59 protein-coding genes (2 of these 59 cut by a window edge) are annotated in these 55,675 nt (G+C 68.4%); 36 read left to right on the forward strand and 23 right to left on the reverse strand.

Going from position 1 to position 55,675, the window contains the following annotated elements; all coding sequences use genetic code 11:
- From EI982_RS15140 to lwrS, 4 genes are all read left to right on the forward strand, one after another.
- On the forward strand, nt 1-301 hold the 3' portion of the coding sequence (locus tag EI982_RS15140) for a DUF5778 family protein (RefSeq protein ID WP_157690480.1). 122 nt of this gene lie to the left of the window's left edge; only the last 301 of its 423 coding nucleotides appear in the window; its start codon lies off the left edge, out of view; the stop codon is at nt 299-301.
- A 369-nt stretch (nt 302-670) separates the two neighbouring features.
- Entirely contained in the window at nt 671-2,008 is a 1,338-nt protein-coding gene (hemA, locus tag EI982_RS15145; protein ID WP_157690481.1) for a glutamyl-tRNA reductase, read from the forward strand.
- Between the two features lie 40 nt (nt 2,009-2,048).
- Nucleotides 2,049-2,324, forward strand: a complete 276-nt coding sequence (locus EI982_RS15150) for a 4a-hydroxytetrahydrobiopterin dehydratase (RefSeq protein WP_157690482.1) — start codon at nt 2,049-2,051, stop codon at nt 2,322-2,324.
- Nucleotides 2,321-2,683, forward strand: coding sequence for an LWR-salt protein (gene lwrS / locus EI982_RS15155; RefSeq protein WP_157690483.1), 363 nt, complete (start codon nt 2,321-2,323; stop codon nt 2,681-2,683). Before EI982_RS15150 ends, lwrS begins: the two co-directional genes overlap by 4 nt.
- On the opposite strand, the gene EI982_RS15160 is transcribed toward lwrS, so the two are convergent.
- Nucleotides 2,684-3,343 (reverse strand): DUF7504 family protein, encoded by a 660-nt coding sequence (locus tag EI982_RS15160; protein ID WP_157690484.1) that lies wholly within the window; start codon nt 3,341-3,343, stop codon nt 2,684-2,686. It lies immediately after the preceding gene.
- Nucleotides 3,336-3,488: a hypothetical protein gene (locus EI982_RS15165; RefSeq protein WP_157690485.1), complete on the reverse strand. Its 153-nt coding sequence runs from the start codon at nt 3,486-3,488 to the stop codon at nt 3,336-3,338. The genes EI982_RS15160 and EI982_RS15165 overlap by 8 nt, the downstream gene beginning before the upstream one ends.
- A gap of 86 nt (nt 3,489-3,574) precedes the next feature.
- Between EI982_RS15165 and EI982_RS15170 the strand changes: the two genes are divergently transcribed.
- Entirely contained in the window at nt 3,575-4,228 is a 654-nt protein-coding gene (locus EI982_RS15170) for an HAD family hydrolase (protein WP_157690486.1), read from the forward strand.
- A gap of 105 nt (nt 4,229-4,333) precedes the next feature.
- Here EI982_RS15170 and EI982_RS15175 read toward each other — a convergent pair whose 3' ends face one another.
- The 3 genes from EI982_RS15175 to EI982_RS15185 form a co-directional block, all read right to left on the reverse strand.
- Nucleotides 4,334-5,068 carry a HalOD1 output domain-containing protein gene (locus EI982_RS15175; protein WP_157690487.1) on the reverse strand — a complete coding sequence of 245 codons (735 nt, stop codon included), beginning with the start codon at nt 5,066-5,068 and terminating at the stop codon, nt 4,334-4,336.
- 70 nt (nt 5,069-5,138) lie between these two features.
- Nucleotides 5,139-7,031 (reverse strand): molybdopterin biosynthesis protein, encoded by a 1,893-nt coding sequence (locus tag EI982_RS15180; RefSeq protein ID WP_157690488.1) that lies wholly within the window; start codon nt 7,029-7,031, stop codon nt 5,139-5,141.
- A 25-nt stretch (nt 7,032-7,056) separates the two neighbouring features.
- The gene (locus tag EI982_RS15185) at nt 7,057-8,280 is read right to left on the reverse strand and encodes a molybdopterin molybdotransferase MoeA (protein WP_157690489.1); all 1,224 of its coding nucleotides are present in this window, start codon (nt 8,278-8,280) and stop codon (nt 7,057-7,059) included.
- A 114-nt stretch (nt 8,281-8,394) separates the two neighbouring features.
- Here EI982_RS15185 and EI982_RS15190 point away from each other — a divergent pair, with 114 nt between their 5' ends.
- The 10 genes from EI982_RS15190 (at nt 8,395) to EI982_RS15235 (ending at nt 15,712) form a co-directional block, all read left to right on the forward strand.
- Entirely contained in the window at nt 8,395-8,751 is a 357-nt protein-coding gene (locus tag EI982_RS15190; protein WP_157690490.1) for an Hsp20/alpha crystallin family protein, read from the forward strand.
- Nucleotides 8,752-8,757: 6 nt separating this feature from the next.
- Nucleotides 8,758-10,431 (forward strand): ABC1 kinase family protein, encoded by a 1,674-nt coding sequence (locus tag EI982_RS15195; protein ID WP_157690491.1) that lies wholly within the window; start codon nt 8,758-8,760, stop codon nt 10,429-10,431.
- 143 nt (nt 10,432-10,574) lie between these two features.
- Nucleotides 10,575-10,949, forward strand: a complete 375-nt coding sequence (locus EI982_RS15200) for a translation initiation factor IF-5A (RefSeq protein ID WP_157690492.1) — start codon at nt 10,575-10,577, stop codon at nt 10,947-10,949.
- Nucleotides 10,950-11,783: an agmatinase gene (gene speB, locus EI982_RS15205; protein WP_157690493.1), complete on the forward strand. Its 834-nt coding sequence runs from the start codon at nt 10,950-10,952 to the stop codon at nt 11,781-11,783.
- A 31-nt stretch (nt 11,784-11,814) separates the two neighbouring features.
- Nucleotides 11,815-12,573 (forward strand): Nif3-like dinuclear metal center hexameric protein, encoded by a 759-nt coding sequence (locus EI982_RS15210; RefSeq protein WP_157690494.1) that lies wholly within the window; start codon nt 11,815-11,817, stop codon nt 12,571-12,573.
- Between the two features lie 51 nt (nt 12,574-12,624).
- The gene (locus EI982_RS15215) at nt 12,625-13,641 is read left to right on the forward strand and encodes a deoxyhypusine synthase (protein ID WP_157690495.1); all 1,017 of its coding nucleotides are present in this window, start codon (nt 12,625-12,627) and stop codon (nt 13,639-13,641) included.
- Between the two features lie 282 nt (nt 13,642-13,923).
- Nucleotides 13,924-14,175, forward strand: a complete 252-nt coding sequence (locus EI982_RS15220; protein ID WP_157690496.1) for a hypothetical protein — start codon at nt 13,924-13,926, stop codon at nt 14,173-14,175.
- Nucleotides 14,172-14,642: a PIN domain-containing protein gene (locus EI982_RS15225; protein ID WP_157690497.1), complete on the forward strand. Its 471-nt coding sequence runs from the start codon at nt 14,172-14,174 to the stop codon at nt 14,640-14,642. The genes EI982_RS15220 and EI982_RS15225 overlap by 4 nt, the downstream gene beginning before the upstream one ends.
- Nucleotides 14,643-14,934: 292 nt before the next feature.
- Nucleotides 14,935-15,303, forward strand: coding sequence for an Hsp20/alpha crystallin family protein (locus EI982_RS15230; protein WP_157690498.1), 369 nt, complete (start codon nt 14,935-14,937; stop codon nt 15,301-15,303).
- Nucleotides 15,304-15,517: 214 nt separating this feature from the next.
- Nucleotides 15,518-15,712, forward strand: coding sequence for a cold-shock protein (locus EI982_RS15235; protein ID WP_157690499.1), 195 nt, complete (start codon nt 15,518-15,520; stop codon nt 15,710-15,712).
- 130 nt (nt 15,713-15,842) lie between these two features.
- Here EI982_RS15235 and EI982_RS15240 read toward each other — a convergent pair whose 3' ends face one another.
- Nucleotides 15,843-17,435, reverse strand: coding sequence for a spermidine synthase (locus tag EI982_RS15240; protein WP_157690500.1), 1,593 nt, complete (start codon nt 17,433-17,435; stop codon nt 15,843-15,845).
- A gap of 87 nt (nt 17,436-17,522) precedes the next feature.
- On the opposite strand from EI982_RS15240, the gene rdfA reads away from it, so the two are divergent.
- The 4 genes from rdfA to EI982_RS15260 all read left to right on the forward strand — a co-directional run bounded on the left by rdfA (nt 17,523) and on the right by EI982_RS15260 (nt 21,226).
- Entirely contained in the window at nt 17,523-18,131 is a 609-nt protein-coding gene (rdfA, locus tag EI982_RS15245; RefSeq protein ID WP_157690501.1) for a rod-determining factor RdfA, read from the forward strand.
- 79 nt (nt 18,132-18,210) lie between these two features.
- Complete coding sequence (locus EI982_RS15250; RefSeq protein WP_157690502.1) at nt 18,211-18,846, forward strand: IS6 family transposase; 636 nt, start codon at nt 18,211-18,213, stop codon at nt 18,844-18,846.
- A gap of 88 nt (nt 18,847-18,934) precedes the next feature.
- A complete protein-coding gene (locus EI982_RS15255; RefSeq protein ID WP_157690503.1) occupies nt 18,935-20,890 on the forward strand; it encodes an archaea-specific SMC-related protein in 1,956 nt (651 codons plus the stop codon).
- A 72-nt stretch (nt 20,891-20,962) separates the two neighbouring features.
- Entirely contained in the window at nt 20,963-21,226 is a 264-nt protein-coding gene (locus EI982_RS15260) for a hypothetical protein (protein ID WP_157690504.1), read from the forward strand.
- Here EI982_RS15260 and EI982_RS15265 read toward each other — a convergent pair.
- The gene (locus EI982_RS15265; RefSeq protein ID WP_157690505.1) at nt 21,223-23,088 is read right to left on the reverse strand and encodes a BCCT family transporter; all 1,866 of its coding nucleotides are present in this window, start codon (nt 23,086-23,088) and stop codon (nt 21,223-21,225) included. The two genes, EI982_RS15260 and EI982_RS15265, sit on opposite strands and share 4 nt — an antisense overlap.
- 79 nt (nt 23,089-23,167) lie before the next feature.
- On the opposite strand from EI982_RS15265, the gene EI982_RS15270 reads away from it, so the two are divergent.
- Together EI982_RS15270 and EI982_RS15275 are read left to right on the forward strand one after the other, a co-directional pair.
- Nucleotides 23,168-24,421: an NAD-binding protein gene (locus EI982_RS15270; RefSeq protein ID WP_157690506.1), complete on the forward strand. Its 1,254-nt coding sequence runs from the start codon at nt 23,168-23,170 to the stop codon at nt 24,419-24,421.
- Between the two features lie 56 nt (nt 24,422-24,477).
- A complete protein-coding gene (locus EI982_RS15275) occupies nt 24,478-24,918 on the forward strand; it encodes a universal stress protein (protein ID WP_157690507.1) in 441 nt (146 codons plus the stop codon).
- Nucleotides 24,919-24,995: 77 nt separating this feature from the next.
- Here EI982_RS15275 and EI982_RS18505 read toward each other — a convergent pair whose 3' ends face one another.
- From EI982_RS18505 to solA, 6 genes are all read right to left on the reverse strand, one after another.
- Nucleotides 24,996-25,166 (reverse strand): hypothetical protein, encoded by a 171-nt coding sequence (locus EI982_RS18505; RefSeq protein WP_199243656.1) that lies wholly within the window; start codon nt 25,164-25,166, stop codon nt 24,996-24,998.
- A 51-nt stretch (nt 25,167-25,217) separates the two neighbouring features.
- Entirely contained in the window at nt 25,218-25,667 is a 450-nt protein-coding gene (locus EI982_RS15280; RefSeq protein WP_199243657.1) for a hypothetical protein, read from the reverse strand.
- An 88-nt stretch (nt 25,668-25,755) separates the two neighbouring features.
- Nucleotides 25,756-27,627, reverse strand: coding sequence for a BCCT family transporter (locus tag EI982_RS15285; RefSeq protein ID WP_199243658.1), 1,872 nt, complete (start codon nt 27,625-27,627; stop codon nt 25,756-25,758).
- Complete coding sequence (locus EI982_RS15295; protein ID WP_157690508.1) at nt 27,620-27,799, reverse strand: hypothetical protein; 180 nt, start codon at nt 27,797-27,799, stop codon at nt 27,620-27,622. The genes EI982_RS15285 and EI982_RS15295 overlap by 8 nt, the downstream gene beginning before the upstream one ends.
- 61 nt (nt 27,800-27,860) lie before the next feature.
- Nucleotides 27,861-30,416 (reverse strand): GcvT family protein, encoded by a 2,556-nt coding sequence (locus tag EI982_RS15300; protein WP_157690509.1) that lies wholly within the window; start codon nt 30,414-30,416, stop codon nt 27,861-27,863.
- Nucleotides 30,417-30,477: 61 nt separating this feature from the next.
- On the reverse strand, nt 30,478-31,626 hold the full coding sequence (gene solA / locus EI982_RS15305) for an N-methyl-L-tryptophan oxidase (RefSeq protein ID WP_157690510.1): 1,149 nt from the start codon (nt 31,624-31,626) through the stop codon (nt 30,478-30,480).
- A gap of 178 nt (nt 31,627-31,804) precedes the next feature.
- On the opposite strand from solA, the gene EI982_RS15310 reads away from it, so the two are divergent.
- The 4 genes from EI982_RS15310 (at nt 31,805) to EI982_RS15325 (ending at nt 35,741) form a co-directional block, all read left to right on the forward strand.
- Nucleotides 31,805-33,187, forward strand: coding sequence for an aminomethyltransferase family protein (locus tag EI982_RS15310; RefSeq protein WP_157690511.1), 1,383 nt, complete (start codon nt 31,805-31,807; stop codon nt 33,185-33,187).
- A gap of 54 nt (nt 33,188-33,241) precedes the next feature.
- Nucleotides 33,242-34,090 (forward strand): methylenetetrahydrofolate reductase, encoded by an 849-nt coding sequence (locus tag EI982_RS15315; protein WP_199243659.1) that lies wholly within the window; start codon nt 33,242-33,244, stop codon nt 34,088-34,090.
- Nucleotides 34,091-34,254: 164 nt separating this feature from the next.
- The gene (locus EI982_RS15320) at nt 34,255-35,397 is read left to right on the forward strand and encodes an aromatic ring-hydroxylating oxygenase subunit alpha (RefSeq protein WP_157690512.1); all 1,143 of its coding nucleotides are present in this window, start codon (nt 34,255-34,257) and stop codon (nt 35,395-35,397) included.
- A complete protein-coding gene (locus tag EI982_RS15325; RefSeq protein ID WP_157690513.1) occupies nt 35,394-35,741 on the forward strand; it encodes a hypothetical protein in 348 nt (115 codons plus the stop codon). Before EI982_RS15320 ends, EI982_RS15325 begins: the two co-directional genes overlap by 4 nt.
- A 244-nt stretch (nt 35,742-35,985) precedes the next feature.
- On the opposite strand, the gene EI982_RS15330 is transcribed toward EI982_RS15325, so the two are convergent.
- The 3 genes from EI982_RS15330 to EI982_RS15340 form a co-directional block, all read right to left on the reverse strand.
- Nucleotides 35,986-36,270, reverse strand: a complete 285-nt coding sequence (locus EI982_RS15330; protein ID WP_157690514.1) for a DdfA family disk-determining factor — start codon at nt 36,268-36,270, stop codon at nt 35,986-35,988.
- Nucleotides 36,271-36,332: 62 nt separating this feature from the next.
- Nucleotides 36,333-36,980, reverse strand: a complete 648-nt coding sequence (locus tag EI982_RS15335; protein WP_157690515.1) for a helix-turn-helix domain-containing protein — start codon at nt 36,978-36,980, stop codon at nt 36,333-36,335.
- An 88-nt stretch (nt 36,981-37,068) separates the two neighbouring features.
- Nucleotides 37,069-37,968 carry a fumarylacetoacetate hydrolase family protein gene (locus tag EI982_RS15340; RefSeq protein ID WP_157690516.1) on the reverse strand — a complete coding sequence of 300 codons (900 nt, stop codon included), beginning with the start codon at nt 37,966-37,968 and terminating at the stop codon, nt 37,069-37,071.
- A gap of 112 nt (nt 37,969-38,080) precedes the next feature.
- Here EI982_RS15340 and EI982_RS15345 point away from each other — a divergent pair, with 112 nt between their 5' ends.
- Nucleotides 38,081-39,124 carry a sodium:calcium antiporter gene (locus EI982_RS15345; RefSeq protein WP_157690517.1) on the forward strand — a complete coding sequence of 348 codons (1,044 nt, stop codon included), beginning with the start codon at nt 38,081-38,083 and terminating at the stop codon, nt 39,122-39,124.
- Between the two features lie 80 nt (nt 39,125-39,204).
- Here EI982_RS15345 and EI982_RS15350 read toward each other — a convergent pair whose 3' ends face one another.
- Nucleotides 39,205-40,443, reverse strand: a complete 1,239-nt coding sequence (locus EI982_RS15350) for a sodium:calcium antiporter (RefSeq protein WP_157690518.1) — start codon at nt 40,441-40,443, stop codon at nt 39,205-39,207.
- Nucleotides 40,444-40,683: 240 nt separating this feature from the next.
- On the opposite strand from EI982_RS15350, the gene EI982_RS15355 reads away from it, so the two are divergent.
- Nucleotides 40,684-41,844, forward strand: a complete 1,161-nt coding sequence (locus EI982_RS15355; protein ID WP_157690519.1) for a sodium:calcium antiporter — start codon at nt 40,684-40,686, stop codon at nt 41,842-41,844.
- On the opposite strand, the gene EI982_RS15360 is transcribed toward EI982_RS15355, so the two are convergent.
- Nucleotides 41,841-42,122 carry an ArsR/SmtB family transcription factor gene (locus EI982_RS15360; protein ID WP_157690520.1) on the reverse strand — a complete coding sequence of 94 codons (282 nt, stop codon included), beginning with the start codon at nt 42,120-42,122 and terminating at the stop codon, nt 41,841-41,843. The genes EI982_RS15355 and EI982_RS15360 overlap by 4 nt on opposite strands.
- A gap of 56 nt (nt 42,123-42,178) precedes the next feature.
- Between EI982_RS15360 and EI982_RS15365 the strand changes: the two genes are divergently transcribed.
- The 3 genes from EI982_RS15365 to EI982_RS15375 are packed head-to-tail and all read left to right on the forward strand — an operon-like array spanning nt 42,179 to nt 44,416.
- Nucleotides 42,179-42,469 (forward strand): amphi-Trp domain-containing protein, encoded by a 291-nt coding sequence (locus EI982_RS15365; RefSeq protein ID WP_157690521.1) that lies wholly within the window; start codon nt 42,179-42,181, stop codon nt 42,467-42,469.
- 49 nt (nt 42,470-42,518) lie between these two features.
- Nucleotides 42,519-43,613, forward strand: a complete 1,095-nt coding sequence (locus tag EI982_RS15370; protein WP_157690522.1) for an ABC transporter substrate-binding protein — start codon at nt 42,519-42,521, stop codon at nt 43,611-43,613.
- The gene (locus tag EI982_RS15375; RefSeq protein WP_157690523.1) at nt 43,613-44,416 is read left to right on the forward strand and encodes an ABC transporter permease; all 804 of its coding nucleotides are present in this window, start codon (nt 43,613-43,615) and stop codon (nt 44,414-44,416) included. The genes EI982_RS15370 and EI982_RS15375 overlap by 1 nt, the downstream gene beginning before the upstream one ends.
- Here EI982_RS15375 and EI982_RS15380 read toward each other — a convergent pair.
- From EI982_RS15380 to EI982_RS15390, 3 genes are read right to left on the reverse strand one after another with little or no spacing between them, the layout of a single operon-like run.
- The gene (locus tag EI982_RS15380; RefSeq protein ID WP_157690524.1) at nt 44,413-45,168 is read right to left on the reverse strand and encodes an ABC transporter permease; all 756 of its coding nucleotides are present in this window, start codon (nt 45,166-45,168) and stop codon (nt 44,413-44,415) included. The two genes, EI982_RS15375 and EI982_RS15380, sit on opposite strands and share 4 nt — an antisense overlap.
- A complete protein-coding gene (locus tag EI982_RS15385; protein WP_157690525.1) occupies nt 45,165-45,935 on the reverse strand; it encodes an ABC transporter ATP-binding protein in 771 nt (256 codons plus the stop codon). The genes EI982_RS15380 and EI982_RS15385 overlap by 4 nt, the downstream gene beginning before the upstream one ends.
- Nucleotides 45,932-47,185, reverse strand: coding sequence for an ABC transporter substrate-binding protein (locus EI982_RS15390; RefSeq protein WP_157690526.1), 1,254 nt, complete (start codon nt 47,183-47,185; stop codon nt 45,932-45,934). Before EI982_RS15390 ends, EI982_RS15385 begins: the two co-directional genes overlap by 4 nt.
- A gap of 145 nt (nt 47,186-47,330) precedes the next feature.
- Here EI982_RS15390 and EI982_RS15395 point away from each other — a divergent pair, with 145 nt between their 5' ends.
- The 5 genes from EI982_RS15395 (at nt 47,331) to EI982_RS15415 (ending at nt 52,265) form a co-directional block, all read left to right on the forward strand.
- A complete protein-coding gene (locus EI982_RS15395) occupies nt 47,331-47,873 on the forward strand; it encodes a plastocyanin/azurin family copper-binding protein (RefSeq protein WP_157690527.1) in 543 nt (180 codons plus the stop codon).
- Nucleotides 47,874-48,056: 183 nt separating this feature from the next.
- Nucleotides 48,057-48,953, forward strand: a complete 897-nt coding sequence (locus tag EI982_RS15400) for a hypothetical protein (RefSeq protein WP_199243660.1) — start codon at nt 48,057-48,059, stop codon at nt 48,951-48,953.
- 3 nt (nt 48,954-48,956) lie between these two features.
- A complete protein-coding gene (locus EI982_RS15405) occupies nt 48,957-50,684 on the forward strand; it encodes a pyrroloquinoline quinone-dependent dehydrogenase (protein WP_157690529.1) in 1,728 nt (575 codons plus the stop codon).
- 120 nt (nt 50,685-50,804) lie between these two features.
- Complete coding sequence (locus tag EI982_RS15410) at nt 50,805-51,452, forward strand: PGF-CTERM sorting domain-containing protein (protein WP_157690530.1); 648 nt, start codon at nt 50,805-50,807, stop codon at nt 51,450-51,452.
- A 48-nt stretch (nt 51,453-51,500) separates the two neighbouring features.
- Nucleotides 51,501-52,265, forward strand: coding sequence for a DUF8054 domain-containing protein (locus EI982_RS15415; protein WP_157690531.1), 765 nt, complete (start codon nt 51,501-51,503; stop codon nt 52,263-52,265).
- Here EI982_RS15415 and fdhF read toward each other — a convergent pair.
- Nucleotides 52,262-54,388, reverse strand: a complete 2,127-nt coding sequence (fdhF, locus tag EI982_RS15420) for a formate dehydrogenase subunit alpha (protein WP_157690532.1) — start codon at nt 54,386-54,388, stop codon at nt 52,262-52,264. The genes EI982_RS15415 and fdhF overlap by 4 nt on opposite strands.
- A 142-nt stretch (nt 54,389-54,530) precedes the next feature.
- On the opposite strand from fdhF, the gene EI982_RS15425 reads away from it, so the two are divergent.
- Nucleotides 54,531-55,109, forward strand: a complete 579-nt coding sequence (locus EI982_RS15425) for a hypothetical protein (protein WP_199243661.1) — start codon at nt 54,531-54,533, stop codon at nt 55,107-55,109.
- A 7-nt stretch (nt 55,110-55,116) separates the two neighbouring features.
- On the opposite strand, the gene EI982_RS15430 is transcribed toward EI982_RS15425, so the two are convergent.
- Nucleotides 55,117-55,675, reverse strand: the 3' portion of a protein-coding gene (locus EI982_RS15430) for an ABC transporter substrate-binding protein (protein WP_157690533.1). 410 nt of this gene lie beyond the right edge of the window; 559 of the gene's 969 nt are visible here — the last part of the coding sequence; its start codon lies beyond the right edge, outside the window; its stop codon occupies nt 55,117-55,119.

Below are 55,675 nucleotides of genomic sequence, written 5' to 3' on the forward strand. Positions count from 1 at the left end.
GCACGAACTCACGGTCGAACTCAACGAGGTCATCGCCGCCCACGCCGGGAAGGGGGAGACGTACATCTACGCCGGCAACGACGACACCGACTTCTCCTCGAACCAGTTCCAGGGCCTGACCGTCGAGGACGACGCGTTCGTCTGGGAGTGCCAGCAGCTCCTCCGGAACGGCACCTTCGACATCGTGTTCTACTACGAGGCCGACGTGGACCAGGAGGCCCTGGTGGCCGACGTCCGCGATCGGGGGTACGAGGTGACGAGCGTGGTGCTCGAGGACGGCGACGTCGCCACCGACGCCTGATAGTGTTTATGCTACCTGTTTACCGGTGGGTCGCCAGAACGGTCCGGCGACCCACCGGTGACCAGTTACAGTACCCCCTCCGAGCCGGACCGTTCGTCCGCCGCCGGCGGACCGCACGACCCGCCGACAGTTTTCACCGCTCGGTAGACGACGGGACGTTTAAGATGCCGTACCTCGGAGGGTGGCGTATGCAACGGAGTCAGGGGGACGTCCGGCCGTCGGGGCCGGCGTCGGCGGGGTCGGGACGGACCCCGAACCGGGAGCTAGCGCCGGTACGTGGCCGGCGCTATTGGAAGAGTTTAGGTAGGACGGACGCAAACGGTGTCGCGAATCGGAGCGTATGATCCACGTGTCCCGAGGTGAGTACCTGTGACGACGGGCGTGATCAGCGGGGTGACGGTCTCCCACCGGCACGCGACCGTCGACGAGATCGAGTCCGCCGCCGCCGAGGACGTGGCTACCGCCGTCCGCGACCTCCTGGCGAGCGACGGCGTCGACGAGGCGTTCGCCCTTCAGACCTGTAACCGCGCCGAGGCGTACGTCGTGAGCGAGGACGCTGCGGCCGGCCGCGCGGCGCTCGCGGACTTCGCCCCCGACGTCCGTGACGGCGCCGTCCGGGAGATGGACCACGAGACGAGCATCCGGCATCTGATGCGGGTGGCCGCCGGGCTCGAATCCCTGGTCCTCGGCGAGGACCAGATCATCGGTCAGCTCCGCACGGCCTTCGAGCGGGCCCGCGGCGCCGGCGGCATCGGTTCGGTCCTCGATCCGTCGATCACGAAGGCCCTGCACGTCGGCGAGCGGGCGCGGACCGAGACCCGGATCAACGAGGGCGTCGTGTCGCTGGGCAGCGCGGCGGTCGAACTCGCCGACCGCGAGCGCGACTTGGACGGGGCGACCGCGCTCGTCGTCGGCGCGGGCGAGATGGGGCGGCTGGCCGCCAAGGCCTTCGACGACACGGGCATCTCGAAGCTCGTGATCGCCAACCGGACGGTCCCACACGCCACCCACCTCGCCGACGAGGTCGAGACGCCCGCGGAGGGCGTCGGCCTCGACCACGCGCCCACGGCGGCCGAGCGGGCCGAGGTGCTCGTCACGGCGACGAACAGCCCGACCCACGTCCTCGGTCGTCCGGCCCTCGACGGCGCCGGCGAAACGCTCGTCATCGACCTCGCCCAGCCGCGGGACGTCGATCCGGCGGTCGACGACCTCGCTCCCGTCGTGGCCTACGACATCGACTCCCTGGAGGCGATCACCGACGAGACGCGGGAGCGCCGCCGCGAGGCCGCCGAGACGGTCGAACGGATGATCGACGAGGAGTTCGAGCGGCTGATCGACTCGTTCAAGCGACGGCAGGCCGACGAGGTCATCAGCGCGATGTACGAGAGCGCCGAGATGGTCAAAGACCGGGAGCTCCACACCGCCCTGTCGCGACTGGAGTCCCAGGGCGAGTTGACGGAGGAACAACGCGAGACGGTCGCCTCGCTGGCCGACGCCCTCGTCGGTCAGTTGCTCGCCGCGCCGACCAAGAGCCTGCGCGACGCCGCCGCCGAGGACGACTGGACGACGATCCAGACCGCACTCGGCCTGTTCGACCCCGAGTTCGGCGGCGACCGCCCGTCCACCCCGACGGCCCAGACGCCCCGCGAGGGCGCCGACGCCGACGACATCCCGCAGCACGTCCTCGACCGGCTGAACGAGGAGTAGGCGCCCCAACCGTTATTCCACGTCCGGTCGACAAGCAGGTATGCCCGACCGCCTCGACGACGACGAGGTCGACCGCCGCCTCCCGGACGACTGGGAGCGCGACGGCGACGAAATCGTCCGCACGTATCCGTTCGACGACTACCTCGACGGCGTCACCTTCGCGACCCGGGTCGCGGAGGTGGCCGACGAGGAGTACCACCACCCCGAGATCACGATCCGCTACGACGAAATCGAGGTCCGACTGACCAGCCACGAGGCGGGCGGGATCACCGACGCCGACCTCCGTCTCGCGGGCCTGTTCGACGCCGAACGGTGACGGACGCCGCCTACGTCTTCCGCGTGACCGTCGCCCTCGATACGACGCGCGTCGAGGCGGACCCGGACACCTTCGAGACGGTCGTAACCAGACCCGCGGACGAACCGGGAACCGACGGTTGGCTGTTCTTCCGCGACGCCTGCTGGCGCGGCGAGGTGAGCGACGAACGCCACCTCCGGACGCTGGCCGCGGAGTGGCTCTCGGCCCCCGTGACGGACGTCCGGTTCAGCGAGTTGCGCACCGACGAGGCCCACCTCGATGCCCTCCGGGCCGCCATCGCCGACGACCCTGCCTTCGACGACCCACCGCGGGACGTCCTCCACGCGCACCTCGGCAGTTCGATCCGCGTGATGGAGTGATCAGGGCCCCCCGGGACGGGGGTCGAACGGCGTCCAGTCGCCGTTTCCGGTCGCGAGCCCGCGGGTGCGGAGCTCCGGCCCCGCGTCGCCGTCGCGGACCTCGATCCGGGCGCCACAGAACTGCCCGACGGTGCTGACCGTCCGCGCGTCCTGTGTCTCAGGGTCGATGAGGAAGACGCCGAACCCGTCGACGCTGTCGATGCGACCGACCATGGTGTGGACGAACCGCGAGACCGTCTGGAGGTCGCTGAACGAGAGCAGGGTCGACACCGAACAGACGCCGGTCCGGACGCGGTCGAGTCCCGCCTCGTGGAAGGTTCGATAGAGCTTCGAGTACCGCATCCCGACCCCGGTCAGATCGGCGGGCCCGGAGACGCCGACCACCCGTGCGGGGAGGTCGTCGTCGCCGTCGCCGACGCAGTCGACGACGGCCGTCCGATCCGGACCGACGGTCAGCCCCGCGGTACGACAGTCCTCGATCACCCGCCTCGCCCGCGCGTTGGTCGTGATGACGATGGTGCCCTCGTCGTCGCCACCGACGAGGAGCCGGAAGGCGAGCTGGCGGGTGCCGGCGTGGGTCGGTCCCGAGAGGAGGACGCTCGTCCCGGGCCTGATCGGCGGGACGGGGAGGTCGGCGAAGGTGTAGTCCCCCTCAGACATCCCGATCACCGCCCGCGCGGGTTCGCGGGCGCGCCTCCGGCGCCGTCGCGGTCGACCCGAGCGCCTCGTCGACGGGCCACGCGGCGGCCACGCCGGGGGTCGCGTGTCGCGTCCGCTCCGCCGGCTCGATCGAGCAGACGTTCATCGACGGATAACCGTGTGGAACCCCTATTAATACTGGCGTGACCGGGCCGGAACACACTTGATCCGTCCGCGCCTACCGAGGAACGAATGGTCGCACACGCCTACGACTTCTGGCTGTTCGACCTCGACGGGACGCTCGTGGACGTGGAGCCCTCCTACGCCCGGGAGGTGTTCGAGCGCGTCGGCGACCGGCTCGGCCGGGACTTCTCCGAGCGCGAGGTCGAGATCCTCTGGCACGGTCTCTCCGGGGAGCGGACCCCCCAGCTTCGCGAGTGGGGGATCGATCCCGACGCGTTCTGGGCGACGCTCCACGACGTCGAGGATCCCGCGGCCCGCGCCGACGCCACCTTCCTCCACGACGACGCCGCGTTCGTCGCCGACCTCGATCGGCCGGTCGGCCTGGTCACCCACTGTCAGGAGTACCTGGTCGATCCGGTCCTCGACGGCCTCGACATCCGGGACTGGTTCGACACCGTCGTCTCCTGTACCCACGAGATCGGATGGAAGCCCGACCCTGCCCCCGTCTATCGCGCGATGTCGGACCTCGGCGTCGAGGACGGGACGGCCGGCACCCTCGTCGGCGACGGTCCGAACGACGTGGGGGCGGCGTGGAACGCCGGCCTCGACGGCGTGCACGTCGAGCGGCACGGTCCGTACCGTCGGGGGCGCTGTGTCCTCGGCGACTACCGCGTGCGGTCGCTCGACGAACTGCGGGCGACGCCGCGAGCGGCGGGCGACTGATCCCGACTCGCGTTCGCCGGCCCCATACGGATTATTGTAACTGGTTGCCGGTGGTTCGCCGGACCGTCTCGGCGAACCACCGGTACTGACGTACAATAAACAGTATCACTCCCCGCCCGTCTCGGTCCGCAACAGGATCAGCCCCTCGCTCGTCACCGCGAGTTCCTGATCGGCGAAGAAAAAGCGCACCTGAATCCCGCTCCGCGAATCCCCGTCCGGTCGGCTGAGGAGCGCTTCGAGCATCTCGGCGTCGATGCTCTCGTACAGCGGCGGCGCCGACGCGTCCCGGCCGGTGTACTCCTCGACGGCGGTGACGATGGTCGTCGCGAGGTCGGTGCTCTCGTCGCGCCACTCGTACCGTTCGATGGGAACCCAGGCGCCCGAGCGGTCGGGGCCCGCCGCCCGGCGTTCGGGACGGGGTGCGATCCCCGATCCGTTCGTCGTGTCGGGGTCGTCGACGCGGGCGTCCCCCGGCATCGGTACGACCGCCGCGACGTGGTCGAGGAGGGTGGCGAACGCGTCGCCGGTCTCCTTCTCGACGTGTCGCGTCGCCACGTGGTGGGTGGCGCCGGGGATCGACTCGCGGTCGGCGGCGGTGAAGAGGACGACCGGGAGGTCCGGGTCGACGTCGGCCGCCCGGACGACGAACGGGGTGCCACCGTCCGTTCGGATCGAGTCGCTGACCAGGCAGTCCACGTCGCGGTCGGTCAGAGTCGTCAGGCCGTCCGCGGGATCGGACGCCGTCAGCCACGTCACCGCCGCGTCGTTGGCCCGCTCGCTCGACAGGTCGAGCACCGAGCGGTCGTCGTCGACGTGGAGGACGGTCGGCTGAGTCGACACGACGGCACCTTGTCCGCCGGGGCACATATACTCTCGGGCACGTGAACGGGTACCGACGCGCCCACGCCGGTCAGGCCTCGAAGCCGTCGAGGTCGGCAACGGCGCCGTCGAGCGCCGACTCGACGGCGCGCTCGAGCGCCGTGACCCCCGGCTTGTCGGTGCGGTCGGGGTTCGCCAGCACGCGGACGGATTCGGTGCCGACGGGGACGAACCCGCAGTCGAGCGTGTCGGCGGTCGCCCGGAGGCCGAGGCCCGCATCGGCTGCCCCGTCGAGGACCTTCCGCGCCGGGCTCTCGAACCCCTTGACGGTCAACTCGTAGCCGTCGATGGCGGCGGTCAGATCGCGGCGCTCGGTCGCCCGTCTGTTGGCCAGGCGGTCCAACTCGGCGTCGAGGCTGGCGCGCAGGCCGGCGTCTGTCGCCCGGTTGACGAACCGGAGGTCGCGGTCGACTAGGTCCGCGAGGCCGTCGACCCCCGCGGGGTTGCCGGCGGGGACGACGAGGCCCCACTCCCGGGTCCACCCGCCGAGGTCGACGGCGTCGACGTCGCGGTCCGTCGGGCCGGAGACGACCGCCACGTCGGGGACGCCGTCGCGCAAGCGCCGTCGCCCCTGTCGGCTCCCGACGTCGAGGTAGCGGGGGCGTTCCAGTCGGTCGAGCAGGCGGGAGAGTGCGGGGTCGTCCTCGCCGACGCCGAGGAGGGTCGGCGGGCGGACGTCCGGCGAGAACAACTGCACCGTGACCCGCTCGCCCTCGGCGAGGTAGTCGGTGTCGGCGTCGACTTCGACGATGCCGTCGGCCTCGACGAGGCTCGTCGTCGCGCCGCTCCCCTTGTCGACGGGGTAGACGAGGGTGTCGGCCTCACCGTCACCCGCCTCGACCAGCCCGACGGGCATGAGGCGGGTCCGCCCCTCCGAGTATCGCTCGCGGACGGCCATCCGCCCCTCGACGGTCGCGGTGCGGGGTTCGGGCAGCCCCGCCGCCTCGCGGATCGCCGGCGCGACGAACGTCCGGAAGATGGTGAGCGCGGAGACGGGATAGCCCGGCAGGCCGACGTACGCGGAGTCCTCCAGTCGGCCGACGAGCATGGGTTTGCCCGGCTTGACCGACACGCCGTGGAGGAGGAGTTCCCCCTCGCTCTCGATGACGCGGTAGATCACGTCGACGGCGCTCGCGGAGGTCGACCCCGAGGAGAGGACGAGGTCACACTCGTCGGCGGCCTCGACGAGCAGGCGCTCCATCTCGTCGTAGTCGTCGCCGGCGTGGGGGTAGAGCACGGCCTCGCCGCCCGCCTCCTCGACCCCCGCGGCGATGGTGTAGGAGTTCACGTCGTAGATCTGGCCGGCCTCGCTGTGGAGGTCGCCGCCCGGTCGAACGAGTTCGTCGCCGGTCGAGACGATGCCGACCGTGGGCGTCCCGCGGACGGGCACCGTGTCGACGCCGAGCGCGGACAGCAGGCCGATCTCGCGGGGCGTGATCAGGGTGCCCGGACCGAACGCCCGGGAGCCGGCGGCGACGTCCGCGCCCGCGACCATCACGCGGTCGCCCGGCGCGACCGAGGTTCGGATCGCGATGCCCGCGTCGGTCTCGTCGGTGCGCTCGACCATGACGACGGCGTCGGCGCCCGGTGGCAACACTGCGCCGGTCGATATCTCGGCACAGGTCCCGTCCCGCACCTCGACGTCGGGTTCGGCGCCGGCGTGGACCGTCCCGATCAGGTCGAGGACGGCGGGATCGGCCTCGTCGGCGCCGAAGGTGTCGCTGGCGCGGACGGCGTAGCCGTCGACGCTCGCGCGGTCGAACCCCGGGACGTCGAGCTCGGCGTCGATTCGCTCGGCGAGGACCCGGCCCCGGGCCTCGTCGAGGGGAACCCTCTCGGGCTCGGGCGACAGATCGAGCGAGTCGACGGCTTCGCGGGCCGCGGCGGGCGAGGCGAGGTCACGGAACTGGCGTCGGTCGCTCATCGGCGACCACCCCCTCGACGGTCGGTCACGCCGACCACTCCCAGTCCTCGACCGCGACGCGTTCGCCGGCGTCGTACCCCTCCCGGGCCTCGGGGACGACGACCCAGCCGTCCGCGAGGGCGACGCTCGAGAGGACGCCCGACCCGCTGGCGCGGGTGGGTTCGGCGACCGGGCGGTCCCCGTCGCCCTCGCTCAGGCGTACCCGGGCGAACGTCCGGGTGCCGGGTTCGCTGGATATCTTCCGGGACAGTTCGGCCTCGACGGTCGGGTGTTCGGGTACGGGCATGTTGCCGACGCGTTTGAGGATGGGCCGCAGGAACTGGACGGCGTTGACGATGCAGGCGACGGGGTAGCCCGGGAGCATGACGACAGGGGTCCCCTCGACGACCCCGAGGGCGACGGGGTGGCCGGGTTTGAGGGCGACGCCGTGGACGAGTACCTCGCCCAACTCGTCGACGACCTCGGGGGTGTAGTCGCGCTCGCCGACCGACGAGCCGCCGGTGGTGACGACGACGTCCTTCGCGAGGTCGCGCTGGATCGCGGCGCGGATGGCGTTGGGGTCGTCGTCGACGACGTTCCGGTAGGTCGGGATGGCGCCCCAGCGGTCGGCCATGCGCGAGACGGTCAGGCCGTTGGTCTCGATCACCTCGCCGGGCTCGGGGTCGCGCTGGACGAGTTCCTCGCCCGTCGGGATCACGCCGACGGTCGGCGGGTCGTACACTTCGACCTGGTCGACGCCGACGGACTTCAGCAGGCCGAGATCCGAGGGGCGGATCCGGTGGCCCGGTTCGTACAGTCGCTCGCCCTCGGCGACGTCCTCGCCGACGTCGCCGACGTTCTCGCCCTCGGCGACGGCGTCGAACACCTCCACCTCGTCGCCGACGGTCTCGGTGTGTTCGACCATGACGACGGCGTCCGCGCCCTCGGGCAGGTCGCTGCCGGTGTGGACCCGGACGGCCTCGTCGGGGTTCACGGCGCCCTCGCCCTCGCGGAGGACGGTCGGCGACCGGTCGCTGGCGCCGAAGGTGTCGCTGGCGCGGACGGCGTAGCCGTCCATCGCCGCGCGGTCGTAGCCGGGGACGGGCGACGGGGCGGTCACCGTCTCGGCGAGGACCCGGCCGTCGGCTCGGCCGAGCGCCACCCGCTCGGTTCGGTCGTGTCCGGCGACCGTCTCGAGGACGGTCTCCAGGGCCTCGGCGACGCGGGTTCGGTCCTTGAACCCCGCGCGTTCGAGGTCGTCGTGACTCATACCCGTCCTTGCGTTCGCGGATACAAAAACCCGTAGCCGGCCCGCGGGGGCCGACGGCCGCGGGCGGCCGCCGACACCGCGGCCTTTTTCGATCCCCGCGCCTTACCCCATCCCATGTCAGCACTGCGGGACGCGCTTCGGGACCTCCCCGAAGCAGTGTTCGCGGATCTGCTCGAGAGCGAGGACGCCTACCTGCTGGTCGTCGACCTGCCGGGGGCCACCGCGGACACCGTCGACGTCCGCGTCGAGAAGGGTCGCCTGCACATCGAGGCCCGGCGGGAGAAGGATCTCCCCCCGTCCTTCGAGTACGTCCGCGAGGACCGGCCGCTCTTCCTCGACGCGGAGCTGCCCCTCCCGCCGGACGCGACGGGCGCGGGGGCCGAGGGGTCGACGGACCGCGGCATCCTCGAACTCCGACTCCCCAAGTACGAGGCCGCGCCGGAGCAGCCCATCCCCATCGAGGACGCGTAAGCCCGGGTGGTTACGCTGGTCAACCTCCGCGCGTACTGGCGCTTCGTCCGCGTCCTCTACCAGTTTTTCCCCCTGATCATCGCGTACTGGCGCGACCGCCGGAAGTACTTCCTGTTCGGCGGCCGCCGCAGCGTCGACCCGGAGACCCAGCGGGAGCGCGCCGACCGCCTCCTCGACTCGCTGCTCACCCTCGGGCCGACGTTCATCAAACTCGGGCAACTGCTGTCGACCCGGCCGGACGTCCTCCCGCCGGCGTACATCGACGTCCTGACCAGCCTCCAGGACGACGTGCCGCCGGCGCCGTGGGCCGAGACGCGGCCCGTCCTCGAAGCCGACGTCGGCGAGGTCGACGAGGTGTTCGACGACTTCGAGCGCGAGGCCATCAGCGGTGCCAGCCTCGGGCAGGTTTACCGGGCCACCTACGAGGGCGAGCGGGTGGCGATCAAGGTCCGACGGCCGGGGGTCGAGGACCTCGTGGAGGCGGACCTCCGGGCCATCGCGTGGCTCCTGCCCATCCTCCTCCGGTTCACCGACGAGGCGCGGAGTTTCTCGGTGTCGAACCTCGCCGACGAGTTCTCCGACACCATCCGTGAGGAGATGGACTACTCGCGGGAGCGTCGGATGCTCGGCGAGATCCGGGAGAACTTCGAGGGCAACGACCGAATCCGCATTCCCGGGGCCGTCGACGAACTCTCCGGCGAGCGCGTCCTCGTGATGGAGTACATCAGCGGGACCAAGATCAACGACGTCGACCGCCTCGACGAGATGGGGCTGGACCGGAGCGACCTCGCCGAGAGCCTCCAGCGCATCTACCTCCAGATGATCATCGAGGACGGGGTCTTCCACGCCGACCCGCACCCGGGCAACCTGTCGGTCGCCGAGGACGGCTCGATCATCTTCTACGACTTCGGCATGAGCGGGACCGTGGACGCGTTCTTCCAGGACAAGATCGTCGACTTCTACATCGCCGTCGCCAACCAGGACATCGACGGCATCCTCGATTCGATGGTCGAGATGGGGACGCTCAGTCCCACCGCCGACCGCGAGGTGATGGGGCAGGTGATGGAACTCGCCATCGCGGACGTGCGCGGCGAGGACCTCGAGCAGTACCGCGTCCAGCAGGTCATCCAGCAGGTCGAGGACACCATCTACGAGTTCCCGCTACGCCTGCCGCGGAACTTCGCGCTCATCATGCGGGTCGCGACGGTGGTCGAGGGCGTCTGTGTCACCCTCGACCCCGACTTCGACTTCATCAGCGTCGCCACCGACTACCTCTCCGAACAGGGGTACCGCGAGGAGGGTGTTCGGCAGGCCGTGGAGTCCGCGGGCGACCAACTCGAGGAGACGGCCCGCTCGCTGGTGACGGTCCCGCCGAAACTCGACGACGTGCTGGATCGGGTCAAACGGGACGACCTCACCGTTCAGATCCAGATCGACGACGAGCACGACGTGTTGGATCAACTCGCGAAGCGCATCGCCTACAGCATCCTGGCCGCCGTCGGTGTGCTCTCGACGGCCATCCTCTACTCGTTCAATCAGGCGCCCGAGGCGGCCATCGTCGCGGGCGTCATCACCCTCCCCGTGGGCCTCCTGCTCTATCGTTCGCTGCGGCGGAAACGCGGCGTGCGTGCGCGGCCCCAGTTCACCAGACAGGAGATGCGTCGCCGCCGGGACGAGTAGGGCGTCGCCGCCGCGACGAGTAGGGCGTCGCCGCCGGGACGGGGAGGGTCGCCGCCGGGACGAACGATCCGTCGCCGGCGTAACGAATACGCCGCGCAGAGCTTTCCAAACCGTTTATACACCGCCTTCCGTTATCGATCCGTATGGCGAGAGAGCAAAAGCAGGTGCGAGAACTGCAGGAGGGGAGCTACGTGATGATGGAGGACTCCCCGTGTAAGATCAACGCGTACAGTACGGCCAAACCGGGGAAACACGGGAGTGCCAAGGCTCGCATCGAGGGGACGGGCGTCTTCGACGGCAAGAAGCGATCGCTCAGCCAGCCGGTCGACGCGAAGGTGTGGGTGCCCATCGTCGAGCGGAAGGGCGGACAGGTCGTCTCCGTCTCCGGCGACGACGCCCAGATCATGGACCTCGACACCTACGAGACGTTCACGATGCGGATCCCCGAGGACGAGGATCTCTCGCCGGACGACGAGATCGAATATCTGGAGTACGAGGGTCAGCGGAAGATCGTGTAGATGTTTCCCGGTGCGACCGCCGACCGTGCGGCTGCGGCGTACGTCGTCGTCGGCGCACCGCTCGATCGCTCGACGACCTTCCAGCCGGGTGCACGGTTCGGCCCCGATCGGATCCGGCGGTTCGCCGAATCGTTCGAGGATTACGACCACCACACCGACCGACACTTCTCGGAACTCGGCGTCCACGACGCCGGCGACCTCCGTGCCTGGAGCGACGCCGCCGAGTACGTCGACTTCCTCACGGGCGAACTGACGGACGCCGTCGACGACGGCGCCACGCCCGTGCTGTTGGGCGGGGAACACACCGTCACCGTCGCGGGCGTCCGAGCGGTCGACCCCGACCTCTTCGTCTGTCTCGACGCCCACCTCGACCTCCGGGAGTCGTTCGACGGCGACCCCTGGAGCCACGCCTGCGTGACCCGCCGGGCGCTCGATACGGCAGATCACGCCGTGATCGTCGGCGCCCGCGCCGGGAGCGAGGCCGAGTGGGCGCGGGCACGCGAGGACGACGTGACCGTCCTCCCACCCGAGACGGTGGCCGAGCGGGGGGCCGACGCCGTCCGCGAGGCCATGGCCGCGGCGGTCGACCTCGACGCGGCGACGACCTACCTCAGTGTCGACGTCGACGCCGCCGATCCGGCGGTCGCGCCGGGCACCGGAACGATGGAACCGGGCGGGCTGTCCGCCCGTGAGATCCGAGACGTCGTCCGGGCGGTCGCCCCCGACGCGGCCGGCGTCGACGCCGTCGAGGTGAACGACCGCGACGACGGGCAGGCCGCGACCCTCGCCGGCGCGCTCCTCCGCGATTTCGTCTTCGCGCACGCCGGCCCGTAGCCTACAAATCCCCGCCGGCCGACGGGCCGGTATGGACCGCAGCGAGTTCGCCGACCGACTCGACGAGGAACTACGCACCGACGACTACGCCGACCTCGACGCGAGCGCGAACGGGTTGCAGGTGGGCCACCGGGAGGGCGACGTAGAGCGCGTCGCCCTCGCCGTCGACGCTGCCGGGGCGACGATCCACGAAGCGATCGAGCGCGACGCCGACGTCCTTCTCGTCCATCACGGCCTCGCCTGGGACGGCTTCGACCGACTCACCGACCTCCACTACGATCGGGTGGCGCCGCTCGTTCGCGAGGACGTGGCGCTGTACGTCTCCCACCTACCGCTGGATGGGCACCAGGAACTGGGCAACGCCGCCGGCGTCGCCGACGTCCTCGGACTCCGGGACCGCGAGCCGTTCGGGGCGTACGGTCCGGAGGTCGTCGGCACCCGCGGGACGGCGGCTGAGCCCTACGCCGTCGACGACCTGGCCGCCCGTCTGGACCGGGAACTCGACACCGAGACGCAGGTACTCGATTTCGGTCCCGACGAGATTCGGGAGGTCGGCATCGTCACCGGGAGCGGCGTGGACTGGATCGAAGCGGCCGCCGCCGCCGGCCTCGACGCCCTCGTGACGGGTGAGGGCAAACAGGCCGCGTACCACGAGGCCCGGGACCGCGGGGTCAACGTCTTCCTCGCGGGCCACTACGCCACCGAGACGTTCGGCGTCCGGCGGGTCGGTGACCTGCTCGAGGAGTGGGGCATCGAGACGACGTACGTCGAGCATCCGACGGGGCTCTGAGCGGCGCGCGGGATCGGACCGTTGAAACCGCTCGGACGCGGAGGCCCGGACATGACCGACGACGACGGCGACGAGGGCGGCGAGGTACCCCGCGAGGAGTTCCACGAGGACCCGCTCGGTCACGCCGAGGTGTGGGCGGGAATGACGGTCGGCGACCTCGCGACGGAGTACGGCAAGGCGGGCATCGGCGCGGCGGACCTGAGCCGGGCGGTCGACGTCTACGCCGAGATGCTGGGCCGAGACGACGTGACCAACTTCTTCGGCCTCGCGGGCGCGATGGTGCCCGGCGGGATGCGGTCGGTGGTGACGGAGCTGATCCGCGACGGCCACATCGACGCGCTGGTGACGACGGGCGCCAACCTCACCCACGACAGCATCGAGGCCGTCGGCGGGAAACACCACCACGGCCGGACCGGCCCCGAGGGCGCGGAGCGCGAACACGACGAGCAGCTCCGCGACGAGGGGGTCGACCGCATCTACAACGTCTACCTCCCCCAGGAGCATTTCACGCTGTTCGAAACCCACCTCCGCGAGCACGTCTTCCCGGAGTTCGACGGTACCGTCGCCATCAGCGAGTTCACGCGGGAACTCGGCCGCGCGAACAGCGAGGTCAACGAACGCGAGGACGTGGCCGAGGACGCAGGCATCGCCGCCGCGGCCTACGAACACGACGTCCCCGTGTTCGTGCCGGCGATCCAGGACTCCGTACTGGGGATCCAGGCGTGGATGCACTCGCAGGTGTCGTCGTTCACGCTCGATGCCCTCGCGGACATGACGAACGTCACCGACGTGGCCTTCGACGCCGAGAAGACGGGGGCGACGGTCGTCGGCGGCGGCGTCCCGAAGAACTTCGTCCTCCAGACGATGCTCACGGTGCCCGAGGCCTACGACTACGGCGTCCAGCTCACCACCGACCCCGCCTCGACCGGCGGCCTCTCGGGGGCGACCCTCGACGAAGCGCGGTCCTGGGGGAAGCTGGAGAAGTCGGCGAAGAACGTCACCGTCCTCGGCGATGCCACGATTACCCTCCCGCTTCTGGTGGCCGGCGCCCGCGACCGGATCGAGTGATGTCGCCACCCCGTCCGGGCGACGAGGCCCCACGGCGGCGTCGGAGGGAAACCCGTTTGGGCCTCCACCCCGGACGGTTCACCGGCCGATGACGAGCGCACCACTCCGAGTCGGGGTGGCACCCGACGACGACGAGCCCTATGAGTGCCGAGGCCGCCATTTTTGACGGTAGACTCAGTGCCTAAGGGTATCTGGTTGTGGCCACGGTAGACATAGGCCCGGTCAGATTGTCGTCGGGCAGGCAGACACGGATTTAAGAACATTGCCGAGCAATCATACGGTATGGCCGCCGAGATCACCGACCGGGTTCGAGAGATCGCTGAAGCCCGCGGTCTTCCGGAGTCCGAAGTACTCGAGCGGGCACTCGAACGCGGTCTCGAACACCTGTGGGAGGACCTCGTGCTCGCACAGTACCTCGACGGCGAACTCGACCGCGGGGAAACAATCGAACGTGTCGGTCGGACGAAAGTCGAGCGAGCGGAGCGAGAGCGTGAGGTCGTCGAGGAAGATGTCGACTGGGGTTTGAACGCGTGACGCTTGCGGCTGTCTCGGATTCGGGACCGCTCATTCACCTCGCCGAAATCGATTCGCTCGAACTGTTCGCCACGTTTGATACACTCCTCGTTCCAGAGACGGTTTCCAAGGAAGTCGAGGCCGGTGGTGTTCCCGACGGGTTGGCCGACCTCTCATACGAACTCATCGAAGCCGATGAAAGCCGCGTCGTAACTGAAAAACTGGACGCCGGAGAACGCGCCGCGATTGCGGTCGCTGAAGAGCGGGGAGTCGTTCTCCTAACCGACGACCTCGCTGCCAGAGAGGTAGCATCCGACGCGGGCATCGAAGTGCACGGCTCTATCGGCGTCATCGCGCTCGGTCACGCTCGGGAATTACTAGATAGAGACGAGGCGGCGGCACTCATGCGGGCACTCCAACGTGAGACGAGCCTGTTCGTGACCGAGGCGATCGTGGAGCAAGGCATCCAGATGCTGGACGAACAGTAACGGAACGAACGGGCTCTATAGCCGTGCTAAACACATCCACTATGGATAGATCCCGAGTCGTGAGTGCCGAGGCCGTCCCATTTTGCTGCCCGAGTTCCGCCCAAAATAAACTATACGAGGATTTTATAATGTGATATGATGTCACGGATGTTCGGAAACAGACGACCGAACGCGGCTTCTACGCTCCCCACCGAACTTCGACAGCCATTCAGAAACTTCCTCGAAGTTCTCTTTATACCAAGATTTATTACGAACCACAAACAACGTCCTACTGGACGCGAGGTGACCACCCATGTCCCTCCCGACCAGTCCAGCGAACTCCTGGCTCCAGAGCACCGACTTCCCGAGCCGACTGTTCGAGACGGGTCGCAACGACTACGAACTGTACGAGGAGGACGACGAGTTCGTCCTGAGCGTCGAGATGCCGGGCTTCGATCCCGCGGAGATCACCGTCTCTTGGGACGACCCCGTCCTCAACGTCGCCGCCGAACACGCGGACGAGCAACGCGGGGAGCGCAGGACGTATCACCGCCGGTTCCGCTTCCCGAAGACGGTCGACGACGAGGAGATCACGGCGCAGTACACCAACGGCATCCTCGAAGTCCGGTTGCCGGTGATGGCCGAGGCGACCCAAGGGACCGAAATCGAGATCCGGACGTAGCGCCGACCGTCGACGGATCGATCGTCACACGAAACCGACGAAAACGTGGTTTCGACGCCCGGGTTCGACGCTACGGGCGACGAATCCGGTTCGAAGTTCCGAAACGTCGTTCGTTCGATGTGACGTTCATTTTCGCATATTCGAACGATCCGACGGCCGTTTCACGGACGAATGCGGAACGCTTAACAGTACACCCGGGTTCGTCGTAGACGCAATGGCAAACGGTAAGGTTGATTTCTTCAACGACACTGGCGGCTACGGTTTCATCGATACTGAGGATGCTGACGAGGACGTTTTCTTCCACATGGAGGACGTCGGCGGTGAGGATCTGACCGAGGGGACCGAGATCGAATTCGACATCGAACAGGCCCCCAAGGGCCCCCGCGCGACGAACGTCGTTCGGGTTTAAACACGACGAGGCCGTCACCTCGCGGTGACGATCACGTCCGTATTCCCTCATACTGTTTATTGTAAGCCAGTACCGATGGTTCGCCTGGACAGCCCGGCGAACCGCCGGTAAACGGTTACAATAATCCGTATCAGACGCCAACCGGCGAGCGGCCGCGCCGGCGACGTGCCGGCGCTTCCGTCCCGTTCTCGGCGGTTCGCTGGACCACGTACCGACGGCCGACCATCGGGTCGAGGAGGGCGTCGACCGGCGCCCGGTCGTCCCGGAGAACGGGCACGTCGTCGGTCGGCGGCGGCGGCCGGTAGTATCCGATCTCCCGGCGGAGGTCGATCCCGATCTCCCGCCGGTCGTTTCGCCGCCGTAACGCATCCTCGGTGAGCCGTTCGTCCGACTTCGTGGCGACGACCTCCACGTTCTGGACGGCGCTCCCCTCCGCCGTGGGGAAGGTGTACACCTGCGGGTAGACCCGCGCCATCGTCTTGTACTCCGCGCGGTAGAACTTCGAGGCCGGGCCGCTGGGGGCGGAGATCAGGTTGGCGAAGAGGACGCCGTCGTCGTCGAGTCGCGACTCGGCGAGGCGCATGAACTCGACGGTGGTCAACTGGAAGGGGACCTTGTCCTTCTTGTAGGCGTCGAGGACGATCAGATCGTAGGTGTGGTCCGTCTCCCGGAGGAACTGTCGACCGCCCGTGTTGTGGACGTTCAGTCGCTCGGACTCCTCGAGGTCGAAGTAGCGTTTCGCGGCCCCGATCACCGCCGGGTCGATCTCGGCCACGTCGACGGTGACGTCGTACGCCTCGGCGAAGTGCTTGGGGCCGGTGAACCCGCCGCCGCCGACGAACAGCACCCGGTCGACGTCCTCGGTCATGAGCATGGGGAGATGGAAGTAGCGTGTGTAATCGAAGACGTGGCGGTCGGGATCGGAGACGTCCATCGCGCTGTGGGGCTGGCCGTCGAGGTACAGCGTCCGCACGTCGCCGAGTTGGGTGACCTCGAGTTCCTGGTAGGGCGTCTGTGTCTGGTGGAGGACGGGCCCGCCGGGCGAGACGCCCAGCGTGCCGCTGAAGCCGGCGCCGACGACCAGCAGGGCGACGACGACGCTCGCGACGGTCGGCTCCCGTCGGCCGCCCCGCCAGGTGAGCCACAGCGCCGTCGCGACGAGCAACAGCCCGAAGCCGACGCCGATGGCCTCCACCCCGAGCGCGGGGATCAGGACGAACGTCGTCCCGAAAGCGCCGACGATGCTGCCGACGGTGCCGACGGCGTAGACGTGACCCGACGCCGCCCCCACGCCCTCCGTCTCGGAGAGTTCGGCGGCGTAGGGGCTGATGAACCCCAGCAGGTACGTCGGCGGCCCGAACAGGAGCGCCACGGCGGGCAGGGAGGCAAAGCGGCCGGGCAGGGGTACGGCCCCGGCCGTCGCCAGCAGGAGGTCGCTCGCGAACACCACGAGCGCGACGTAGGCGGCCGTTCCCAGGAGGAGCCACGCGAGGCGCTCGTCGGTGGCGCGATCGGCCGCCCGCCGTCCGCCGAGGTGATAGCCGAGCGAGAGCGCGGCGAGGAAGACGGCGATGATGCTCCCCCAGGTGTAGATGCTGGAGCCGAACTGCGGGGCGACGATCCGTCCGGCGAGGATCTCCAGACCCATACTGGCGACCCCGGAGACGAACACCGCGAGTTCGGGTCCGGACGGTCGGAGGACGCGAGCGCGGAGCGACGCCATCGTCCCCCCTTTCGTCACGGTGGGGTTAAGCCTTGGCTCGGTCGCGGCGCGGAACTTATCCGGGCGACTCGCGTACCCCTCCCGACGATGGCCGAGGGCGACGGGGACGACGGCGGCTGCAAGATCGACGACGTCTGTGCCAGTCGGGGACTGTCGACGCTGCCCGAGCGGTTGGTCCGTAGACGGCGGACGGGCGGCGACAGCCTCCGTGACCTCGAACGCTTCTTCAACCGCGAGGTGCTCGCGGCGGCGATGCGGGCGGCCGGGATGGAACTCCTGGACGACGAGGCGGCGAACGTCTACCGGCTGTTGACCGGCGACGACGTGAGCGACGCGGCGCGCACGGAGGCTCGGGACCGACTGACGCGCGCCGGCGTCGACGTGGAGCGCCTCCGCGAGGACTTCGTCACCTACGGCACCGTCCGCACGCACCTCCGGGAGTGTGCGGACGTGGACACCGGCCGGGAGGCGGAGTCGGTCGACGAGCGCACCGTCACCGACACCGTCTACGGGCTGTTCGGCCGGGCGGAGGCGGTCACCGAGCGGGAGCTCTCGCGGCTGTCCGAGACGGCCGCCCTGGAGGCCGGGGAACTGTCGGTGTCGGTCGACGCACGCGTGACGTGTACGACCTGCGGCGAGGAGTACCGCCTCCTCCGCCTGCTCGAACGCGGCGGGTGTGCGTGTCGCGACGGCTGATCCCGCCCCGGCGCCGGCGGCAGTCCCTCGTGTTCAGATAAGGATTGAAAGGTGAGGCGTAGCGTTTTCTAAGTTGTTCATGCCCGAAAACGCTAGCCTCAACGGGTGTATCGACCGAATCGAGTTAGGTTTTGTGGAACGAGAGGCAACACCTCGGCTGTTGATGAAGCTCAGTATTCAGCTCCATCTTGCTGGACTGTCACTTTCGAATACTGTTTCCATACTTGAGATATTCGGTGTTGAACGCGCACGATCCACCGTTCATAACTGGGTTCACAAGGCCGATCTACAGCCCGAAGAGGGTCGATGCCCGGATCACGTTGCGGTTGATGAAACGGTGATCCGACTCAACGACGAGCAGTATTGGCTGTACGCCGCGGTCGATCCGGAGACGAACGAATTACTCCATACAAAGCTCGAACCGACGAGAACGAACGTTATCGCTTACTCGTTCTTTCGCGAATTACGCGAGAAACACGACGTTGACGACGCGGTGTTTCTCGTCGACGGTGCGAAACCGCTGAACGACGCCTGCCGTCGCCACGGCCTCGATTTCAGATACGAACGTCATGGAAATCGGAACAGCGTCGAACGTGTTTTTCGTGAAGTAAAACGCAGAACTACCAGTTTCTCGAACTGTTTTAGCAAGGCCGAAGCAGAAACTGCAAACGAGTGGCTCAGATCGTTCGCCTTCGCATGGAATCAGCTAATCTGAACAGCACCCGGCAGTCAGGCACAAACGTAATAGGCCAGCCCCGTCGTACGACGGATACACTCGACGGGAGACGTCGGGGTCCACCACAATGACGGTCGACGAGTCGAACGCGGCTGACGAGCGGATGACGGTCAGCGTCCGGAACGTCGGCGGCATCGAGCGGGCGTCGGTGACGTTCGAGCCCGGCATCACGGTCGTCGCGGGGGAGAACGCGTCGAACAAGTCGTCGCTGCTGGGGAGCCTGGGGGCCGTCCTCGGCGGCTCGCCGCCGCCGCTCCGGGGCGGCGCCGAGACCGGATCGGTGACGCTCGACCTCGACGGCGAGCACTACGCGGTCGAACTCGGCCGCCAGGAAGGGAGCGCGGACGACGACGCTGCCGGCCGAACCCTCGTCAAGGACGCCACCCCCTACACGACGGACGCGACGCTCGTCGACTGCTTCGTCCGCCTCGACGAGGACAACCCCGTTCGGCGGGCCGTCGTCGACGGCGGCGACCTCCACGAACTGCTCATGCGCCCGGTCGACACCGAGGCGATCGACGCCGAGATCGACCGACTGCGGGAGCGACGGGCAAAACTGGACGAACGGATCGCGGACCTCGACGAGCGAGCCGACGCAATCCCGGAACTGGAGGTCCGTGCGCGCCGACTGCGGGAGCGACGCGACGAGGTGAGCGACCGGCTCGAATCGAAACGGGCGGCGCTCGCGGAGACGGATTACCGGGCGGCCGCCGAGGCGACGCAGGACCTCCTCGATTCCCTCGACGACACCCGCGCGGAACGAGAGCGCCTCCGCGACCGCCGGGACACCAAGCGACGCGCCGTCGAGTCGCTCCGCGACGATCTCGACGCCGTCGAGGCGGAGCTGTCGGCGCTGGACGCCGATCTCGGCGGCGAGAGCGTCCGATCGCGGCTCGACGCCGTGGACGACGACCTCTCCGCGCTCCGGGAGCGTAAGGGACGCCTCGACGAGACGATCGACGCCCTGCGGCCGATCGTCGAGGTGAACCAGGCGCTCCTCGCCGATAGCCGGCTGCCCGAGGGGTTCGACGAGGGCGAGGTCGTCGACCGACTCGACCCGGCCGCGGAGTCGATCACCTGCTGGACCTGCGGCCAGTCGGTCGAGCGGGCCGACGTCCGCGAGCAGGTGGAGGCCGTCCAGGCCATCCTCCGGGCGAAACGGGAGGAGCGATCGAGCGTCGAGGCGCGCATCGAGGAGTGCCGGCAGCGGCGGTCGGACCTCGAAACCCGCCTCGAGGAGCGGTCGGACCTCGAGGACCGGCGGCGACGCCTCGAACGGGAGATCGAGGACCGCGAACGGACGATCTCGGACCTCGAGGAGCGGATCGACGCCGCCGAGGAGCGGATCCGCGACCTGGAGGCGGACCTCGACGAGGCCGAGGCCGACGACGACCTGCTGGAGCGCCACCGCGAGGTGAGCGACTTGGAGTACGAGCGGGGCCGTCTCGAACGCGAACTCGCGGCGGTCGGGGACGAAATCGAGGCCGCGGAGGCGGCCGCGACGGAGGCCGATTCGCTCCGCGAGGAACGGGCGGACGTCGACGACCGCCTCGACGACCTCCGCGACCGGATCGACCGGATCGAGCGCGAGGCCGTCGAGACGGTCAACGAGTGCATGGAGCGCGTGCTCGACCGCCTCGACTACGACGGCATCGAGCGGGTCTGGATCGACCGTCGGCACGTGGACGGCGGGACGGTCTTCGACCTGCAGGTGGTGCGGACGACCGACGACGGCGCCGTCTACCGCGCCGCGGTCGACACCCTGAGCAAGAGTGAACGCGAGGTGGTCGGCCTGGTCATCGCCCTGTCGGGCTACCTCGTCCACGACGTGTCGGCGACGGTACCGATCGTGGTCGTCGACGCCATCGAGATGCTCGACGCCGAGCGCATCCGCGGGCTGCTCGAGTTCTTCGACGAACACGCCCGCTACGTCGTCGCGGCGGCGCTCCCCGAGGAGGCCGAGTGCCTCCGGTCGAGGTTCGACACCGTCTCCCTGGAGTCACCCGAAATCGCCACGCAGTGACGCCGTCCCGACGGGAGACGACCACTCGGAATCGGTCGGCTTAAGCGGTGCGCACGCGTAGTCGAGCCATCGATGTCGGTGGATCCCGACCCGACGCCCGCACCCGGCCCGGCCGCACGGAGCGCCTTCCGACTCGGCGTCCTCGCCGGAGGCGTCCTCGGCCTCGTCGTCCTGGGCTGGCTCTATCGGTCCGGATCCCTCACGCCGACGACGGCAGTCTACGTCGCCGTCGCACTCTACCCCCCGTATCTGCTCGTCGTCGCGTCGCTGTTGAGCGTCTGGCTCGGTTTCGACAAGGGGCCGACCGATCTTCGGCCGGTCGAGCGGTCGCGCTAGTTCTCCCGGTCGAACGGCACGAACCGCCCGAGGGGCGTCGCCACGAGGGCGACGGCCGCCCGGTCGAGGAGTGTCGGATGCCCCCGCTCGTGTCGGCGGAAGGTCCGGGTCAGCCCCACGAGGGAGAGCACGGAGAGGAGGGCGAAGGGGCCGCCGGTCGCCACCGCCGCGGTCTGTAGCGACTCGCCGCCGCCGACCAGCAACACGGCGCCGGCGACACAGCCCTGGAGCACCCCCCAGAAGACGATGCTGCCGGTCGTGGGGGCGTGTCCCCGCTCGGTCGCCAGGATGGAGACGACGAGCGTCGACGTGTCCGCCGAGGTGACGATGAAGACGACGATGAGCGCGAGAAACAGGAACATGAGGAGGCGGCTGAGCGGGAGGGCGGCGAAGACCGGGAAGGCGACGACGGCCTCGGCACCGGCGTTCGTCGCGACGGCGCCGAGCGCGTCGACCCGCCCCGAGTGCTGGAGCCCGAGGGCCGTCCCGCCGAGCAGGAGGTGCCAGCAGACGGAGGCCGCCGAGGTGGCGACGACGCCGGTGAACACGACGGTCCGCACCCGTCGCCCCTTCGAGAGCGCGGCGAGAAAGAGGCCGGCGAAGGGCGCCCAGGAGAACCACCACGACCAGTTCCAGACCGTCCACTCGGCGGCCCACTCCCCGCCGCCCCGGAGGCTCATCGGGACGAACTCGGCCGCGTACCGCCCGAGGGCCGCGGTCCCGGTATCGAGGACGAACCCGCGGGGACCGACGGCGAGCAGGAGCGCCGCGAAGAGCACGAACAGGAGGAGGTTGACGCCGGCGATGCGCCGGATGCCGCGCTGGACGCCGCTCTCGGCGGAGACCCCGTAGATGACGACGAGGCCGGCGACGAAGAGGAGGGCGCCGACGCCGCCGAAGCCGACCCCCCACTGGAAGCCGACGCCGGCGAGGAACTGCCGGCCGACGATGGCGACGGAGGTGGCGACGCCGCCGATGGTGGCGAAGACGGCGAGCACGTCGACGGTCCGCGCGGCGTAGCCGTCGAGGCCGTCGACGCCGAGGAACGGCGCCAGCACCGTCGAGACCCGCAGAGGGGCGCCGTGGCAGTACGTGAAGTACGCGATGGGCACGCCGAGCACGAGGTAGGCGCTCCAGGCGGAGACGCCCCAGTGAAAGAACGCGTAACTCAGGGCGACGACGACGGCGGCGTCGGAACGGGGGGCGACGTCCGCGGCCGGCGGTGGCGACCCGTAGTGAAAGAGCGACTCGGCCGGCCCCCAGAAGACGATGCCGGCGGCGATGCCGGCGGTGAACACCATCGCGAAGTACGTCGGGTAGGTGTAGGTCGGCTCCGCGTCGGGTCCCCCGAGTTTGATCGCGCCCCACGGGCCGACCAAGAGGAAGAACGCGTAGCAGACGGCCAGGAACGTCGCCACGACGAAAAGCGGGGCGAACTCGCCGAACAGTACGTCGCCGGCGGCGGTGACGGCCGCCGTCGTCGCCGTCGGGGCGGCGAGCCGAACGGCGAAGAAGGCGGCGAAGACCAGCACCGGGACGCCGAACGTGATCGGGTCCTGTCGGGCGAGGAAGCCGCTCGCCCAGTTGCGCCAGGCGACGTGTCGCACCCGGAGGAGGTAGGGGGCGCCCGGCCGGCCGTCGGCGTCGGCGGCGGGGTCGTCGAGCGGGAGGAGGGCCAGGTAGGCCAGTCCGGAGCCGAAAAAGAGCAGGGAGACGACGAGCCACCCCCGGCCGCTCACGACGCCGCCGACGATCCAGGGGAAGAAAAACCCCGAGACGACGACGACCCCGGCGGCCACGCAGACGGGCAGGAGCGCCGCGCGCACGAGACGCTCGACGCCGCTCGCTCCCTGTGTCGCCATGTCACACACGTCGGCGGCCGGGCTCATATGCGTGTCGTCGACTCACACTTTTTGGTTCGCCGTCACGAATGGGTCGGTCGTGGCCGCCGATCCCCCGGACCCGTCGACCGACACGGCGCTCGAGGAACTCTTCCACCGGCCGGACCGGGTGCCGCTGGTCTACTGGCGGGCGTTCTCCGGGGCACGGACCGCGGTGTTGGTGACGGGGGCGGCCGCCACCCTGGCGTTCGTCGCCGGCCTCTCGCGTCTCAGTCAAGGGTCGGTCGCCCCGACCGGGCCGCTGGCGGCGTTCCTCCCGCCCGGGGTGGCGGCGATCCTGCCGCTCGCGAGCGTCTTCCTCGCCTTCCTGCTGATCGTCGTCGCGGCGGGGTTGCGCGCCGGCTACCGACTGGCGTGGGACGGGGCACTCGTCCTGTATCCGGCCCTCCTCGCGGTGCCGTTGGTGACGGGGGACGCGACCGACCTCGCGCCGTTCGTCGCGGCGGCGGTCGGCCTCCCGCTGGTGGCGGCGAACCGGAGCGGGTTCGATCGGGCGCTGGATCTCACCCCGTTCCAGACGGTCGCCCTGCTCTCCTTCGTCGCGGTGCAGGTGTACGGCACCGTCGGCACCTACGCGATGCGCGAACATTTCGCCGGCGTCCGGAGCCTGACCGACGCCTTCTACTACATCATCGTCACGGGGACCACCGTCGGCTACGGCGACGCGACGCCGACGACTCAGGTGACCAAGCTGTTCACGCTCTCGGTGATCGTCCTCGGGACGGGGGCGTTCACCGTCGCCACGGGATCGCTGCTCATCCCGGCGCTCGAATCGCGGATCTCCAGTGCCTTCGGAACCATGACCGCCTCGGAACTCACACTGCTCGAGGATCACGTGCTGGTCCTCGGCCACGGCGACCTGACGGAACCGCTTCTCGACGAACTCGCGGCGACGACGGACGTGGTCGTCGTGACCCCCGACGCCGACCGGGCGAGCGCCCTCGACGAGCGGGAGGTGAACGTCCTGACCGCCGACCCGACCGACGAGGGACCGCTGCTCGACGCCCGTATCGACGCCGCCAGGGGCGTGGTCGTCGCCACCGACGACGACGCCCGGGACGCCCTGGCGGTCGTCGCCGCCCGGCAGGCCGCCCCGGGGGTGCGGATCGTCGCCGCGGCGAGCGACCAGCGACACGTCGACAAACTCGAGGCCGTCGGCGCCGACGCGGTCGTCAGCCCGGCGGTCATCGGAGGCCGACTGCTCGGCCGGGCCGTCCTCGGCGACGAGGAGGCCGACGGGGACGGCCTCTCGGGACTATTCGACGGCGACGACGCCCGCGAGGGTGCCGAGTGACGGCCCCCAAGTTATTTGCTCCCGTCAGGAGAACGACTGGTAAGGAAGGAAGACAGATGTACGAAACCATTCTGATCCCGTTCGACGGGAGCGACGAGGCACGGAAGGGGGCCGAGCACGGCATCGAGCTCGCGGCGACCTGTGGGGCGACGGTCCACGCGCTCTACGTCGTCGACCTCCCGGGAGCGCCACGGACGGTGTATCTCCGGGACGACGAGGACGAGATGCGCGAACGGTACCGGGAGTACGGCGAGGAGGTCACGACGGAGGTCTGCGAGATGGCGAGCGAGGCGGGCCTGGACTGCGTGACGGTGATCCGGACCGGCTCGCCGGGCGAGGAGATCGTCGACTACGCCAAGGACGAGGGCGTGAGCGCCGTCGTCCTCGGCACCGCCTACCGGGGGCGGTTCCGGGCGCTGCTCGGTAGCACGGCCGAGAAGGTGGTCCGGACCGCCGAGGTTCCGGTGGTCACCGTCCGCGAACGGATGAACGACTGACACTCGTAAGTCAGCACCGGTGGTTCGCCGGACTGTCCTGGCGAACCACGGTACGCAGTCACATTACTCCGGATGAGTCACGACGCGGGCCCGCGCCCGAGCCACCGTTCCCGGAGGTAGATCAGCAGGCTGGCGCTCAGAAAGGTCACCCCGGCGACGTCGAGCCGGCCCACGGTCATGAGCGACAGCGCGACGCCGAACAGGACGACGATCAGCACCGCCAGCACCGTCGGGACGATCTCGGGCATCGAGTCGTCCCGACGCGCGCCGGCCCCAAAAGTCCCGACCCACCGTCCGGTTCAGTAGAAGTGTTTGAACTCCCAGTGATACTGGCAGTTGGGACAGGTCGCCCACTCCGGCACGTCGAACGTCTCGGGGTGGCGTCGGCCGTGTTGCATCCGCGTCCGACAGAGCGGACACCGGAGGGCGAGGAGTTCGAGGTCGGCGAACCGCTCGGGCGACAGGTCGACCGCACACGTGGGACAGTCGATCGGTTCCCGTGGTCCGCCCTGGATGATGTCGGTCGCACACTCCGGACACCGGAGCGTCGCGGGCGGCCGGTACGCCCAGCCGGTGTCGCCGTCGAGGGTGGTGGTGTGGGTCTCGACGCTCGATAGGCGGAACTCGTTGGGGCCGTCGCCGACGCGGAGCGGGGCGAGCAGCCGTCCGACGATCCACCGGAGCCACTCGAACGTCCGTCTGCCGGCCGAACCGAGCGTCGGGACGAGACCGGAGGAGTCGTCGGCCACGGCTCCGCCTAGGGCTGCGGTCGAAATAAATCGTCGGGCGAGGGTCGGTCGACGCCGGTGCCGAGGCGGTCCGGCCGAGGGGCGGCCGTCAGTCGCTGCTTGCGGCGTCGTCGCCCTCCCTGACGTCCGTCACCATCTCGTCGCCGGCGGTCACCACGTCGACGTTCTCGCGGTCGGAGAGTTCTTCGATGGTCTCGGCGAACTCCTCGGATTCGAGGATCTCGTACTCGTTGCTGAGCCCGAGGTAGACGGTGTAACACATGAGACAGAGGATGAAGGCGAAGGGGAGGCCGGTGGTGATCGCGGCCGTCTGCAGGGCGGTCAGTCCGCCGCCGATCAGCAGCACCGACGCCACGGCACCCTCGGTGACCGCCCAGAAGACACGCTGGGCCTTCGGCACGTCGTGTTTGCCACCGGAGGTCAGGTGGTCGATGACGAGCGATCCGGAGTCCGAGGAGGTGACGAAGAAGGTGATCACCAGCAGCGTCGCCAGCAGCCCCGAGACGATGCCGAGCGGGTACTGGTTCAGCGTGATGAACATCCCCAGGGTCTCGAAGGCGCCGTAGCCCAGTTCGGTGTACTGGGTCTGGACGGCACCGCCGCCGAGCGCGCTGTTCAGCGCGCTGCCGCCGAACGTCGAGAGCCAGATGGTCGAGAACAGCGAGGGCAGGAACAGCACGCCGAGCACGAACTGGCGGATGGTGCGCCCCTTCGAGATGCGGGCGATGAACATCCCGACGAAGGGCGACCACGCGATCCACCAGCCCCAGTAGAAGACGGTCCACCCGGTCGGCGTCCCGTTGGCCGCGGGGGAGAGCGTGCCGGTGAAGAAGCCGAGTCCGAGGATGTTCTGGAAGTACGCGCCCAGGCCCTCGACCCAGGTCCCCAGGATGAACACCGTCGGGCCGACGAGCAACAGGAACCCGAGCAGGGCGAACATCAGGTAGAGGTTGATGGTGCTCAGGCGCTTGACGCCGCCGTCGAGACCCGCCGCGACCGAGAGCGTGGCGATGGCCGTGATGCCGGCGATGAGCAACACCTGCGGGGTCGTTCCGGTGGGAACGTCCGCGACACCGAGCATCCCGCTGCCGAAGACGTAGGAGAGCCCGCTGTTCACCTGTGCGACCCCCAGCCCCAGCGACGTCGAGAGGCCAAAGAGCGTCGCGAACACCGTCACGAGGTCGATGACGTGGCCCGGCCACCCGTAGATCCGGTCGCCGAGCAGCGGCCAGAAGATCGACCGGAAGGTGAGCGGGAGCCCGCGGTTAAACGAGAAGAACGCGAGGCCGAGGCCGACGAGGCCGTAGACGGCCCACGGATGGAAGCCCCAGTGGAAGAACGTCTGGGCCATCGCGGCCGCGGCGGCGGCGCCGGTACCGGCCTCGGCGCCGAAGTAGGACGGCGGCGTGTTGAAGTAGAACATCGGCTCGGTGACGCTGAAGAACATGAGGCCGATCCCCATCCCGGCGCTGAACAGCATCGCCATCCACGAGAAGTCGCTGAACTCCTTCTCGGCCTCGACGCCGCCGATCCTGATCTTGCCGTACTTGCTGAACGCGAAAAAGAGGAGGACGACGATGAAGAGGTTCACCGCGAGCAGGTAGAACCAGCCGAAGTTGGTGCCGATGAAGTTGAAGATGACGTTGTACGCGTCGTTGGCCGTCTGGTACACGACGACGCCGTCCTGGATCTGTCGAAGGACCTCCCAGCCGTTCTCCTGGGCCGTCTCCTGGGTGACGACCATCGTCCACCCGAACGCCTGCGCGAGCGTTCGGAAGAAGACGGTGATCGCGATGAAGAGGGCGATGATCACCAGCGCGACCGGGAAGACGACGGGGTGGATGTCGAAGCCGAGCGCCTGGATGTTGGTGTCGCCGGGTTCGCGGTCCGAGTCCGGGTGGAACAGCTCAACCTGTAACCCGTCGGACATCTCGCCGGTCGTCTCGTCCGATTCAGCCATACTGTACCTCCGTCCAGCAGTCGCCGGTCGTCCGTCGTGGGTCGTTCATGGGTCGTGTGCTCGTATCGTCGGTTGTCGTGTTGTCCGCGACCGCTCGGTCGCTCCACCGCCACTCGCGGGGGGTCGTCGGTTCCTGTGCATGGGTAGCTGCACCCATGGCAGTGAGCCACATAGATTGGTTCTCGTTATGTCAGATAAAGCTTGGTGTTCCGTGAAGCGTCGGGTCCCGGGTGTCAGCGCAGGATCTTCTCCCGACCGGGATCGAACAGCGGTTCCTCGCGCACGGTGGCGTCGTACGTCTCCCCTTCGCAGGTGACCCGGACCGCGGTTCCGGGGTCCGCGTGCTCCGTCGGCACGTATGTGTAGGCGATGGAGGCGCCGACGCTGTAGCCGTAGTCGGCGGCCTGGACGTAGCCGAGCGTCTCGCCGTCCTTCGTGACGGGGCGGCCGCTCAGCAGGCGATCCGTCGAGTCGTCGAGCGTGAGCGGGACGATCCGGCTGTCGACGCCCGAGTCGCGACGCTCGGCCAGCGCCGCCTTGCCGACGAAGTCGGTGTCCGTGTCGACGGCGAACTCCAGGCCGGCCGCGACCGGACCGACGTCGGTGTCGATGTCCGTCCCCCAGAGTCGGTAGCCCTTCTCCAGGCGCATCGACTCCAGCGCGCCGCCGCCCATGGGGCGCACGTCGAGGTCCTGTCCCGCCTCCCACAGGACCTCCCAGAGGCGTCCGCCGTACTCAGCGGGCGCCCACAGCTCCCAGCCCAGTTCGCCGACGTAGGACACCCGGAGCGCGAGCACCGGCACCTCGCCGACGTACAGCCGCTTGGCGGAGAAGTAGGGGAACCCCTCGGCCGAGACGTCGGCGTCGGTCACGCGCTGGAGCAGGAGCCGCGATTTCGGTCCCCAGAGCCCGACGGTGGTGCGGGCGCCCTCCTCGACGGTGACCGAGACGGTGTCCGGGGCACGTTCCTTCAGCCAGGCCCCGTGGATGCCCGGGGAGTTGCCGCCGCCGGTGGTCACCACGAACTCGTCGGCGCCGAGCCGGACGACGGTCACGTCCGCGAGGATGTTCCCGCCCTCGTTCAGGAGGAGCGAGTACCGCACCCGCCCCGGGTCGACGTCGACGTCGTTGCTACAGACCCGCTGGAGGAAGTCGGCGGCCCCCGCGCCCTCGACGGCGATGGAACTGAACGACGTCATGTCGAACATGGAGACGTGCTCGCGGGTGTGGAGGTGTTCGGCCCCCTCGATGGGCGAGCGGTTGATCCCCTGCCACCCCTCCTGCTCGGGGATGCGGTCGGCGTAGCGGTCGATCAGGTCGGCGTTCGACTCGTACCACTGGGCGGACTCCCAGCCGCCGCTCTGGACGAACTCGGCGCCGAGTTCCTCCTGCCGACGGTGGAAAGGACTCCGCCGGAGGCCGCGGTGATCGTCGGGTTGCCAGTTGGGTTCGACGATGCTGTACACCTGGCGGTACCGCGTGCCCCCCCGGTCGACGAAGTAGCGTTTGCTGCCGGCGTGGGGTGCGAACCGGTTCACGTGGATGGCGCCCGTGTCGACGGGGCCGTCGGGAAGCTTCGGCACGCCCGTCTCCATCCACTCCGCGAGTATCCTCCCGTACCCGCCGGAGTGGGTCCACCAGATGGCGAGCCCGGTCCACAGGTCGTCGACGGCGGCCGTCTCGCCCAGCACCGGCATCCCGTCGGGGGTGAACACGAAGATGCCGTTCTCGGTCGCCGAGAAGTCGACCCCCTCGGTGACCGGGAGCAGTTCCTCGAAGGCCCGCTTCGGCGACGTGTCGCGGTCGGGGTGGGTCGCCCGCTCCCAGTGTTCGTCGGTGAAGTCGTGGACGGAGGCCTGTCGCTCCGCGGTGTTTTCGCCCATGGCGTCGGGGTCGACCGTCAGCGACTCGTGGTTGTACGAGCCGAGGCCGAGCGCGTCGCCGTGGGTGCGGAAGTAAAGCGAGTGGTCCTGGTCGCGCCCGACCGGGCGGCTCGGCGCCTTGCCCATCGCGTCGGCGATGCGGCGGTCGCCGGGCACCTCCAGGTCCGCGGTGTCGACGCGGGTCGCGGGGTCCGCGCCGGCGAGGTCGGCAAGCGGCTCGGTGACCGCGTACTGGTGTTCGACCGGAGCGATCGGCAGGTCGAGGCCGGCGAGCTTGCCGGTCTTGTAGCCCCAGTTGTTCGTCGCGAGCACACAGCGGTCACAGGCGATGGTCCCCCGGTCGGTCTCGACGGCGGTCACCTCGCCGCCGGTCACGTCGAGGTCGGTCACCGCCGTGTGCCCGTAGAAGTCCGCGTCGGACTCCTCGATGTACCACTGTAGGGCGGCGACGCCGTCGACTCGGCCGTCGGTCGGCGAGTAGTAGCCGCCGCGGATGGCGTCCTCGTTCACCAGCGGGAGGTAGTCGGTCACCTCCGCGGGGGTCAGTAGTTGCGGGTCTGGGAGGCCGTAGGCGGTGGCGTGTTCGACCCGCCGCTGGAGGAAGTCCATCCGCTCTTCCGATCGTGCGACCTCGATGCCGCCGACTTCGTCGTAGACGCCGGCGTCGGAGAGCAGACGACTGGTGTAGTGGGCCGTCTTCGTCATGAGCTTCGACGGCGACGTCTGGAACATGATACCGGGCGCGTGCGTCGACGATCCGCCGGTGACCGGCAGCGGGCCCTGATCGACGACGACGACGTCCTCGGCGCCGAGCGCCGAGAGGTGGTACGCGACGCTGCAGCCGACCGCGCCGGCCCCGACGACGACGGTCCGTGCCGACTCCGGGAGTGAGGTATCCGCACTCATGGAACGTCCCGTACGTCTCGCCGAACCGATCAAAAGGTTCCGGGTGCCTCACCTGCGACGTTTAAGCGCGGTCGAACCGGTCGAGACGGAACATCTCGATGGGGTGATCGGTGTCGCCGTCGGCCGCCAGATCCGCGAGGATCTCGCCGATGACGGTCGCGAACTTGAAGCCGTGGCCGGAGAAGCCCGCGCCGACGGTCACCTGGGGGTGATCCGGTAGTCGGTCGAGGATGAAATGTTCGTCGGGGGAGTTGGTGAACATGCAGGTGGCGAGGCTCATCGTCGGCCCGGCGGCCTTCGGGAAGTACTTCTCGGTGAAGTCGCGGAGGACCACCTCGTCCTGTGGCTGGGGGTCGGTGTCGTAGTCGTCAGGGTCGACCGCCTCGTCGAGGTGGTGGTACTTGCCGAGTTTGAACCCCGGCACGTCGTAGATGGGGAGACCGTAGAACCGTCCCTCCGGCGTCTCGATGTTCCAGACCGGGAGGTTGTCGGGTTCGAACAGCGACGGGGTCTCGGGCTGGAACCACGCGAGCACCTGTCGCTCGGGCACCGCCAGCCCGGAGAGGGCGTCCGCGAGTTTGTAGTTCCACGCGCCCGCCGCGAGGACGAGCCGATCCGCCTCGTAGGTGTCCCGGTCGGTCCAGACGCGGACGCCGCCGTCCGGCGTCGGTGCCCAGTCGTAGACGCCCTCGCGGGCACGGATCTCGGCACCCCGCGCCTGGGCGGCCTCGGTGTGGCCCACGATGGACTGCTCCGGGACGACGAAGCCCCCGTCCTCCTGGTAGACCGCCCGGTAGTCCGCGGGGAGGTCGTAGCCCGGGAACCGCTCGTTACACTCCGCCCCCGTCAACACCTCGTGGGGGATGTCGTGCTCCTCACAGGAGCGGCGCGACCCCTCGAACACCTCGTTGCCCTGCGGGGCCGCGTCGATTGACCCGGTCCGGTGGATCACCGGCCGCCCCGTCTCGTCGGCCAGGTCGTCCCAGAGCTCGTACGCCCGTTCGATCAGCGGGATGTACGAGGGGTGTTCGTAGTACGCCCGCCGGATGATGCGGGTGATGCCGTGGGAGGAACCGTTGGTGTGAGGGATGTCGTACCGCTCCAGTCCTAGCACGTCGACCCCCCGGTCGGCTAAGTGGTACGCAGTCGCGCTGCCCATGCCGCCGACGCCGACGACGATGACGTCGCGCCGCTCGTCGTTCGAACTCATACGCCCGGGTTCGAAGGGGAGTGTCTTGACGCTTTGGCTCGGTCGTACGGAACGAGAACGTCCTCTAATTAACAATACTATATCTGTTAACAGAAGATGCCGCTCGGCGGATCCCTCTTATACGCCCGAGATAGCTGAGGTGTATCCTTATGCGTCCGGAGACCAACGTTTACGATCGATGACAGACGACCACTCCTCGGCCGACGCCCACCCGAACCACCCGGAGATCGATCAGTCGGATCGGACGCTGCCACGGAACCTACGACAGACCGGCGATCCGGGCATCGAGATGCTCGTCTCGACGCGGGTCCGGAAGTCGCCCTTTTTCCACAAGTCGTTCAACGAGGAGGGGGCGTGGCGCTGTACGGTCTACAACCGGATCTACCATCCGCGCGGCCTCGTCGAGCCGGAAGACGGCGGCGCGATGAAGGAGTACGAGGCGCTGACCGAGAGCGTGACCCTGTGGGACGTCGCGGTGGAGCGACAGATCCGCGTCAAGGGACCGGACGCGGAGGCGCTCACCAACCACCTCATCACGCGCGACGCGACGGAGATCGACCCGATGCACGGGAAGTACGTCATCCTCTGTAACGAGGACGGCGGCATCCTGAACGACCCGATCCTCCTGCGGATCGCGGAGGACGAGTTCTGGTTCTCCATCTCCGATTCGACGCTCATGCAGTGGATCCAGGGTGTCAACGTCGGGATGGACTTCGACGTGGAGATCGACGAGATCGACGTCGCGCCGATGCAGATCCAGGGACCGCTCTCCGAGGACGTGATGGTCGAGGTCGTCGGCGACGAGGTGAGCGACATCCCCTACTACGGGCTGATGGAGGCGGAGATCGACGGCTGTCCGGTGTTGGTGAGCCAGACCGGCTTCTCCGGCGAGAAGGGCTTCGAGATCTACGTCCAGGACGCGAGCGAGAACGCCGAGCGCGTCTGGGACCCCGTGATGGAGACGGTGAAGGCCCACGGCGGTCGACAGATCGCCCCCGGTCACCACCGCCGGATCGCGGCCGGCATCCTCTCGTGGGGGCAGGACATGGATCACGAGACCTCGCCGTTCCAGGTCAACCTCGGCTACCAGGTCCCCGACGACAAGGACGCAGACTACGTCGGCAAGGCGGAACTCGAACGCCAGAAGGAGCTGATCGAGAACGGCGAGTACCCCTTCAACCTCAAGCTGGTCGGCCTGAAGATCGCCGGCGAGCCGATCCGTGAGTACGCGCCGGACTTCTGGATCATCTCGGATCCCGACACGGGCCAGGAGTGTGGCTACATGACTTCGCCGTGGTGGAACCCCGACCTCGAGACGAACATCGGACTCGGGTTCGTGCCCGCGGAGAAGCTACAGTCCGAGACCGACGCGCTCCTGAACGACGAGATCTACGAGGAGGACCTCGATCTGGAGTTCGCGGTCCATCTGCCCGACGAGTACGCCGAGGAGTCTGGCGAGCCCGCGTACGCGACGGTCGCGGAGGTCCCGTTCAAGGAGTCGGTCAACCCGAGCGCCCGCGAGCAGGCGAAGCTGAACGCCCGCCAGGACTCCGAGAACTGATCTCCCGACAGCCATAACCGCCAGCCGACCCAACCCCCGACGCCCGGATTCGACATGTCTCTCACCACACACCCGGACGACGCATCGAGCCTGCTGGCCGATCCCCGCTTCGAGCTGATGCCCTTCGACAGCTTCGAGGGGCAGATGGAACGACTTCCCGATGGCGCCGAGATCGCGGTCACCGCCTCGCCACAGCTCGGCCTCGACGCGACGGTGGAGTGGTCGGAGCGGGCGGCGGCCCGCGGCTACGACCCCATCCCCCACGTCGCCGCACGCTACGTGCGCGACGGGGATCACCTCGACGAGGTCGCCGGCCGACTCGCCGACGCGGGTATCAGCGATATCTTCGTGCCGGGCGGGGACCGCGAGGACCCGATCGGCGAGTTCGAATCGGCTCACGACCTCCTCGTGGCGCTCGAGGACCTCGGCTACGCCTTCGAGGAGGTCGGCATCACCGGCTACCCCGAGGGACACGACTTCCTCGACGATCGGACGCTGGCCGAGGCCATGGAGCGGAAGGCTCCCCACGCGACGTATCTCACGACGCAACTCTGTTACGACCCCGAGGCGGTCCGGCGGTGGATCGAGACGGTTCGGGACCGCGGGATCGACCTCCCCGTCGAGGTCGGCATCCCCGGCGTGATGAAGTATCAGCGCCTGCTGAGCATCTCACAGAAGGTCGGCGTCGGGGATTCGGTGCGCTTCCTCCGGAAGACCAGCGGGATCGTGGGGTTCGTCCGCCAACTCGTCGGGTCGCGCGGGAAGTACACCCCAGACGACCTGGTCGACGGACTGGCACCGTACGCCGCCGACCCCGACTACGGCATCCGGGGGCTCCACATCTACACCTTCAACCAGGTGGACGACACCGAAACGTGGCGCCGCAGCCGAATCGACGGGTGACGAACCGAACGCCTTACGACCGACCGAACAGTCGCTTTTCGACTGAATATCGAACGAACCGTCGCTGCGATACCGTGTTGCTGTAATAACACGAATCGGGTACTTAAGCACCTCACGTGAGACAGGTTAGGGACTTTGGGGTCCCGCCGTCGACGTGTCGGTACATGACACGGTGGAACGAGGACGTCGACGAGGTGCAGGCCGTGAGCCCCGATATCACCGACGAGACGAACGCCCTGCCGGCGAAATACTTCACCGACCCCGACGTGTGGGAGATGGAGAAAGAGAAAGTGTTCTCCCGGTACTGGGTGTACGCCGGCCACGAGAACTGCATCCCCGACGCCGGCGATTACTTCACCCGCACCGTCGGCGACAAGCAGGTGATCGTCGCCCGCGACGAGGACGGCGACGTGCGCGCGTTCTACAACGTCTGTGCGCACCGCGGGTCGAAGATGGTCGCGGACACGCCGATGACCGACCCCGGGAACATGGGTCGGATCCAGTGTCCGTACCACCTCTGGACGTACGACCTCGACGGGGACCTGCGGAGCACGCCGCGGAGCTTCGAGGAGGCGAGTCTCAACCCGGACCTCGACGATTCGGACGTGGCCGGCCTCAACCCCGACGAGAACGGGTTACTGGAGGTCCGGACCGACAGCATCGGGCCGCTGGTCTTCCTGAACTTCGCCGACGATCCGCCGCTCTCCCTCGCCGAACAGGCCGGGAAGCTGAAGACGCGTCTGGAGTCCCTGCCGCTCGAGGAGTACCAGCACGCCCGCCGGTACGTCTCGGAGGTGGCGTGCAACTGGAAGACCTTCGGGGGGAACTACTCGGAGTGTGACCACTGCCAAGCGAACCACCAGGACTGGATCACGGGCATCCAGCTCGACGAGTCGGCGCTGGAGGTCAACGACTACCACTGGGTGCTCCACTACACCCACGAGGAGGACGTCGAGGACGAACTCCGCATCCACGACGAACACGAGGCACAGTTCCACTACTTCTGGCCCAACTTCACCGTCAACATGTACGGTACCGCCGACGGCTACGGCACCTACATCATCGACCCCATCGACGAGGAGCGCTTCCAGTTGATCGCGGACTACTACTTCGCGGAGCCGGAGCTCACCGAGGCCGAAGAGGAGTTCGTCCGGACCAGCCGCCAGCTCCAGGAGGAGGACTTCGAACTGGTCGAACGCCAGTACGAGGGGCTCCGGTCCGGCGCGCTCGGACAGGGACAGCTCGGCCCGAACGAACACACCCTCCACCGCTTCCACCGGCTCGCCCAGGAGGCCTACAACGCGTGACGGCCGACGACGTCCCGTTCGTGGCGTGCTGTCCGGATTGCACCGAGCGGACGACGGCGACCGACCCGAACGAGGTGGTGGCCTTCTACCGCCGCCACCACGCGGTCACCGGCCACGACGTGTCGTGGGAGCGGACGCCACCGCTCGCCGCCGACGTCCCCGCCGACCCCGACGTCGACGCCGTCGTCGCTGCGCTGGGTGACCCCGACGTCGCCCTCGGTGCCGTCAGCGCGGCCGCGAGCGAGTGGGGCTGGACCGTCGGCGAGACGCTCGATGCGGTCCACGACCGGCGGCTGACCGGTGCCCTCTGGGAGCCACGTGACGACCACGTCGCCCTCGTCTGACCGGAACTACCAAATTATATATACTCATCCTGAGCCGATAGGTTACCGATAGCCCATCGACGGCGGAGGAAACATTCGGCTAACGGAACACGAAACGCAGTTCACACCGAGAACAGTCGAGTCATATTCACTTTTAGACGGAATGGTACAACGAATCTTGTCTCCACTGTGACGGCGACTCGCGGGACGCCGTATCAATACGTAGAATATTAGGTATTAATATATGTTATTCGAACTATTTCGATCACTCCGTCTCGCGCAGGAACACGGTGCCGGTGCTCCGGACGACGACGGCGAAGCCGCCGTAGGTGAAGGTGAGACAGCCGTCGGGTGGTCGCTCGTCGCCCGCCGTGTTCCACAGTCCGTCGAGGGCGGCCACGTTGATTCGGGAGTCGAGCGGTGGGAGGTCCTCCGGATCGGTGTCCGCGAGCGCGGCGACGGCGTCGACGAGGGTGTCACTCAGGGGGCCGTCCGTCCTGTCGTGGTGCACGTGGTGGATCCGCTCGGGATCCGTGGTAGCAGTGCTCATGGGCGAAGATGTTCGAGCAGCCCGTTGACTCTGCGGGTGTCTCACCTGTGGCGTTTATGAGGTCACTCGTCCGACAGGAGCGTCCGCTCGATGAGCCGCGAGGTTCCGCGTCGGATGCGGCCGCCGACGGCCGTCGGGGAGATACCGAGTTCGTCCGCCAGTTCCTGTAGCGAGGTGTCGCGGGGTTCCTCGAAGTAGCCGGCCTCGTAGGCGGTCACCAGCGTCTCGCGCTGGGGGTCGGTGAGCCCCACCCCGTCGTCGACGGCGAACTCGTCGAGGCTGTAGATGTGGTCGATCCGGAAGTCGATACCCTCGCGGTCGCAGTACTCCCAGATCGTGCTCAGCGTCTCCCGGTCCGGGAGCTGTAACCGGACCGACCACCCGGTGTCGGTGCTCTCGGCTTCGAGGGTGAGACCGCCCATCTCGGTCGTGATGGGCGAGACGAGCTTCGTCCCCGGGGTGTGCTGGAGTCGGTAGATCCGGGTCGTCGACGCTTCGGCGATCAGCGTCGACTCTTCGACGGTGTGGTCGCGGCCGAGTGCCGCCTCGAACGTCCGGAAGGAGTCGGATTCGACGAGAAAGAAGAACATCCCCGTTTCGGGGTCGGTCGCCGTGTGGGAGACTACCTGGATCGACGCCGCCGTCTCGCGGACGGTGGGCGCGAGCGCCAGGTCCGGGTGATCAATCTCGACGACGGCGATGAGGCTCACCGTACCACCCCGCGTGTCGCGTCCGCGCGGCCGGCGACCCTTCCCCCCACGGGCCCGTGCATATCCTCCCTCGGGTGGCCGATCGACTTTACCGTTGGGGAGACCGGTGGCGACAGACGTTGGTGAGTTCGCCGACGCCTTCGAGGCCGACGGTCACGTGGTCGCCGTCGTCGAGGGAGACCGGCGGGTCGCGGGACGTCCCGACGCCGGGCGGTGTCCCCGTGAACAGGAGGTCGCCGGGATGGAGGGTGAACGCCCGGCTACACGCGGCGAGGAGTTCGTCCAGCCCGAAGATGAAGTTCGCCGTCGTCGAGTCCTGCAGGCGCTCCCCGTCGAGTTCCGTCCAGACGTCGAGGTCGTGGGGGTCGTCGACCTCGTCCAGCGTCACCAGGTCCGGCCCGATCGGGGCGAAGGTGTCGAGACTCTTGCCCCGGACCCACTGCCCGTCGCGCTCCTGGAGGTCGCGGGCGGTCACGTCGTTGCCGACGGTGATCCCGGCGAGGTACTCCCACGCGTCCTCGACCGGGACGTCGCGGGCCTCCCGGCCGACGACGCCGACGAGCTCCGCCTCGTAGTCGACCTGTGAGGTGTACGTCGGATCCCAGGTGACTTCGTCGCCGGGCCCCGTGACCGCCGTCGGGAACTTCGAGAAGAGCACGGGCTCGTCGGGGATCGCCAGGTCCAGTTCCCGCGCGTGGTCCTCGTAGTTCAAGCCCACACAGACGACCTTCCCCGGATCGGTCACCGGGGCGTGCCGGCGACAGTCCTCGCGGGACACCAGCCCCGTCCCGGTCTCGGTGGCGTACGCCACCGCCATCGACGCCTTCTCCGCCCAGTTCCACCGGTCGAGCAGCGACGACAGCCGACGCGGTACGTCGATGCCCGCCGCGTGGCCCGCCGACGCGAGGTCGACCACCGTCTCGTCGTCCACGATCACGCCACACCACGGCCGCTCCGACGCCGACGTACTGAACTGACCCAAGCGCATCGGGCGTAGTATTCCCGCCCCCGATATAAAATCCGCCGACGGGCGGCGTCGACGGCGGGTTGCCGTGTCGCCGGGATTTATGTCGGCCCCTCCGTTTCTCCCTGCAACTCGCATGGTACTCGGACCCTCGGGCGAACTCGTCTCGGTCGTGCTGTTCCTGGTCGGTGTCGCCGTCGTCATCGTCAGCGTCGAGACGTTCATCGAGGCCGTCGCCGAGGGAGCGCTCGCCCTCGGCGTCTCCGGTTTCTTCCTCACCGTCGTCCTCGCGGGGACGGACCTCGAGAACGTGATCCTCGGAGTCGCGGCGGCGTACGACCAGTTGCCCGACCTGGCGCTCGGCACCGTCTTCGGCGAGGCGCTGTTCATCCTCGGGGGGGCCGTCGGCCTCGCCGGCGTGTTGGTCCCCTTCGAGACGGACGTCCCCCGGAACTACCTCGGGATCACCCTCCTCGCTCCGTTTCTCTTCTTCGGCCTCGCGCTCGACGGCACGCTCTCGCGGTTCGACGGCGCCGTCCTCACCGCGACGTTCGTCCCCTACCTCGCCGTCATCTACACGCTCGAACGCTACACCGACACCCGCTATCTCTCGGCGGAGGAAGTCGAGATCATGGAGGACGAGGACCCGGGCATCGACGAGGACGACGAGTGGTTCGACGTCGACCTCGATCTGGACGTCGACGACTTCGTCGAGGAACACGTCCCCGAGCGCCACGAGGGGGCGGCGTTTCTCGGAATCGCCCTCCTCGCCACCGTCGGCATGACCGTCGGCTCCGAGATCGCCGTCGAGGGGGCACAGGGCCTGCTCACTCTCTTGGGCGTGACCGGCCTCGCCTTCGGCGCGACGGTCATGAGCTTCATCGCGTCGCTGGAGGAACTGTTCCTGACGGTCGAACCGGTCCGCCGGGGGCGCCCCCACATCGGCGTCGGCAACGTCGTCGGGAGCATGCTCTTTTTCGTCAGCGCCAACGCGGGGCTGATCGCGCTGGTCCGCCCCCTCGATACCACGGGGGCGGTGATGACCGTCCACTGGCCCTTCTTCTTCGGCACGCTGCTGATCGTCGCCGCCGCCTTCTACCGGGGGAAAGTGGGGCGTCCCACCGGCGTCCTCCTCCTCGGCGCGTACGTCGCCTACTGGGTCGCGAACTACGCGGTATGAGCCCGTTTATTGTGTGTCGGTATCGGTGGTTCGCCGGACCTGACGAACCACCGGTGAACGGTTACGACGATCCGTGTGGCTCACTCCCCGATCGGCACCCCGCTGAACACGACGAGCGCGATCACCCAGTAGGCGACGTAGAGGCCGCCGAGCAGGTAGCCGTGCCAGCGCTTCATCTCCCCTCGGTAGAAGAAGTACGCGGCTAGCGCGGTGACGATGATCATCGCCGGGAGGTGGAAGGTCAGCACGGACGGCGAGATGGCCACCTCGCTGAGGAACATGATGACGCCGATGTTCCCCGTAACCGAGAACAGGACGCTCCCGATGACGTTGCCGACGCCGATCTCGGGGAAGCCCCGGCGGACCGGTTCGATGGTGAGCAGGAGGTCCTCCCCGGTAAGGAGGAGAGTGAGGAAGGTCGCGCCGAAGACCGTCTCCGAGATGCCGAAGCCCTCGATGACGACTTCGGAGCCGCCTTCGAGCAACATGGCGGCGAAGACGATGCCGACGAGCGCGACGATCGAGAGGACGATCCACACGAGTCCGGAGTCGGCCAGGTCGCCGAGGATGCGGTCCTCCGGGATCTCGTCCATCGACTGGGGACGGGCAACGCCGCCGTCCGGCTGCAGGTCCTTCCCGAGTTCCGTGTCACGGAACACCGGAATCTCACGCTGGCGCTCCCGCACGATGAAGTAGCCGAAGGCGAACACGAAGAAGGCCGTCAGGACCAGCCCGTGGACGAACGTCAGCGTTCCGAGCAGGGCGAAGGGAACGAGGATCAGCGGCGAGAGCGCGAAGATGACGACGTAGTCGGTCGGCAGATCGACCGGGAACGGCTTGATGATCGCCGCGAGCGCGAGCGTGATACCGATGATCGCCAGTCCCGTCCCGAGCGCCGTCCCCAGCGCGGCTTCCTCCAGACCGCCGCCCGAGAGCACGAGTGCGAGGATCGTGTCGTCGAACTCGAAGCCGGTGAAGACGATGGCGAGCGCGAACAGCGACATCTTCATGTTGATCGACGCGCGGGCGAGGTAGCTGATCAACTTCTCGGTCGAAGCGGTCAGTAAGAGGATACCACCGAGAAGTATGATGGCCGCCCCGATGGTCCCTTGGGCCTCGATGAAGCCTTCGATGGCGCCTTCGATCCCACCTTCCTCCTCTTCACCTGCTTCGTCCTCCCCGCCCGCTTCCTGTGCGACGGCCGTTCCGACCGGGCCGTCGACGCCGGCGTCCTGAGCGACCGCCGAAGCGGCCGGCGAGGCGACGAGCAACGTCAGGAGCAACACGATGACGACTGGAATCCGTCGATGGCGCGACATTCGACCGTCCGAAGGGGCACCCACGGCTTATACCTCCGTTTCGGGGTAGCTTCCTACGGTGAACGGACCTACAGGGACCGAGTTCGGTGAACGACGGTACACGCGCTCCGAACGGGCGACCGTGGCGCTCGCTCGACTCGAACCGGCGGGACGGGCCGTTTCGATTGCGTGTATAATAATTCAACGTACCCGAGTACACGCAGGGGGACACATAAGAAGGGCCATCCGTAACGGCCGCCGATGATATCCGTGAGCCGTCGGGTGCTCGTCGTACTGGTCGGGGTGCTCCTTCTCTCCGCGGTCGGAACCGGGGTCGTCGCCGCGCAGGAGGGCGACGACCCCGGCGAGGCGGGCGAGGAAGGTGAGCTGCTGGAGGTGTCCGGGTTCGCTGCGGTGGCGACGCTGTTGGTGGGATCGCTCGTCCTGCTGGCGAGCATCGAACTCCTGATCCACGCGTTGATCCGGACGGCGCTCCGGTTCGGCGTCTCGGCGTTCGTCCTCGCGGTGATCTTCTCGGGGTGGGAGTTCGACAACGTCGCCTTCGGGCTGTTCACCGGGTTCGCGGAGATGCAGAACGTCGCGTTCGGCCTCGCCATCGGCAACGCCGTCTCCATTTTCGGCATGACGCTCGCGCTCGGTGCACTCGCCGTCCCGTTCGTCGTCGACGTGCCGAAGGATTACCTCCTGTTGATGGTCGCCTCGCCGGTGTTGCTGGTCCCGCCGCTGTTGTCCGGGACGCTGACGCTCGCCCTCTCGGTCATGCTCATCATGGTCTACGTGATGATCTTCGGATACATCCTCTGGCGGGAGAGCCGGATGGACCGGACCTTCATGGAGTCCGACGAGGTGAAAGACGTCGTCGCGGCGGCCGACGGGCAGGGCGAGGCCGGCGTCCCGTCGTACGTTCCGGGGCCGGTCCGGCGGCTCACGGGACTGAAGTGGTTCTGGCCCGCGATGTTGTTCGTGGCCATCGGCGGCATCGTCGTCGGGGCGGAGGGCGCGGCCACCGGCGTCGAAGGGATCCAGTCGACGTGGAACCTCACGGGGACGTTCGTCGGCGTCACGCTGGTGACGGTGTTGCTCACGCTCGACGACCTGCTCCTGATCGTCGAGCCGCTCCGGCTCGGCTACTACGACGTCGCGGTCGGGGGCGTCATCGGTAGCCTCCTCTTTTTCGTCACCGCCAACGTCGGGATCATCGGACTGGTCGGGACCATCGACTTCCGGTGGGAGACCGTCTTCTTCCACCTCCCGTCGCTGTTCGTGTTCGCCACGCTCTCGGGCTACTTCCTCTGGAAGGGGGAGATGGACCGCCGCCACGGCGCCCTGTTGCTCGGGATGTACGTCCTCTATCTCGCGATCAACGTCCGCTATTTCGCGACGCTCCCCGTCGAGGGCTAGTCGGCCTCCTCGACGTCGTCGGCGTGGAGGAGGAACATGGGATCCGGTTCGGGCGACGCCTGGAGTTCGATGCGCTTGGTCAGCCGGTAGTACTTCCGTCGGCTGGTGCGGTAGCTCTCGACGATGCCCGCCTCCTCCAGCGTCGAGAGGTGGTGGGCGGCGGTCTTGCCGTCCATCCCCACCCGATCGGCGAGTTCTGAGACGTACCGTGGCTCCGTGGCCAACTCCCGGATGATCTGCAGGCGCGCCTTGCTGCCGAGAACGTCGAACAGGGACATCGATCGTCGGCCCTTGGGACGCACACTATTTTACCCCTCTCCTCTATAGCTTCCCCATGGCCGACCTGCCGGACGCGAACGACGGGCCACGAACCGTCTCCGACGGCTACTTCGAGCGGGAGGTTCGCCTCTCCCGGGAGTCGACGGCGGCGTTCCTGCGTGACCTCGCCGATCAGATCGAATCGGAGCCACGACTCACCATCTCGACCGACGAGTGGGAGATTCCCTTCGAGTTCGACGAACCCATCGAGGTGGAAGTCGAGTTCGTCGGCGAGACCCACCGCCAACTGGAACTGGAGTTGGAGTTCGAGTGGTCGCCGCCCGAGGACAAGATCGGAGTCAACTGATAAACATTCCTCCGGAATTTTTATCCCACCCGTGTCCTGATAGCCGCGCATGCAACGGACTCCGACGAGGCGGTCGTTTCTCGTCGCGGCGGGGGCGACGGGAGCGACGGGACTCGCGGGCTGTCTCGGCGGGACCGGCGGCGGCGCCGACGACGGAACGGCGACACCGACCGGAACCGCCACGGGAACGCCGATTCCGGGTGAATCGTCGCTGCTGCTCAACTGGAAGCCGAGCGGCCTGCACGTCCCCTACTTCACCGCGAAGGCACGGGGCTTCTACGAGGAGGAGGGGCTGACGCTCTCGGCCATCGAGACGGGCGAGGGGTCGACCTTCTCGGCGAAGCAGGTCGGCCTCGGCAACGTCGACTTCGCGGTCACCAGCGGCGACCAGGTGTTGAACGTCAACAGCCGCGACCTCTCGCCGCTGTCGGTCGGGGTCGTGATGCAGAAGAGCCCGGCGGTGGTGTTCTCCACCCGCGAGACCTTCGGCGGGGAGCTGAGCGACGTCGAGGGGCTCGCCGGCAAGACGGTCGGCACCGGCCCCGGGATGGTGCGGATGCTCACGTCGCTGCTCCTGGAGGAGGCGGGCGTCCGCGAGGACGTCGAGATGGTCGACACCGGATACGACACCGTCCAGCAGCTCCTCGCCGGCGAAATCGACGCCGCAGGCGGCGTCTTCGGCGACGCCATCAGCGCCGAGGCCCAGGGGTATACGGTCGATAGCCTCCCCGTCGGCGACACCATCCCCTCCTACGGGCACGTCGTCGCGGTGAACCGGGAGTGGGCGGACGCGAACGGCGAGGCGGTCCGGGCCTTCCTGCGGGCGACCGCCCGCGGCGCCGCGTGGGCCCAGCGGCGGCCGGCCGAGGCGACCGACCTGCTCGTCGAGGCCAACGGGGTCCTCGCGGAGTCCCGCGAGCAGCAGCGACGCAAGTGGGAGACCATGGCTCGGGACTTCATGCTCGGCGACGCCGTCAGGGAGCACGGCTGGGGCTGGAGCGAGGCCGAACCCTGGCGCGTCGTCCACGACGCCCTGGCGGACGCCGACGCCCTCGGTGGTGAGGTCGACCCGAACGCCGTCTGGACCAACGACTACCTCGACACCGACGACGAGTTCGTCGGCTCGTACGCGGACCAAGTCTGATGGCGACCTCCGACCGGCGTCTCCCGTCGGTCGACGCCCCCACGGCGAGCGGCGGCGCCGTCCGGACCGTCCTCGGTCACGTCTGGCCGCCGACCGCGGTGTTCGTCGTCGTCATCGCCTGCTGGCAGTGGTTCGTGACGGCGACGGGTGTGCCGACCGTCGTCCTCCCCGGACCGACGGACGTCGCGACGGCGTTTCTCGTCGCCCGCGGGACCCTGCTCGCGGCGGCGGGGGTGACGGCGCTGACCGCGGCCCTCGGACTGGCCGGCGGGGTCGTCGTCGGCCTCACCCTCGCCTTCGCGATGGTCGGGTCGCGGGCCGCGTCGGCGGTCCTCCACCCCTACCTGATCGCGCTGCGGATCGCCCCGCTCGTCGCCATCGCGCCCCTCCTCTTCCTCTGGATCGGCGACGGCGTCCTCTCGCGGGCGACGCTCGTCACGACGATGACGGTGTTTCCGGTCGCCATCGCGTCGGTCGACGGCCTTCGGTCGGTTCCCCGGGAGTACACCGACCTCGCCCGATCGGTCCGGGCGCCGCCGGTCCGGACCTTCCTTCGGGTCCGGATCCCGGCGGCCGCCCCGAGCGTCTTCGCGGGCGTGAAACTCGCGGCGGCGCTGTCGGTCGTCGGGACCGTCGTCGCGGAGTTTCTCACCCTGCAGTCCGGGCTTGGCTACCGACTCTTTCACACCGCGGAGTTCCTGCAGACCAGCACCACCTTCGCCGCCCTCGGGACGCTCACGCTCCTCGGTCTCGTCTTCTATCTCGTCCCCGCGGCGGTCGAACGGCGGCTGGACTGGGGCTAGTTCCAGGTCACCGCGCGCTGACAGAGCGTCACGCCGCCGTAGAGCCCCAGCCCGATCGGCAGGAGGACCGCGAGCGCCGCGAGCATCACGTCCGCCTGCACGTTCTCGGAGGCGGCCAGGATCAGCGCGCCCAGTCCGTCGTTCGAGAGGATCCACTCGGCGACGACGGCGCCGACGACCGAGAGCGTCACCGACTGTTTCAGCCCCGCGAACACGTCCGGGAGGGCGTGTGGGAGACGGACCGAAAGGAAGGTCCGGAGGGGGTCGGCGTCCACGGAGCGGAGCAAGTCGAGGTGTGCCTCGGGCGTCCGCGACAGGCCGGCGGCGGTCCCGACCACGACGGGGAAGAAGACGACGAGGGCGACGAAGAGGACGGCCGTTTCGAAGCCGATCCCGAAGTAGATGAGGAAGATGGGGGCGACGGCGATCTTCGGGAGGACGCGGGCGGCGACGAGGTAGGGGTAGAGCGCCCGTCTGAGCAGGGGGACCGCCGAGACCACGACGGCGAGCGTGAAGCCGGCGAGGACGCCGGCGGCGCCGCCGACGAGGATCTTCCGGAGCGTCTCGACGGCGTGGGTCAGATACAAGCCGGGATTGCCGACCAGGCGGGCGAGGACGGCGGTCGGCGACGGCAACAGGAAGGCCGGGACGGCGAAGGCGACGGTGATCGCCCACCAGCAGGCGACGGCGGCGACCAACCCCGCGACCGGCAACGTCGCGTCGGGGGCCGGTACGCGGTCGGCGACGCTCATGTGTCGCCGTGGAGCGCCCCGCGGACCCGGGCGACCTGCGCCCCGAAGGCCTCCGATCCGAAGACCGACTCGTCGCGGGGGCGCGGGAGGTCGACGTCGAACTCGGCGACCACACGCCCGGGCGCCCCGTCGGCGGTCGGATCGCCCTCGGTGTCGGCCGCGACCACGAGGCAGCGGTCGCCGAGGAACACCGCTTCGGGAACGCTGTGGGTGACGAACACGACGGTCTTGCGGTTCTCGCGCCAGAGGCGGAGGATCTCGACGCTCATCTCGTCGCGGGTGATTTCGTCGAGTTCGCCGAACGGCTCGTCCATGAGCAACACGTCGGCGCCGAGGTGGATGGCGCGGGCGATGGCGACCCGCTGTTTCATGCCGCCCGAGAGTTCGGACGGACGGGCGTCCTCGAAGCCGTCGAGGCCGGTCGTCGCGAGGAGGTCCCGCGCCCCCGCCGAGTCGGCATCCTTCCCCGCCATCCGCCGGAGGAAGGTGACGTTCTCGATGGCCGTCTTCCAGGGGAGGAGCGTGTGTTCCTGAAAGACGAACCCGAGGCGGGCCGCCGACTGTGCGACCGCCGGCGGGTCGCCGTCGACGGTGACCTCGCCGGTCGTCGGCTCCTCTAGCCCGCCGATGGTCCGCAACAGCGTGGTCTTGCCACAGCCGGAGGGGCCGACGACGGTGACGAACTCGCCGTCGGCGACGTCGAGGTCGACGTCGGCGAGCGCGCGCAGGTCACCGTAACTGACCGACAGGTTCTCGGCGTGGATCATAGTGCGTCGGCCTGATCGAGGGCGATCCGGAGGCGCTGCCACGTCTCCCCCGAGTGCCACCCCCAGCCGTTCTTTTCGACGGCGTCGCTGCCTGCGAAGCGATCGAGCGCCTGCGTGAGTTTGCGCCGCTCGGCCGCGGCCGGTTCGTCGCTCCGGTCGCCGACGGCCTCGACCGCCGCCGCGGGATCGGTCCGTGCGGTGCTCCACCCGTCCATCGAGCCCTCGAGGAACGTCCGAAGCGCCCCGGGGCGGTCCCGGAGCGTCTCCCGACGAACCACGAAGGCGGGGCCCGGGACCGGGAAGTGCTCGGCGACGAGCACCGAGTCGACGTCGTGGCCGTCGGCCGCCAACTCCAGCGGGTCGGTGAACACGCCGGTCGCGACGTCGGCGTCGCCGTCGAGGAGGGCCTCGCGCTCTTCGCCCTCGGCGCGGACGACGGTCACGTCGTCGACGACGCCGGCCTGCGACAGGAAGAGGCGCCCGAGCGCACCGGTCTCGGAGCCGGCGGGCATGGCGACCCGCCGACCGCGGACGTCCTCGACGCTCCGGAGCGGGGCACCGAACGTCTCGCGAGTGGTGTAGAGGACGACCATCGCCCGCTGGTAGTAGAGTGCCAGCGGGACCACGTCGCTCCCGTCCGCGTGAGCGCGCAGGAAGGTGGCCGCACCGGTGAGCCCCACGTCCACGTCGCCGTCGGCGACGGCCGACAGCGCGGCGGCGGAGCCGCGACGTCCGTCGAAGCTCACGTCTGCCTCGTACGTCCCCGCGAACAGTGGGGCGTGAAGCCCGTTCGGATCCCAGTTCAGGCCAACCTCGACGGGGCTCCCATCGTCGGTCCGGGCGTCGGCGTCGACGTCGACATCGTCGCCGAGGGCCGCGGCGACCGTCGCGGCCCGGTCGAGCAGCGCCTCGGAGTGGCAGGCGCGCACGCGGGCGACCGTCCGATCGAAGCCGCCGTCGGCCCGCCACCCCTTGGGCGGTCGCCCCGGCGCCTCGCTCCGGACGGTCGTCTCGGTGATCAGGCCGTGGTCGGTGAGGGTCGCGAGCACGTCCGAGACGCGGTCACGGCCCAGGTCGACGCCCACGCGGACGGCCAGTCGGGACGCCGCCTCGCCGGAGAAGCGGTCGGACTCCTCGCGGCCGACCAGGTAGGCGAGGACGCGCGCCGCCTCGCGGTCGAGCCCCGCGGCGAACGCCTCGACCGCTCGTTCGTCCTCGTCGCCGAGGACCGGAAACTCTCGAACTCGCACGTCCCCCCATTCGGTCCGGTCCATATATAAACTGCAGGCGAACGCTCGGCGATCGAGTCACGGATCGTACACGTTCCTCCGCGTGTGTGGGAGTCCCTGGCGGGACTTCATCAGGTTTAATAGATCAAAACCGAAGTTCGACTCGATGGTCTCAAAGCAGTCGAAGGAGTTCCTGTCGCGACGGAAATTCGCAGCCACGTTCAGCGGCGCCGTGCTCGCCGGCCTCGCCGGATGCGGCGGCAACGGCGGCGACGGTGGCGACGGTGGCGACGAAGCGACGGCGACGGCGACCGACACCCCGGAGCCGACGGCGACGGCGACGGCGACGGCCACGGCGACGTCCACGCCGGCCGGCGAGGCGGACGCGACGATCACCGTGGGTCCCGGCGGCAGTCTCCAGTTCGAACCGGAGACGACCGCCGTCTCGCAGGGCGATACCGTCGAGTTCGTCTTCGACTCCGGCGGCCACAACGTCTCGGGTCACCCGGACGCCGCGAGCCAGGTGGAGCTTCCGGAGGGTGCGGAGCCGTTCGCGAGCTACGACATCTCCGGCGACGACATCAACCACCTCTCGCTCAACGAGGCCGGGACGACTTACCGGCACACGTTCGAGGTTACCGGCCAGTACACCTACGTTTGTGTCCCCCACGTGTCCTCGGGGATGGTCGGCAACCTCACGGTCCGCTGACCGGTAATCCGACAACGGCGAGTCGCCCTCCGTTCTCGCGCTCGTGACACCTCCTAGATACGATCGTCGGTCATTTACTTTAATTTACGTCCTAAATAATGAAATATATCACAAAGTTAAATATAGACAATTCCTTCCCTACGTACGGAGTGGTATGGCATGTCGCAATATGTAACAGACGGAATGCCCCAGATCGACCAGGAGGATCGACGGCAGTTCCTCAAGGTCGTCGGGTTGACCGGCGCAGTGGCAGCAGGTAGTGAGTTCACCCTGAGCGACCTCAGGGGAGAAGTAGAAGGGGAGACGGCGGGGGAACTCGCCGCTATGGGGGAGGCCATCAGCGACGACCTGACGGGCGAACTCGACGCGGGTCTGCTCGGTAGCGAACTCGCGGCCCTGGAAGAACAGATCGCCCAGCTGGACGAGCTGCGGGCCATGGGCGTCCCGGCCGAGGACAGTACGGCCTATCAGGAGCTCGCCGAGCCCGGGTGGGCCATCCACGAGCATCTCGTGGAAGTCGGCTTCTTCGGGAGCGTCGAGGAGCACCTCCCCGAGTTCACCCCCGAGCACATCGGGGCGACCGCTCGGGAGTTCATCGACACGCCCGTCCTGGCCTCCGCACTGCTCGAACTCGGCTACACCGAGTCCGAACTGACCTCGACGATGGTCAACGTCGTCAACAACAAGGAACGCCTGGCGATGTGGGTGCCCACGAAGAACATCCCCGCCGGCGTCGAAGGGTTCGACCCCGAGAACGTCGCCCCGCTCCACCAGCGAGCGGCTGCCGGCGTCCTGTTGTGGACGGATTACCTGGATACGTACCTCTGGCAGAACGAGGTACTCCTGACCGACACCATCCTCGACAACAACTACGGAGACCTCAAGCAGATGTACGCCGGACTGCATCTGCTGGCCAACGCCGCCGAGGACCTCGCGGGCAGTCAGGAACTCGGCGACGCACAGCTCACCGCCGCGCTCTCGGCGGGCGCGGCCATGATGATCGTCGGCCAGGAGGACCTGACCAACGACGTGATGCGCATCACGGACGAAATGCGCGCCCCACGCACGGGAGGTGCGTAACGCATGGCTAGCATTCACGAACACGACAAGGCGGTACAGGCGGCACAGAACATCGAGATGGTGGAGGTCGAGGACGGCTATACGCTGACCAACCTCCCCGACGAGTCGATCACGCAGCAGTTCGACATCGACCAGATCCCCCAGCGCGACGTCACCCAGGAAGACCTGACGGCCTCCGCGAAGGAGGACCCCGAATCCTGGCTGATGTACGGCGGCGGCTATCAGCAGCAGCGCCACACGTCGGCGGACGTGATCACGCCGGACAACGTCGAGGATCTGGAACTCGAGTATCTGGTCCAGAGCGGCGTCGCCTCCAGCATGGAGGGTGTCCCGATCGTCGTGCCCGGCGATCCGCCGGTCATGTACCAGACCAACGGGCCGAACCACGCGAAGGCGATCAACGCCCGGACCGGCGAGACGCTGTGGAGTTACACGTACGCCAACCCGCAGGGGCTGCTTCTCTGCTGTGACGCGAACAACCGCGGGTTCGCCGTCCACGGCGACAAGGTGTTCATGACCACCCTCGACTCCGGGATCGTGGCGCTCGACCGCTACACCGGCGAAGAGGCGTGGTACACCTCGACCGGCGACCACGAGATCGGGTACTCCGCGACGTGGGCGCCCATCGTCTACGACGGTCAGGTCATCACCGGCTCGGCCGGCGGCGAGTACGGCGTCAGCGGCTTCGTCGCGGCCCTCGACCCCGAGAGCGGCGACGAGATGTGGCGCACGAACACGACGCCCGCCGAGGAGTGGGCCGGCGACTCCCACGAACACGGCGCCGGCACCGTCTGGATGACGCCGACGCTCGATCCCGACACCGGGATGCTCCACGCGCCGGTGGGCAACCCCGGTCCGGACTTCGACGGCACGGTCCGTCCCGGTCCGAACCGCTACACCATCGGCACCCTGACCCTGGACGCCACCGACGGCTCCGTCCAGTGGCACTACGGCGAGTCCCCCCACGACGTCTGGGACTACGACTCCTCGGCGACCAAGATCCGTGTCAACGACATGGAGATGGGCGACGGCGAGACGCGCGACGTCGTCCTCAGCCCCGGCAAGACCGCCTGGGTCTACACCATGGACGCCGAGAACGGGCAGCTCCTCGAGCGGTCCCAGGAGACGACCCAGCACATCAACATGTGGAAGATGGTCCCGCACGCCGACGAGGACCGGCGGGTCGCCTTCGTGCCGGGCGCACACGGTGGCAACGACTGGCAGCCGCCGTCGTACAACCCCGAGACTGGGCTGATGTACATGAACCAGAACAACGCTCCCCACGAGATCTTCTGGAAAGAGGCCCAGTACGAGGCGGGGCAGACCTACTGGGGCGGCGGCCTCAACGACTGGCCCGACGTCGACGAGCCGGACGACTGGAACGGCAACCTGAGCGCCGTCGTCGCCGTCGATCCGGCGACCGGCGAGCGCGTCTGGCGTGACTGGATCTCCTCGGACACCACGAGCGACTACCTCTGGGGTGGCTCCATCACGACCGCGACCGGCCTGACGTTCACCGGCACCCAGAACGGCAACATCATCGCCTACGACGGCGAGAACGGCGACCGACTCTGGCAGTTCCAGCTCGGCGCGCCGATCTGCTCGTCGCTGTCCAGCTGGTACGACCCCGGCGAGGGCAAGCAGTACGTCGCGGTCCAGGTCGGCGGCTCCGGCTGGCTCCACGGCGGTCGCCGTGGCTCCACCGTCGCCGTCTTCGGCCTCAGCGAGTAGCGACACCGACCGACTTCTCCGTTTTTTCACGGCCTGAGGCGCCGGATTTAGCTACTGTGAACCTGAAACTCACGGTTAATATCCCGTAATTTTATTTGATGTGGGATACACGGGACGGATATGGCGACGCGAAGAACGTTCCTGATCGGCGCTGCAGCAACGACGGCGGGATTAGCCGGTGCCGTGGGTTCGGCAACGGCTCAGTCAGAGACCTTCGAACTCGAACTGACCCAGGAAGGGTTCGTCGGCCGTGCTCCCTCCGGCATCGAGGGCGAGGCCAACCCGACGCTGGAAGTGGAGGCGGGCCAGAACTACGCCATCCAGTGGACGAACAGCTACAACCCCGAGAGCGAGGGGCTGCCCGCGCGACACAACCTCGTGGTCACGACCTCCGACGGCGTCGTGCGCCGGGGCGAGTACGTGTTCGAGACGGGACAGAGCCGAACGATCCAGTTCCAGGCCCGATCCAACCTCGCGGAGTACTTCTGTGAGGAACACATGGGCGAGGGCGGCGAGTTCGACGTCGCCGGCGGTGCCACGGCGACGCCCACCGAGACGAGCAGCGGCGACGGTGGAGACGGCGGCGACATGGACGGCGGCGACGGCGGCGACGGTGGAGACGGCGGCGACATGGACGGCGGCGACGGTGGAGACGGCGGTGACGGCGAAGAAACCTCCGGCGGCGGCCCCGGCTTCGGCGTCGGTGCGGCCCTGACCGCCATCGGCGCGGGCGCGTACGGCGCACTCCGGCGCAGTAGCGACGAGTAGTCGACTTCGCACGTAGCTTTTTTCGAGACGTACCGCCAACGGGGAGTGATGAGTATTCGCTCGGTCGGAGACCGGCTACGCCGTCCGGAGTATACGGGTGAGAACCGGTGTCTCCCGTGTACCGTCGTGAACGTGTGTCTCACGGTCGTGGCCGCCGCGGCCGCGACCGTTCCGCTCGGTCCGCCCGGCGGCCTCGCCGTTCTCCTCGTCGGCCTCGGGGCCGTCTACTTCCGGGGATACCTCGTCCCCGGCACGCCCACGCTGACGATGCGCTATTTCCCGCCGTGGCTGCTCGAACTGTTCGGGAAGGAGCTCGAACTCCGCGAGACGCTCGTGCCAGTCAAGGGCGTGGCCGTCCGCGCGACGGCCGAGGGCGGGCGCCTGATCGACTCCTTCGCCGACGCGTGGGACGACCGGATCGAGCGGATGCGCGACGCGGGCGTCTCGGACGACGACGTGGCGACGCTGCTCGGCGTCGAGACGGCATCGAGCGTGTCGGGCGACGTGGCCTACGTCGTCGACGGCGGCCTCAGACGGTGGCTCTCGGAGTCGGCGCTCCTCGCCGACGCCGCGGCCGCGGCCGTCCTCGACGCGCGTGGCGGCGAGGCGTGGGAGGCCCTCTCCCCCGACGAACGGGTCGCGACGCTCCGTGACCTCCGGAAGCTTCTGACCTACTGTCCGCGCTGTGGCGGTGACCTCGACGAGGAGGAGACCGAGACGGTCGAAACCTGCTGTACGGAGTCCGAACGGGTCCTGATGGCGACCTGCCTGGACTGTGACGTCCGGCTGATCGAGGACCTCGGGGAGCGTTAGTCGTCGGCCGGCGCGTCGGACGCGTCCGGTTCGACGGTGACTTCGATCTCCGCGGCAGCGGCCTTGTACTCGGGAATCTTCGCGCGCTCGTCGAGCACGTCGTTGGTGAGGCGGTTGCCCGCCGCGTCGGCGAAGTGGGGCGTGGTCCAGACCGTGCCCTCCTTGATGTCGTCGGTGACGCGGGCCTCGACTTCGATCTCGCCGCGCCGGGATTTGAGCGTCACGTAGTCGCCGTCCTCGATCCCGTACTCCTCGGCGTCGTTCGGGTGGACGTCGACGAAGTTCTCCGGTTCGACGCGGTTGAGCGTGTCGGACCGACGGCTCATCGTCCCCGTGTTGTAATGTTCGATGATCCGGCCGGTGGTGAGGATCAGCGGGTACTCCTCGTCGGGCACCTCCTTGGGCGGCTGGTGGCGGACGCCCTCGATCCGTCCGCGCCCGCTCTCGGTCGTGAAGCCGTCCCCGTAGAGGTAGTCGTCACCTTCGTCGCCGGGTTCGTAGCAGGGCCAGTGGATGCCCTCCTCGCCCAGGCGGTCGTAGGTCATCCCGTGGAAGATGGGCGCGACCTGACGGAGTTCCTCGAACACTTCCTCGGGCCCCTCGAACTCGAAGGAGCCGTCGCCGAACAGGCGGTTGCCCACGTCACACAGGATCTCGAGATCGTCTTTCGTGTTCGGGTGGACCTTGTCGACGCCGCGCATCCGCTGGGTACGGCGGTCCGTGTTGACGACGGTGCCGTCGCGCTCCGCCCACGAGGTGGCGGGCAGGATCACGTCGGCGTACTCGGCGGTTTCGGTCTTGTAGATGTCCTGGACCACCATGAAGTCGAGTTCCTCTAAGCGCTTCTCGACCTCGTTGGTGTCGGGTTCGCTCATCACGGGGTTCTCGCCCATGATGTAGAGCCCCTGGATCGTGTTGCCGATCTCGTGGGACACCTCGACGTTCGTCAGCCCGGGTTCGGACGGGATCTCGAAGTCCCAGACCTCCTCGACGTCCGCGCGGACCTCGGGGTCGGACACGTCCCGGTAGCCGGGCAGGACGTTCGGCATCGCGCCCACGTCGGAGGCGCCCTGGACGTTGTTCTGTCCGCGGAGCGGGTTGACGCCCGTGCCGGGGCGGCCGAGGTTGCCGGTGACCAGCGCGAGGTTGATCTCGTTCTGGACGTTGTCGACGCCGCAGGTGTGCTGGCTCATCCCCATCCCGGTGAAGATGGCCGCGTTGTTCGCCATCGCGTACTTCTCGGCGGCGCGTTCGATATCCTCCAGGGGGACGCCACACTCCTCGGCGGCCGCTTCCTTGTCGAAGTCCTCGAGGGTCTCCTTCAGATCCTCGAAGCCCTCCGTGCGCTCGGCGACGAACTCCTCGTCGACCCAGTCGTTCTCCAGGACCGTCTTGAGGACGACGTTGAGCAGCGGGATGTCCGTGCCCGGCTCCAGTTGGAGGTGCATGTGGCGGTCGGTCTCGGTGATCTCGAACGACCGCGTCGTCTTGTTGGCGTGGGGGTCGACCTGGATGACGGTCGCGCCCTCCAGCACTGCCTGCCGGAAGTACTGGCTGTTGGCGATGGGGTGCTGTTCGCCGGGGTTGGCACCCTGGATCCAGAACACGTCGGCCGCCTCCTCCAGGTCGGCCATGCTGTTCGTCATCGCGCCCTCGCCGAGGCTGTTCTTGAGCGCGTACACCGTCGAGGAGTGACACATCCGCGTACACGTGTCGACGCTGTTGGTGCCGTAGCGCCGGGCGAGCTTCTGGATGAGGTAGTTCTCCTCGTTCATGGCCTTCGAACAGCCGTAGAAGCCCATCGCCTGCGGGCTGTAGTCGTCGCGGATGCGCTCCATGTTCTCGACGACTAGGTCGTAGGCCTCCTCCCACGTGGCCTCGTGGAACTCGCCGTCGTCGCCCCGGATCAGCGGATCCGTCAGCCGATCCTCGTGGTTGACCGACTGGGTGGCCGCGCCACCCTTGATACAGATACTTCCCTCGTTGACGGGGGCGTCGCCCCACGGACGAAACGTCACTTCGCCGTCGTCGTCCTGTGCGATCTGGATCCCGCATCCCACTCCGCAGTACGGACAGATCGTCTTGGTCGGCCCGTCCGATTCGCCGCTTGATTCGGATGACATCGTACGTAAAAATCCGGACGGTCGAACATCAATGTTGTCATCCAGTACCGTGCAAACGCCGCTCAAGCGGCGGTTCGCGTCGGCACGCGCGGATATCTTGGCAAACGGAAACGTTCACCCGTTCGGAGGCGTACGATACCGTATGAGCGACCACGACGCCGCTGACGCCGACGACGCCCTCACCGCGGCGACGGTCGACGACCTGACGGCGGCCTACGAGCGGGAGGAACCGTTCAACCTGGTCGAGCGCGAACACGTCGAGACCCTGCCGGCGACGTTGGCGGACGGCGATTTCGGGCGGCGCGACGCCGAATGGGTCGTCCAGTGGTACTACCGGCGCCGCGCCATCCCCGACGCCGACCGGCGGGCCGCCGAGGAGCGATTCCTCGACAACGACTACGAGGCGATGGTCGAGGCCATCACCGACGCGGCCGCGGCGGCTGACCGCGAGCGAAAGCTGGATCGGTTGACGTCGTTAACCGGTGTCGACGTCGCCGTCGCCTCGGCGTTCCTCGCGTTCCTCCATCCGGAGGCGTACGTCGCCGTCGGCGACCGGGAGTGGGAAGCGCTCTACGACGTGCGGGAACTCCCGGACTCCCCGCCGCCCTCGTTCGCGCCCGCGGACTACTGGCGGTATCTCGACGCGGTGACGGGGGTGGCCGACCGGGTCGACCGCGACCCGTGGACGGTGTACCGCGCCCTCTGGCGTCTCGGTGCCTGATCGCCCCTCACCGACCGATCCGCTCGGCGTAGTCGGCGATCACCGGGTCCGCGTCGTCGACGAACTCGTTCGTCCACGCCGCCGCGGGGTCGACCGACGATTCGAGCAGGTCGGTCTCTGCCAGCATCTCGGCCAGGTTCTCCCAGCGCCGTTCGTCGAAGTGTCCCCAGCCCGCCTCGCGGACGAACTCAGTGAACTGCAGATCCTCGGCGGAGGCCAGGAACTTCATGTGCTCGACCTCGCGGTTGTGCTCTAGCTGTGCGTTCCGATCGATCAGGGCCTCGACGGCCCGTTCGGGGTCGTTCGTCGCCGCCTCCCAGCCCCGCGCGGTCGCCCGGAGGAACGACCGCACCGTCTCGGGGTTCGACTCGGCGAACTCGGGGTTGGCGACGACCGTCATGCCGTAGACGTCGAGGTAGTCGCCGATGAGGAGTTCGTCGGCCGTCCGGTCGTACTCGCGTTCGAGTTCCTTGCCGTTGGTGACCACGCCCACCGCGGCGTCGACGTCGCCGTCGAGCAGCTGGTGTTCGACGCGGTGGTGGGTGTGTTTCTGGACGTCGTGGACC

It is taken from the genome of Haloplanus salinarum (assembly GCF_009762275.1).
Lineage (GTDB): Archaea > Halobacteriota > Halobacteria > Halobacteriales > Haloferacaceae > Haloplanus > Haloplanus salinarum.

Coding starts and splice junctions, on each gene's coding strand:
- EI982_RS15295 (WP_157690508.1), bottom strand. CDS start 27,799: ATGTGGCTCACTGCCATGGGTGCAGCTACCCATGCACAGGAACCGACG.
- EI982_RS15315 (WP_199243659.1), top strand. CDS start 33,242: ATGTCTCTCACCACACACCCGGACGACGCATCGAGCCTGCTGGCCGAT.
- EI982_RS15250 (WP_157690502.1), top strand. CDS start 18,211: ATGCCCGAAAACGCTAGCCTCAACGGGTGTATCGACCGAATCGAGTTA.
- EI982_RS15265 (WP_157690505.1), bottom strand. CDS start 23,088: ATGGCGACACAGGGAGCGAGCGGCGTCGAGCGTCTCGTGCGCGCGGCG.
- EI982_RS15415 (WP_157690531.1), top strand. CDS start 51,501: ATGAGTATTCGCTCGGTCGGAGACCGGCTACGCCGTCCGGAGTATACG.
- solA (WP_157690510.1), bottom strand. CDS start 31,626: ATGAGTTCGAACGACGAGCGGCGCGACGTCATCGTCGTCGGCGTCGGC.
- EI982_RS15230 (WP_157690498.1), top strand. CDS start 14,935: ATGTCCCTCCCGACCAGTCCAGCGAACTCCTGGCTCCAGAGCACCGAC.
- EI982_RS15310 (WP_157690511.1), top strand. CDS start 31,805: ATGACAGACGACCACTCCTCGGCCGACGCCCACCCGAACCACCCGGAG.
- EI982_RS15200 (WP_157690492.1), top strand. CDS start 10,575: ATGGCGAGAGAGCAAAAGCAGGTGCGAGAACTGCAGGAGGGGAGCTAC.
- EI982_RS15405 (WP_157690529.1), top strand. CDS start 48,957: ATGGCTAGCATTCACGAACACGACAAGGCGGTACAGGCGGCACAGAAC.
- EI982_RS15165 (WP_157690485.1), bottom strand. CDS start 3,488: ATGAACGTCTGCTCGATCGAGCCGGCGGAGCGGACGCGACACGCGACC.
- EI982_RS15285 (WP_199243658.1), bottom strand. CDS start 27,627: ATGGCTGAATCGGACGAGACGACCGGCGAGATGTCCGACGGGTTACAG.
- EI982_RS15425 (WP_199243661.1), top strand. CDS start 54,531: ATGAGCGACCACGACGCCGCTGACGCCGACGACGCCCTCACCGCGGCG.
- speB (WP_157690493.1), top strand. CDS start 10,950: ATGTTTCCCGGTGCGACCGCCGACCGTGCGGCTGCGGCGTACGTCGTC.
- EI982_RS15380 (WP_157690524.1), bottom strand. CDS start 45,168: ATGAGCGTCGCCGACCGCGTACCGGCCCCCGACGCGACGTTGCCGGTC.
- EI982_RS15220 (WP_157690496.1), top strand. CDS start 13,924: ATGGCCGCCGAGATCACCGACCGGGTTCGAGAGATCGCTGAAGCCCGC.
- EI982_RS15400 (WP_199243660.1), top strand. CDS start 48,057: ATGCCCCAGATCGACCAGGAGGATCGACGGCAGTTCCTCAAGGTCGTC.
- EI982_RS15210 (WP_157690494.1), top strand. CDS start 11,815: ATGGACCGCAGCGAGTTCGCCGACCGACTCGACGAGGAACTACGCACC.
- EI982_RS15340 (WP_157690516.1), bottom strand. CDS start 37,968: ATGCGCTTGGGTCAGTTCAGTACGTCGGCGTCGGAGCGGCCGTGGTGT.
- EI982_RS15180 (WP_157690488.1), bottom strand. CDS start 7,031: ATGAGCGACCGACGCCAGTTCCGTGACCTCGCCTCGCCCGCCGCGGCC.
- EI982_RS15240 (WP_157690500.1), bottom strand. CDS start 17,435: ATGGCGTCGCTCCGCGCTCGCGTCCTCCGACCGTCCGGACCCGAACTC.
- EI982_RS15215 (WP_157690495.1), top strand. CDS start 12,625: ATGACCGACGACGACGGCGACGAGGGCGGCGAGGTACCCCGCGAGGAG.
- EI982_RS15260 (WP_157690504.1), top strand. CDS start 20,963: ATGTCGGTGGATCCCGACCCGACGCCCGCACCCGGCCCGGCCGCACGG.
- EI982_RS15160 (WP_157690484.1), bottom strand. CDS start 3,343: ATGTCTGAGGGGGACTACACCTTCGCCGACCTCCCCGTCCCGCCGATC.
- EI982_RS15235 (WP_157690499.1), top strand. CDS start 15,518: ATGGCAAACGGTAAGGTTGATTTCTTCAACGACACTGGCGGCTACGGT.
- EI982_RS15190 (WP_157690490.1), top strand. CDS start 8,395: ATGTCAGCACTGCGGGACGCGCTTCGGGACCTCCCCGAAGCAGTGTTC.
- EI982_RS15360 (WP_157690520.1), bottom strand. CDS start 42,122: ATGTCCCTGTTCGACGTTCTCGGCAGCAAGGCGCGCCTGCAGATCATC.
- EI982_RS15255 (WP_157690503.1), top strand. CDS start 18,935: ATGACGGTCGACGAGTCGAACGCGGCTGACGAGCGGATGACGGTCAGC.
- EI982_RS15320 (WP_157690512.1), top strand. CDS start 34,255: ATGACACGGTGGAACGAGGACGTCGACGAGGTGCAGGCCGTGAGCCCC.
- EI982_RS15385 (WP_157690525.1), bottom strand. CDS start 45,935: ATGATCCACGCCGAGAACCTGTCGGTCAGTTACGGTGACCTGCGCGCG.
- EI982_RS15355 (WP_157690519.1), top strand. CDS start 40,684: ATGATATCCGTGAGCCGTCGGGTGCTCGTCGTACTGGTCGGGGTGCTC.
- EI982_RS15365 (WP_157690521.1), top strand. CDS start 42,179: ATGGCCGACCTGCCGGACGCGAACGACGGGCCACGAACCGTCTCCGAC.
- EI982_RS15170 (WP_157690486.1), top strand. CDS start 3,575: ATGGTCGCACACGCCTACGACTTCTGGCTGTTCGACCTCGACGGGACG.
- EI982_RS15275 (WP_157690507.1), top strand. CDS start 24,478: ATGTACGAAACCATTCTGATCCCGTTCGACGGGAGCGACGAGGCACGG.
- EI982_RS15410 (WP_157690530.1), top strand. CDS start 50,805: ATGGCGACGCGAAGAACGTTCCTGATCGGCGCTGCAGCAACGACGGCG.
- EI982_RS18505 (WP_199243656.1), bottom strand. CDS start 25,166: ATGCCCGAGATCGTCCCGACGGTGCTGGCGGTGCTGATCGTCGTCCTG.
- fdhF (WP_157690532.1), bottom strand. CDS start 54,388: ATGTCATCCGAATCAAGCGGCGAATCGGACGGGCCGACCAAGACGATC.
- EI982_RS15300 (WP_157690509.1), bottom strand. CDS start 30,416: ATGAGTGCGGATACCTCACTCCCGGAGTCGGCACGGACCGTCGTCGTC.
- EI982_RS15395 (WP_157690527.1), top strand. CDS start 47,331: ATGGTCTCAAAGCAGTCGAAGGAGTTCCTGTCGCGACGGAAATTCGCA.
- EI982_RS15150 (WP_157690482.1), top strand. CDS start 2,049: ATGCCCGACCGCCTCGACGACGACGAGGTCGACCGCCGCCTCCCGGAC.
- EI982_RS15330 (WP_157690514.1), bottom strand. CDS start 36,270: ATGAGCACTGCTACCACGGATCCCGAGCGGATCCACCACGTGCACCAC.
- EI982_RS15375 (WP_157690523.1), top strand. CDS start 43,613: ATGGCGACCTCCGACCGGCGTCTCCCGTCGGTCGACGCCCCCACGGCG.
- EI982_RS15370 (WP_157690522.1), top strand. CDS start 42,519: ATGCAACGGACTCCGACGAGGCGGTCGTTTCTCGTCGCGGCGGGGGCG.
- rdfA (WP_157690501.1), top strand. CDS start 17,523: ATGGCCGAGGGCGACGGGGACGACGGCGGCTGCAAGATCGACGACGTC.
- EI982_RS15350 (WP_157690518.1), bottom strand. CDS start 40,443: ATGTCGCGCCATCGACGGATTCCAGTCGTCATCGTGTTGCTCCTGACG.
- EI982_RS15345 (WP_157690517.1), top strand. CDS start 38,081: ATGGTACTCGGACCCTCGGGCGAACTCGTCTCGGTCGTGCTGTTCCTG.
- EI982_RS15185 (WP_157690489.1), bottom strand. CDS start 8,280: ATGAGTCACGACGACCTCGAACGCGCGGGGTTCAAGGACCGAACCCGC.